The sequence below is a fragment of the Streptomyces sp. NPDC052023 genome, assembly GCF_044548465.1.
Lineage (GTDB): Bacteria > Actinomycetota > Actinomycetes > Streptomycetales > Streptomycetaceae > Streptomyces.
Window position 1 is genome coordinate 218,484 of sequence record NZ_JBIUBW010000004.1, and the last position, 56,621, is coordinate 275,104.

The window sequence follows — 56,621 nt, forward strand, 5'->3', positions numbered from 1 at the left end:
GAAGCGGCTGGCGACGGGCGACTTACCGGCCGGCGAGGGCGACCGGCGACCTGCGCACCGGTCGAAGACGGCTGGCGGGAGGCGCACCCGCGCACCGGCCGAAGCGGCTGGCGACGGGCGACTTACCGGCCGGCGAGGGCGACCGGCGACCTGCGCACCGGTCGAAGACGGCTGGCGGGAGGCGCACCCGCGCACCGCCGACGGCGACCGGCGGGGAGGCACATCGGCCGAAGATGACCGGCGGAGGCGACCGGCGGAGCGTCAGGCGGGAAGCGGGAAGCGGGAAGCGGGAAGCGGGAAGCGGAAGACGCAGGCGGCGGACGCGCCGGCGCGCCGGCGCGTCGGCGCGGGTACGCGCGCGGGTGTGCCGGTGGGCCTGCCCGGCCGCAGGTCCACCCGCGCGCCCCCACCCCTACGGCTGCGCCACCACGACGCAGCTCTCCCCGGGCACCCGGAGCACCCCCTCGTCGTCCGGCGGCGACACCGGTTCCCACGCGGCGAGGATTTCGGCAGGGCGGGTGCCCAGGGGGATCTCCACGGGGGTGCCGGAAAGGTTCACGGCCACGCAGATGTCCCCCCGCCGGAAGGCCAGCCAGCGGGCCTCCTCGTCGTGGGCCACCTTGATGTCGGCGAGGTCGGGGTCGGTGAGGTCGGGCTGCTCTTGGCGGAGGGCGATGAGCCGGCGGTACCACGCCAGCACGCGCGCGTGGTGCTCGCGGCCGGGTTCGGCCCAGTCGAGGCAGGAGCGGTCCCGGGTCGCCGGGTCCTGCGGGTCGGGCACGTCCTCCTCGGCCCAGCCGTGGGACGCGAACTCCCGTCGCCTGCCCCGCCGTACCGCCTCCGCGAGTTCGGGATCGGTGTGGTCGGTGAAGAACTGCCAGGGCGTGCCCGCCGCCCACTCCTCGCCCATGAACAGCATGGGCGTCGCCGGACCGGTCAGCACCAGCGTGGCGGCGCAGGCGAGCAGGCCGGGGGCGAGGCCGGCGGAAAGCCGGTCGCCCTGCGCGCGGTTGCCCACCTGGTCGTGGGTCTGGCTGTATCCGAGGAGCCGGTGCGCGGCGATCTTCGAACGGTCCAGCGGCCGGCCGTGCCGCCGGCCCCGGAAGCTGGAGTAGGTGCCGTCGTGGAAGAAACCGCCGGTGAGCGTCTTGGCGAGTGCGGCGACGGGGGCGCGCGCGAAGTCGGCGTAATAGCCCTGCGACTCGCCGGTCAGCGCCGTGTGCAGGGCGTGATGGAAGTCGTCGTTCCACTGCGCCTGGAGTCCCAGCCCGCCCTCCGCGCGGCCGGTGATGAGCCGAGCGTCGTTCCGGTCGGACTCGGCGATCAGGAACAGCGGGCGGCCCGAATCCGCGGCGAGGGCGTCCACCGCGGCCGACAGCTCCTCCAGGAAGTGCACGGCGCGCGTGTCCACCAGCGCGTGCACGGCGTCCAGCCGCAGCCCGTCGAGCCGGTAGTCGCGCAGCCACGCCAGCGCGCTGCCGATCAGGAAGGCGCGCACCTCGTCCGACCCGGGCGCGTCCAGGTTGACGGCCGTGCCCCAGGGCGTGTGGTGGCGGTCCGTGAAGTAGGGGCCGAACTCGGGCAGGTAGTTGCCGGACGGCCCGAGGTGGTTGTGCACGACGTCCAGGACCACGCCGAGACCGAGTTCGTGGGCCCGGTCGACGAAGCGTTTCAGCGCCGCGGGCCCTCCGTACGGCTCGTGCACCGCCCAGAGCGAGACCCCCTCGTACCCCCAGCCGTGCCGGCCGGGAAACGGGCACAGGGGCATCAACTCGACGTGTGTGACACCGAGTTCGGCCAGGTGCTCCAGCCGCTCCGCTGCCGCGTCCAGCGTGCCCTCGCGCGTGTACGTGCCCACGTGCAGCTCGTACAGGACCGCACCCGGCAGCGGGCGCCCGGGCCACTCGGCACGCCAGGAGTGGAGCCCGTGGTCCACCACGGCGCTCAGCCCGTCCGGGCCGTCCGGCTGCCGCCGCGAGCGCGGATCGGGCCGCGCCGGCCCGTCGTCCAGCGCGAAGCCGTAGCGCGTGCCGTCACGCGCATCCGCGTCGGCCGTCCACCACCCCGCTCGCTCCGGGTCCTGCTCCATGGCGCGCGTGACTCCGTCGCAATGGAGCGTCACACGGCCGGCCTGCGGTGCCCACACCTCGAACTGCACGGACGGTTCCCCTTCGTCTGCTCACCGTGATGTAGCTCGACCATCGTGCTTCACACGAGATCAATCCGCTTGTGCATACCCCCTTTTGCGCCGGGTGTCGTCCGGTACGCGCGCGTGGTGGCCGTTTCCCCGATTTCTGGACACCCGGGGTTCACTGCCCGACAATCACCGGTGTGACGTCGTCCTTCGAGTTCTCGACCTACCCCGCGCGGCTGTCCGACGCGGAGCGCGACAAGGCGCTCAAGGTGCTGCGTGACGGCGTCGCCATGGGCCGTCTCTCGCACGACACGTTCGTCCGGCGGATGGAACTGGCGCTCGCCGCCCGCCGGTCCGACGAGCTCGCCGTCCTCACCGCCGACCTGCCTTCCGAGAGCCGCATCGCGCGCGCGGTGTTCGGCACGGTCGAGGCGGTGTCGGGCTTCACCGAGCGGCTGCGCAGGGCCTGGCGGGCCGAACGGCTGCCCAAGCTGCTCCTGCCCCACCCCGCGGCCGGCCATCCCCTGCGGATAGGCCGTGACCCGGCCAACGGACTGCGGCTGAACCACGAGACGGTCTCCCGGGTGCACGCCGAACTCACCCGCCAGGGCGGCATGTGGGTCCTGCGGGACCTGGGCTCCACCAACGGCACCACGGTGAACGGGCGGCGCGTCACCGGCGCCACCGTGGTCCGCGACGGCGACCTGGTGGGCTTCGGGCAGACGGCGTTCCGGCTCGCGGCCAGTTGAGCGGCAGACTGTCCGGACGGCCTCACGGGCCCGGTACGCCGGCGCTCGGGGCGCTCGCCTCCTGCTTTCACGTCCTCATCCTCAAGTCGCCCCGATGACTGCGGTGTTGACGTACACCTGAACTCGTGACTGACTGTGCCTACACCACGCACACCAGGTGAACCGACGGCACCACGGAGGTGTGCCCTGCCGCCTCTCCTCCGTTACCCGACCGTCGACGAGCTGGGCGCGCGAGCGGCCGCCCTCGTGGCCCGCCATCCCCGTGCCGCACGGCTGCGCCGCGTCGGCACCTCACGGGCGGGCACGCCCCTGTGGGTGCTGTCCGTCGGCCACGGCAGCCGTCACGCCCTGATCGTCGCCGGACCGCACGCCAACGAGCCCGTCGGCGGCGCCACCGTCCTGCTGCTGGCCGAGCGTGCCCTCGCCGACCCCCGCCTGACCGAGGACGCCGACACGACCTGGAACCTGCTGCTGTGCCTCGACCCCGACGGCCTGCGGCACAACGAGGGCTGGCTGTCGGGTCCTTACAGCCTCGACCGGTACTTCCGGAGGTTCTTCCGCCCCGGCTTCCTGGAACAGCCCGAGTGGCTGCCCGACGGCGCGGCGGGCGCCGCACTGCCGGAGACGCGTGCCCTGCTCGCTCTCCAGGACGAACTGAAACCTTTCTTCCAATGCTCCCTGCACGGCGTCGACGTCGGAGGCGGCTTCGTCGAACTCACGCGTGACCTCCCCGGCCTCCCGCAGGCCGTGGCACGGACGTCGGCCCGCCTCGGCATCCCGCGCGAACTCGGCGCGTACGACGCGCTGTACTGGCCGGTGCTCGGGCCAGCCGTCTACCGGATACCGCCGCCGCACCGGGGTGACCTGGTCGCCGCCATCACCGAGGCGGCCGTCGAGTCGACCTGGTACCACCCGCACCGGCACGGCACCGTGACAGCGGTCGTGGAGGCGCCCATGTGGGGCGTGGAAGCCGTGGGGGACGGCGCCGCGCCCGCCGACGCGGACGCGGCGCTGCGGACCCTCAGCCAGGCCCTGCGTCACGACACCCGGCTGCTGCGAGGCGTCCTCGCGCGCGTGCGCCCGCATGCCGCCACGTCCCCGGACGCGGCCCGCCTGCTCGCCCCGGTCGACGACTACCTGCTGGTGTGCCCGGGGCTCGCCGACGCCTGGGACCCCGACCTCGGCGACCGGCCGCGCCGCGCCCTGCCGCCGCTGACCACCGCCCATCTGACGGCCCTGCGCATCGCCGGACGGCGGCTGGTGCTGCGGACGGCGGGGTTGCTGCACCAGCTCGTCACGCGCGAGGGGCGCGACCCGGCAGGTGTGCTGCCGGAACTGGACGCGCTGGTCGACCGGTGGTGCGCCGAGTACCGGGACGGCTGCGGGGCCCGCTGGATCCCCGTCGCGCTCCAGGCCGAGTACCAGTCCCAGGTGATTCTCGACGCGTTCGAGCCGGCCCTGCGGCACGGGTCCCGGGGCTTCCGTTCGGGTGAGCCCGGCTGGGGGTGCGAACCGGTCGTGCCGATGCATCGGGAATGACGCACACCCTCACCACGAAAGCCGTACGGGGCGGTCTGTGGGCCGCGGCCGCGGCCGCCCTCCTCCTCGTCGGTGCCGCACCGGCGCCGGCGACCGTCCAGGAGTCCCGTGCGAGCGACTGGCTCTACCTCTCGGTCACCCGGGGCGACGGCGGGTCCAGCGACACACGCGGCACGCTGCTGCTGTGCGAGCCGCCCCAGGGGCACCGGCGGGCCGCCGAGGCCTGCGCCCAGCTCGACTCCGTGGGCGGCGACATCAGCCGCCTGCCGCTGAAGCAGGCCTACTGCCCCATGGTGCATGCGCCGGTGACCGTCCACGCGCGCGGGCAGTGGCGCGGGCATGCGGTCGACTACCGGCAGACGTTCTCGAACGACTGCGTGGCGACGGCGCGTACGGGGGCGGTCTTCGCGCTGGACGACGACGAGGTGAAAGAGGTGAAAGAGGTCGGCGAGTCGAGTGAACCGAACGGGCGGACGCGTCCTGCGGGCTGACGCGGTGACGGGGGGCACGCGCGCGTGGGCTGGGCCGCTCGCGCGCGTGTCCCCCGGTCGCGCCGACGGGTCCACGTGGCGCTCGGGGCCCCATTCGCCGCGCGCGTGCGCCGCGGTCACGCCGACCGGTCACGCGCGTGCAGGGCCGCCGTGACGACAGTGCGGGCCTGGTGCTCGACCTGGTTCTCCAGGGGCACCCAGCGGGCCCGGAAGCGGTCGGCGAAGGCCTCGCTCCAGGTCGCGACGAGCCGTTCCAGGCGCGGGGCCGCCCGGTCGTCGGTCTCCTGAAGGACCCGCAGCAGCATGGCCGCCGCCCGCAGCGGCAGGCGGCGGGCGAAGGCGTCGACGCTCCCGATGTAGGCCATCGTGTGCCCGGCGGGCGGCGTGTGTGTCCAGTCGGCGGCCAGCCCCGGCACCAGTTCCAGCGCCCATCTGGCGGCCCGCAGCAGGGGCCCGTCGACGCCCTCCAGACGAGGCGATGCCTCCGCAAGCACCCGCTCCACCCGGCGCGCGTCCCGCAGCAGCCGGCCCGCCAGGCGCCGCATCGCGGTGGCCGGCGCCGGATGCGTGGCCGGGTCGTCCACCAGGTCGCTCGCCCACATGGGCACCTCCACGACCGCCGTCAGGCCACCGTACCGGTGCACGTGGTACCAGGTGCTGTGCCGCGCGTCGTCCGAGGGCATGCTCGGATACGCGAGTCCCGCACCGGCGGCCGGCATCACATGGACGCCGGGGCCGGTCGCCGGCCAGCCCGCGGCGTCCGACGCCCCCGTCTCCACGGGGATGTGCAGCTCGGCCGCGGACTTGGCGAAGGGCTCGGCCAGTCCGGGTATCTCCTTCGTCAGCTGCACCCAGCTGCCACCCAGGTCCGTGCCGTGCAGGGACACCTGGAGGTAGGGGCGCAGCTCGTCGATGACGCCGGTCAGGGCCCGGGTCTCGGGCGGCAGCCGGTCCGGTGGCAGCACGGCCGGCGACCACTCCGGCTGCTCCGGGCCGGCGGGCCGGAAGAACCCGAGGTGGTAGTCGAAGAGACTGCGCGGCGCGGGGGTGACGTGCAGACTCGCCCCGTCGGGGTCCGCGCACAGCAGGAAGTGCCATGAGATGCCGGACCGCAACCGCCATTCGTGCACGACGCGCTCGGCGACCGCCAGCAGCGTCGAGCCCCCCGTCGGTTCGTTCGCGTGCGCGCCCGCGACGACCAGGACGGCATGCCGGGAGCGCCCCACGGACAGCAGGTGGAGAGGCCGGCCCGCGCGGGAGACGCCGATCTGCCGGAGGGTGCACAAGCCGGGTTCCCGAGCGGCCAACGCCCGGGCGGACGCCACGATTTCGGTCACGGTGGGGTAGCGCGGCTCCGGCAGAAGACTCACCCCCGACTTGTTCCGCCCGGCTTCGCACCCGCAGTACCGCACGCTCCGGAGACAGTGTCAAGGAGAGGGCGGGGAGCCTGCAGGGGGCGCCCGGAGGCACGTACCGCGAGGGGAGACGCGTTCACGCCAGGCATGGCACCCACATCCTGGCCGCCCCGCCTCCGGCGCTCTCCCCGCAGGCCCCTCCGGGTGCCCACACCACAGCGGACTCGCCGAGCCGACCCTTCACAGCCGGCTCGCCGAGCCCACCCACTTCCGCCGCAGCCGCCCCTTCTCAGCCGAGTCGTCTCGTGCCACCCACTCCAGCGGCATTGCTCACCCGACCCTTCTCAGCCGCAACGCCTCAGCCGCCCCTGTCAACCGACCCGTTCCAGCAGCACCACCGGCAGTGGCTCGAAAAGCTCCCCCACGCGCGCGTGCCCGCTGAACTTCCGCCCCGTATCGAGCACATCGGCCCAGCTGCCCGGCGGCAGCGGCAGCGCCGTGTCGCGCCAGCCACCCGCCTCCGCCAGCCGCAGCGACAGCCGTGTGACCGCCACGACGACCTCACCCGAGCGGGCATACGCCAGACAGTGCGCGGCCGCCGCGCCCTCGGCCGCCAGCGGCGTGTACGCCGCGGCGTCCCCGAACACCTCGGGCCGCCGCGCCCGCAGCCCCAGCGCCGCCCTGGTCAGTTCCCCCTTGGCGCCGGGATCCGCGGCCGGGGGGAACCCGGCGGGCCCGCGGTTGTCGGGGTCGACCAGCGCCCGGTACTCGCCCTCCGTGCCCTGGTACAGATCGGGCACCCCCGGCATGGTCAGATGGACCAGCGCCGTGCCGAGCACATTGGCCCGGATGTGCGGCTCCAGCTCCGCGCGCAGCGCGGCCACGGCCTCCCCCGGGGGCCCGCACGGGCCCGCGTCGACGAACGCCGCCACCGCCTCCTCGTACGGCGGCTCCTGCTCCGTCCAGCTGGTGTACAGCCCTGCCTCGCGCACATGCTTCAGCAGCGCCTGCCGTACCCGGGCCGCGTCGGCCGCGCCGAGGCCGAACACCGTCTGCCAGGCCGCCCACGCCAGCTGCGCGTCCGGCACACCCTCACCCGTGCGGGTCACGTCCGTGAGCACGTCCGCCCAGCGCTGCGGGCACTCGGTGAGCACGGCCAGTGCCGCCCGCACGTCGGCGCTGCGCTTGGTGTCGTGTGTCGACACGACCGTCCCGGTCAGCGGCCAGTCGCGCTGCACGCGCGCGCAGTACGCGTGGAACTCCTCCGGGGGCAGCGCGGGGACCCCCGGGTTGCCGCCCACTTCGGTCGCCGACAGCAGCGGCACATAGCGGTAGAACGCCGTGTCCTCCACGGACTTCGCCCGCAGCGCCGACGCGGTCTGCGCGAAGCGCGCCCGGAACTCCAGATGGCCCGGCGCGTCGCCGTACCGCCCCAGGACCAGCCCGCGCACGACGTCGACGGCTCCGGCCTCCTCGGGTACGACGAAGGCCGCCCTGGCCTCCGCGGCGGCCTCCTCGGTGACGACGGCCGCGGCGTCCCCGGAGCTGTACGGCCGGTAGACCTCCAGCCGCACCAGCAGCTCACGCAGCGCCGTGTGCAGCGCCCAGGGCGCGCGGTCACGCAGCTCGAGGTCCCGCGAGGAGGCGCACAGCCGGCTCGCCGTCCGGGTCAGCCGGTCCACCTCGGCGGCCAGCTCGTGCTCCAGCACGCGGTACGCCGCACGCCGTACCGTCGACTCCCAGTGCCCGCCGCGGTCCGTCTGCGGCGCCGCGAACCGCCGGTACTGTCCCAGAAGTTCACCGGCGCCGGCGGGGTCCGTGAACACGCCGTCGACGTGCCGCAGGGCGTCGTAGCCCGTAGTGCCCGCGACGGGCCAGGAGGCCGGCAGGTGTTCCCCGTCGGACAGGATCTTCTCCACGACCGTCCAGCGGCCGCCGGTCGCCTCGTGCAGCCGCCGGAGGTACGCGTCGGGGTCGGCGAGACCGTCGGGGTGGTCGATGCGCAGCCCGTCGATCACGCCGTCGTGCAGGAGCTGAAGGATCTTCGCGTGCGTCGCCTCGAACACTTCCGGGTCCTCCACGCGCACCCCGATGAGCTCCGAGATGCTGAAGAAGCGCCGGTAGTTGAGCTCGGTACGGGCCAGCCGCCACCACACCGGCCGGTACCACTGCGCGTCCAGGAGCTCCGGCAGCGGCAGCTGTTCGGTGCCCTCGCGCAGTGGAAAGGCGTGGTCGTGGTAGCGCAGGACGCCGCCGTCGACCTGGAGGTGCTCGATCGCGGCGCCGAGCGGCTGTCCCAGCACCGGAACCAGCAGCCGGCCGCCCTGTGCCTCCCAGTCGATGTCGAACCAGCGCGCGTACGGCGACTTGGGACCCTCCCGGAGCACCTCCCACAGGGCCCGGTTGTGGTGCGGCACCATCGCCATGTGATTCGGCACGATGTCCAGCACCAGGCCGAGCCCGTGCTCCCGCGCGGTGTTCGCGAGGGCCCGCAGCCCCTCCTCGCCGCCCAGTTCCGCACGTACGCGCGCGTGGTCCACGACGTCGTAGCCGTGCAGTGAGCCCGGTACGGCCTCCAGGACGGGGGACAGATGCAGATGGGAAACGCCGAGCGAGGCCAGATACGGCACGGCCGCCGCCGCGGCACCGAACGGGAACTCGGGCTGCAGCTGCAGCCGGTACGTGGCCGTGGGCACCACCGGGTCAGGACGCTCAGGTGTCATGGAAAGCTACGTACCCGCCCCGCCGCGTTTCGTGTCATCGCCCCCTGCGCGTGCGCCCACACGCGTGGCCGGCCACGGGCGACGGGGAGGCCCGCAACTCGCCCGCGCCCCGCCGCCCGCTCGCCCGGACGGGCCCGTGCACGCCGCCATGGGAGTGATCGGCGCCGCTTTCGGCACCACCACGGCCGCCGCACCGGACGGCGCGCCCGGCGACGTACACCGGGCGCGCCGGGAGCACCTCCCACGCGCGCGTGCCCGGCAGCGGCACCTAGGCGGGGCGCTGCAGCACCGTCAGGCTCCGGTCCGGCAGCGTCAGCCGGTCGCCGTCCGCCACCTTCGTGCCCGTGCCCGGGGGCACGCCCTCGGGCCGGGCGGTGTCCACGACGACCTGCCACTGCCGGCCGTGGTTGACCGGCACCACGAAGTCCAGCGCCTTGGGTGAGGCGTTGAACATGAGCAGGAACGAGTCGTCGGTGATCCGTTCCCCGCGTGGCCCAGGCTCGGAGATCGCGTTGCCGTTGAGGAACACCGTGAGCGCCGACGCCTGCGCCGACTCCCAGTCCCGCTGGGTCATCTCGTTGCCCTCGGGAGTGAACCATGCGATGTCGGACAGCTCGTCATGGGTGCCCTCCACCAGCCGGCCGTGGAAGAAGCGGCGCCTGCGCAGCACCGGGTGGTCCCTGCGCAGCCACACCATCGCGCGCGTGAAGTCCAGCAGTTCGCTGCCGTCCTCGGGCCACCGTACCCAGGCCAGGTCGCTGTCCTGGCAGTAGGCGTTGTTGTTGCCGCGCTGGGTGCGCGCGAACTCGTCACCGTGGCTGATCATCGGCACGCCCTGGGACAGCATGAGCGTGGCGATGAAGTTGCGCATCTGCCGGTCCCGCAGCGCCAGCACGGCGGGGTCGTCGGTCTCGCCCTCCGCGCCGCAGTTCCAGGACCGGTTGTGGCTCTCGCCGTCGCGGTTGTCCTCTCCGTTGGCCTCGTTGTGCTTGTCGTTGTAGGACACCAGGTCGTGCAGCGTGAAGCCGTCGTGGCACGTGACGAAGTTGATGGAGGCGAGCGGCCGGCGCCCGTCGTCCTGGTACAGGTCGGACGAGCCGGTCAGCCGGGACGCGAACTCCGCCATGGTGCGCGGCTCACCCCGCCACAGGTCCCGTACCGTGTCCCGGTACTTGCCGTTCCACTCCGTCCACAGCGGCGGGAAGTTGCCCACCTGGTAGCCGCCCTCGCCCACGTCCCAGGGTTCGGCGATCAGCTTCACCTGGGACACCACCGGGTCCTGCTGCACCAGGTCGAAGAACGACGACAGCCGGTCCACCTCGTGGAACTGCCGCGCCAGCGTGGCCGCGAGGTCGAAGCGGAAGCCGTCGACGTGCATCTCGGTGACCCAGTACCGCAGCGAGTCCATGATCAGCTGGAGCACGTGCGGGGACCGCATGAGCAGGGAGTTCCCGGTCCCGGTGGTGTCCATGTAGTACCGGGGGTCGTCCGCCAGGCGGTAGTACGACGGATTGTCCAGACCCCGGAAGGACAGCGTCGGGCCCAGATGGTTGCCCTCGGCGGTGTGGTTGTAGACGACGTCCAGGATCACCTCGATCCCGGCCTCGTGCAGCGCGCGTACCGCCGACTTGAACTCCAGGACCTGCTGGCCCCGGTCGCCCCAGGAGGCGTACGCGTTGTGCGGGGCGAAGAAGCCGATGGTGTTGTAGCCCCAGTAGTTGTTCAGGCCCATGTCCACCAGCCGGTGGTCGTTGACGAACTGGTGTACGGGCATCAGTTCCAGGGCAGTGACGCCGAGCCCGGTGAGGTGCTCTATCACCGCCGGATGGGCGAGCGCCGCGTAGGTGCCGCGCAGCTCCTCCGGCAGTCCCGGGTGGCGCATGGTCAGGCCCTTCACATGAGCCTCGTAGATCACCGTCTCGTGGTACTCCGTGCGCGGCGGCCGGTCGTCGCCCCAGTCGAAGTACGGGTTCACCACGACGGACGTCATGGTGTGCGGTGCGGAGTCCAGGTCGTTGCGCTTGTCCGGTGAGCCGAACGGGTAGCCGTACACCTCCTCGCCCCATGAGATGGAGCCGCTGATCGCGCGCGCGTACGGGTCGAGCAGCAGCTTCGCCGAGTTGCAGCGCACCCCCCGCTCCGGGGCGTACGGGCCGTGCACGCGGTAGCCGTACCGCTGCCCGGGCATCACGCCCGGCAGGTACGCGTGCCGGACGAACGCGTCGCTCTCCCGCAGTTCCACCGCCGTCTCCGAGCCGTCGTCGTGCAGCAGACACAGCTCTACTCGGTCCGCGGCCTCCGTGAAGACCGCGAAGTTGGTGCCGGCGCCGTCGTACGTGGCGCCGAGCGGATATGCCTCTCCAGGCCAGACCTGCATGGATACGACTCTTCCAGGTGTGTCGTGCCGGTGGGACCGCCTTGACCCCGAGTCTCCACGAAAGTGAGGGAACCACCTATGACTTACTGCCCTCTTACCGGTCGACCAGTGCATACGGAGGTTTGCCGAATCAGTGGGGCAGACACGTACTCCCCTGGAGATCAGGGGCAGTAGGGGGAGATTGTGCGCAACACGGTGCACCGCCACCTGGGCAAGGTCGTGGCCGGTGCCGCCATCGCGGTCGCCGGGACGGCCGTCATGGTGGGCATCACCCTGCCGGGCACGGCAGGCGCGGACGACACGGCCGGGGGAACGGCCGGTGGACGCGGGGGCCAGCAGGCGGCCCGGAACGCGGGAGACGGCCAGGCAGCCGTCCCCCCGGGCGTCGTCGAGCAGGCCCCGGAAGAGGGTGAGAAGGGCACCGGCCGTGACCCGCTCACCGAGGACGAGACGAAGCGGGTCGAGCGGATCGCGCTCAGCCGGCAGCTGATCACCTCCGGCCAGGGTGTCGACGGCGGCCGCGGACCGCAGCGGCTCGGAGTCGAGCTCGCCGAACCGGAGGCCGCGGAGCTGGGAGACGCGAACGCGCCCCGGCGGGCCGAGGTCTCGTTCTACGACTACCGGGACGACACCCTCGTCACCCGGACGGTCAACCTCGCCACCGGAAAGGTCGAGCGGACCGCCAGCCAGCAGGGCGTCCAGCCGCCGCTCAGCCGCGACGAGGCCACCGAGGCGGCCCGGCTGCTGATCGCCGACCCGCTGGGCGCGGGTCTGAGGGCCGACTACAAGGACGCCACCGGCAAGGAGCTCACCGCGCCGGACCAGCTGCTGCTCAACAGCATGGTGTACCGGGCCACGCCGGGCGCCCAGCCCGCCGTGCTCGACAGGTGCGGGGAGCACCGCTGCGTACGGCTGTTTCCCAAGGTGAAGAACGGCCCCTGGATCGACACCCGTCACCTGGTGGTCGACCTGAGCGCCCGCAAGGTCGGCGAGCTCGCCGGCTGAGCCACCCGCGCGCGGGAGCAGCCCCGCCGCCTTCGTACCGGACCACATCCCGCCCGATCCTCCAGAAGGCTCCGGGGAGCCTTCCGCAAGGGAGCCGCATTCGTCATGCCCGTGATCAGCAACAGCCGCGCCCGCAGGCGGACGGCCCTGGCCCTCGCCCTGGCCGGGCTGGCCGCCGGCGCCACCACCGGGGTTTCCCCGGCCACCGCCCAGCCCGAGGCCGCGCCCGCTCCGGCGGCCGACTGCAGCGCCCCATACCGCATCGAGCAGAAGCTCTCCACCGGTACCACCTGGCGGATGTGCTGGCGCTACCACAAGGAGGCCGGTCTCGTCCTGGAGCACATCACCTACCAGCCGCCGGGGGAGGCCCGCCCGATCAAGGTGCTGTCCTCCGCCAAGCTCGGCCAGATCCATGTGCCCTACGACGACGGCAAGAACGAGTACCACGACCTCACCCAGGCCGGTTTCGGCCAGGGCCTGAAGGACCTGGCGCCCGGTGAGTGCCCCGGGGGCACCATCAAGACCGTCCGCGTGCCCGAGGCCTGGGACCCGTCCCACCAGAACGTCAAGGGCCTGTGCACCACCACTCGTTCGCGTGGTCACGCCTACCGCATGCAGGGCGACACCGCGAGCAAGGTCTTCCAGAAGCAGGGCAAGGACCTGCTCGTCTACACCGTCAACCAGGTCGGCTGGTACGAGTACATCACCGAGTGGCGCTTCCAGGACGACGGCACGATCAACATGAACGTCGGCGCCACCGGCTCCCTGTCGCCCATGGACTACGACGCCGGCGACGGCCGCGGCTGGCCGATCGGCAAGGGCGCCAAGGCCTACGCCACCAGCCACAGCCACAACGTCTTCTGGCGGCTGAACTTCAACCTGGACGGCTCCACCAAGGGCCGGATCGAGCAGTACGACTCCAAGGTCAGCGCCCCCGCGAACGGCCGACCGGCACCCACCAACAAGACCACCCGCACCGCGATCACCAAGGAGCTCGCGGGCGACGCCAGGAACATGCGCTGGTGGCGTGTGGTCAGCGCGACCGGCAAGAACAAGGACGGGCACCGGCGTTCGTACGAGCTGGTGCCCGGCGCCGGCGCCAAGTACCCGGGCCGCGGCTACACCAAGCACGACGTGTACTTCACCGAGTACGACAAGTGCGAGCAGTACGCCAGCGACAACCTGCCGAACTGCGGTGCGGGACACGGCAAGTCCGTCGACAAGTGGGTGAACGGCCAGGCCCTGAAGAACCCCGTGGTCTGGGTCAACATCGGCTACCACCACGTGGCGCGGGACGAGGACCAGCAGCCCATGCCGGTCCACTGGCAGGGCCTGTCCGTCGCCCCGCGTGACGTCACCGCTATGAATCCGCTCACGCCTGCCGAGCTGGCCGGTCAGAATGGACGTCCCGAGTAAGGAAGTTGGGAGACGAGCCTGCCCATCCGGCTGCACCGCCGACCGCTCCCGGAGTACCCTTCCTTGATCGTTGGGACGGGGAGTGCTCGGGGGAGCGGAAGGCGGTGCGCGGGTGGGCTCGGGAGGGCTGGAGCTGCCCCCTGGTGACGAGGGTCACGAGGGGAGCTCCGCAGAGGTCCCGCCCGGCACGGTGTCCCTGGCCAGACCGATGGAGACGCACTCGATCGGCCCGGAACTGGACTGGGACGCCGAAGCCTGGCGCGAGGTGCGCACCCGCGCCCAGCGAGCCGGGCGTGCCTACATCTGGCTCAACCTCGTCGAGCAGCGCCTGCGCGCGGTCGTGGCCGCCGTCCTGCGGCCCATCTACGAACCGGTCCACGGCGACGACTGGGTGGTCGCCGCGGCCGGTCCGGCCGGCCAGGAGTGGGTCCAGCGCGCGGTCGCCGTACGCGAGGTCAGCCGCCGCAAGGGGTATCTGCTCGACCCCGCCGACGACAACGTGCTGAGCTTCCTCACCCTGCCCCAGCTGCGCGAGCTGATGGTCCAGCACTGGCCCTGCTTCGAGCCCTACGTCGACGAGCGCCGGGACGTCGAACTCGCGCTCGACGAGCTGGAGGTCACCCGGAACGTCGTCTCCCGCAACCGTGCCCTGTCCGAGGCCGTGCTGAACCAGGCCGAGCGGGCCTCGGCGCGTCTGCTGGAGGTCCTCGGTGCGGGCGGGGACGTGCCCTCGGCGCGCCGGCTGCCCGTCGACGCGGTCGAGGACCTGGTGGGCGACCGCTACTCCGACGTGGTCGCCGTGCACTCCGACCGGGTGCGGCTGATGCGCCGGTTCCCCGCCGAGGACATCTTCGGCGGCGCCCGCCGTCTCGACGCCGTCGGCATCGGCCTCAACCTGCTCGTGCAGAACTTCTCCGGGCGCCGGCTGGTGCGCCTCGCCGAGGGCGGCTGCCGGGTGCGGCTGCTGTTCCTCAACCCCGCCTCCAGCGCGGTGAAGCGGCGCGAGCGCGAACTGAACATCAAGCGGGGCGAGCTGAGCCGGGCCGTGGAGATGAACATCCTGCACATGCGCCGGGTGCGCGCCCGGCTGCGGGACCCGGGGGCCTTCGAGATCCAGGTCTACGACGAGACCCCGCGCTTCACCGCCTACCTCGTCGACGGCGACGGATCCGACGGCATCGCGGTCGTGCAGTCCTATCTGAGCCGCACCCGCGGTATGGAGGCACCGGTACTGGTGCTGCGGAACGGCAGCCGGGTGGTGAAGTCGGGCGAGACGGACGAGGCCGGACTCTTCGGAACGTACCGGGAGGAGTTCGAAGCGGCATGGGTGGATTCACGCCCTGTGTCCTGAATCGGCGTCACCTGTCCCGGCGTCACGCCAGGGGCCCAAGCGGAACGCTGTCCTCTGATTGTCAGTGCCGCATGCGATCGTGGAGATCACTGGGGGAAAGCACCACCAAGAAGGGGGGCCGCCCATGGGCTGGCACCGGGAGCTGCTGATCGGCTTCGACCTGGAGACGACCGGGACCGATCCGCGCGAGGCGCGCATTGTCACGGGGGCCGTGATCGAGGTGAGGGCCGGTCAGCCCTTGGGACGCCGGGAGTGGCTGGCGGACCCGGGAGTGGAGATCCCGGCGGACGCGGTGGCGGTGCACGGGATCAGCAACGAGCGCGCGATGGCCGAGGGCCGCCCGGCCGACCAGGTCGCCGGCGCGATCGCGGACGTGCTCGTGGGCTACTGGAAGACGGGCGTCCCCGTCGTCGCCTACAACGCCGCCTTCGACCTCACCCTGCTCTCCGCCGAACTGCGGCGGTACGGCCTGCCGTCCCTGCGCGACCGTCTCGGCGGCCTGCACCCGGCGCCGGTCATCGACCCTTACACCATCGACCGCCAGGTCGACCGGTACCGGCCGGGCAAGCGCAATCTCGAAGCCGTCTGCACGGAGTACGGCATCGTCCTCGACGGCGCCCACGACGCCTCCGCCGACGCACTCGCCGCCGCCCGGCTGGCCTGCGCGATAGCCGGCCGCCACCCCAAGGTCGCGGCCCTCGGCCCGGCGGAACTGCACCGCCGCCAGGTCGAGTGGTACGCCGAGTGGGCGGCGGACTTCCAGACCTTCCTGCGCCGCAAGGGGGACGCCACCGCCGTGGTGGACGGGCTGTGGCCGCTGAGGGAGCCGGCGGGCGAGCGGGTCTGAGCCACGCCAGGCCGGTCCGGCGGCGGGGGAGCGGAAACCGGTACACCAGCCGACGGCGGCCCTCTGCTCAGAACGGATACCAGCGCACCGTGGTGTCCCCGTCCCGCAGGGACGCCACCCGGCGCGCGAACTCGGCCAGCGCCTTGGGATTGCTCGGCGCGTGCTGGGCCACCCAGGCGCAGCTGGCCGTCTCCCGCGCCCCGCGCAGCACCGCACAGCCCTCCCACTCACGCACGTCCCAGCCGTAGGCCTCGGTGAAGGAGTCGTAGGCCGCCGCCGAGAGGCCGTAGCGGTCGCGGGAGAGGGCCATCACCACCAGGTCGTGCTCCCGCAGGTCGGCGGAGAAGGTCTCCAGATCGACCAGGACCGGACCGTCGGGGCCGATGTGCACGTTGCGGGGCAGCGCGTCGCCGTGGATCGGGCCGGGCGGCAACTGCGGGGTGAGCGCGGCCGCGGCCGACGCGAACCCGTCACGCCGCTCGCGCAGATACGCCGCGTCCGCCGGGTCGATCGCGTCGCCGGCGAGCCGCAGCCAGCGCTCCACACCGCCCAGCAGTTCGCGGGGCGGCAGTGCGAAGGAGGGGGAGGGGGTCGCGTGCACCACCCGGAGCAGTTCGGCCAGATCCCGGGGCTCGGCCGGCCGTACGGGGTCGGGCAGCCGGTGCCACACGGTCACCGGGTGCCCGTCGACGAGCAGTGCCGTCTCCGCGGCAGCCCGGACGGCGGGGACACCGGCCCGTGCCAGCCACAGCGCGACGGCCAGCTCCCGGCGCGCCCGGTCGAGGAGTTCGGCGTCGCGGCCCACCTTGACGACCAGGTCACCGACGGCGAACACGGCGTTCTCGCCGAGGGCGAGGAGCCGCGCGTCCCGTGCCGGACCGGGCAGCACCCCTGCCGCGTCCAGTACGTGTCGCGCCCGTGCCTCGTCCATCGTCCGCCTCCGTGATCCGCCGTCACCGGGTCCGTGGCCCGAACCGCGGGTGCCGCGTCCGTGCCGTCCGTCGGCCAGTGTCGCATTCGCACAGGTCGGACGGCGTGCGCGGTCCCTTGACGACCCAGACCGCCTTCACGACCATGACGGGGGCCCACCGGGCTCCAGCACGTCACGAGCCGCGCGAAGGAGCCGAATTCCGTGACCTTGGTGACCGAGGTGAGGCGCGCGAAACACGCGCCCGGCCGGGGCCGTGAGCGGCGTGGCGGCGACCACGGCGCATGGTTCCTGGTGCTGCCCGCGCTCCTGCCGATCCTCGTACTGAGCGTGGGACCGCTGCTGTACGGGATCCTGCTGGCGTTCACCGACGCCCAGTCGGGACGCACCGAGCCCACCCAGTGGATCGGCACCCTGAACTTCCGGGACCTGCTGCGGGACACACTGTTCTGGGAGTCGTTCCGGATCGGGCTGGTGTGGGCGGTCGGCGTGACCGTGCCGCAGTTCCTGCTGGCGCTCGGCCTCGCCCTGTTGCTGAACGAAAGACTGCGACTGCGCTGGCTGGCCCGAGCCCTGGCGATCATCCCCTGGGCGATGCCCGAGGTCGTCGTCGGCATCATGTGGCGCCTCGTCTACAACCCGGACGCGGGCGTCCTCAACGAGACACTGCGCGACCTGGGCCTCGGCGACGGCCGTGACTGGCTCAGCGGCCTGGGCACCGCACTGCCCGCGGTCGTCGTCGTCGGCGTCTGGGCGGGGATGCCGCAGACGACCGTCGCGCTGCTCGCCGGGTTGCAGAACACCCCGCGCGAACTGCACGAGGCGGCCGCGATCGACGGCGCGGGCGCCTGGCGGCGCTTTCGGACGGTCACCTGGCCCGCCCTCAGACCGGTCGCGCTGGCCATCACGGCCCTGAACTTCATCTGGAACTTCAACTCCTTCGCCCTGGTCTACGTCCTGACCAGCGGCGGTCCAGGCGGGCGGACCCGGCTGCCGATGCTGTTCGCCTACGAAGAGGCCTTCCGCTACGGCCAGTTCGGCTACGCGGCGGCGATGGGCTGCGTGATGGTCGCGGTGATCTCGATACTGCTCGCCCTGTTCCTGGTGGGCCGGCTCAGGGGAGGTGACGACGTATGAGGACCCGCACCGGCGCCCGCGTCGGCCAGTACGTGGCACTGCTCGCGTATCTCGTGTTCCTCGCCTTCCCCTTCCTCTGGCTGATCTCCACCGCCTTCAAACCCCCGCAGGAGCTGGGCAGTCTGCACCCCACGTGGATCCCCGAGCACCCCACGCTCGCCAACTTCCGGCAGGCATTCGACGAGCAGCCACTGCTGCGCGCCGCACTCAACTCCCTGCTGGCCGCGACCGGAGCGGCGGTGATCGCGGTGCTGATCGCGACGCCGATGGCGTACGTCATGGCCCGCCACCGCACCCGGCTGGGGCGGGCGGCGACCGGCTGGGTGGTGGTCAGCCAGGCGTTCCCCTTCGTGCTGGTGATCATCCCGCTCTTCCTCGTGCTGAAGAACCTGCGGCTGATCAACTCCCTGCCGGGCCTGGTGCTGGTGTACGTCGTATGGGCGCTGCCGTTCGCGCTGTGGATGCTCGTCGGATACGTCCGTGCCGTGCCGGCCGAGCTGGAGGAGGCGGCGGCGGTCGACGGCGCCGGGCGGCTGCGGACGCTGGTGTCGGTGACCGCGCCGCTGCTGGCGCCGGGGATCGTGGCGACGGCCCTGTTCGCGTTCATCACCGCCTGGAACGAGTTCTTCTTCGCCCTGGTCCTGCTCAAGACTCCCGGGAAACAGACCCTGCCCGTGATCCTGACCCACTTCATCGGCGCGGAGGGTGTGGCGGACCTCGGCCCGCTCGCCGCCGCCGCGTTCCTCGCGACCCTGCCCTCCCTGCTCGTCTTCGCCCTCATCCAGCGGCGGATCACGGGCGGCATGCTCGCCGGGGCGGTGAAGAGCTGATGCGCGCGAGGAAGGCAGGGATCGTCGCCGTCGCCCTGATGCTGCTCACCGCCTGCACGGGCGGCGCGCGGGACGACCCGGCGGACGGCGTGATCACGCTCCGCTTCCAGTCCCTGGCCTGGCAGCAGGAGTCCGTGGAGGTCAACAAGGAACTGGTGGCGGAGTGGAACGCGGCCCATCCGGACGTGCGCGTCGAGTACGTCCAGGGCAGCTGGGACAGCGTCCACGACCAGCTCCTCACCTCCTTCGAGGGCGGTGAGGCGCCGGACATCATCCATGACGCCTCCGACGACCTGGCCGACTTCGCCTACGGCGGTTACCTCGCCGATCTCACCGGCCTGCTGCCCGAGCGGCTCAGGACCGACATCCCCCGGCGCAGTTGGGAGACTGTGACCTTCGGGGACGGCATCTACGGGGTGCCGTTCCTCCAGGAGCCGCGGGTGATCATCGCGAACTCCACCTGGCTGAAGGAGTCCGGCGTACGGATCCCGACTCCCGAAGAGCCGTGGACGTGGACGGAGTTCCGGGACGTGACGAAGGAGCTGAGCGGAGGGGGGAAGTACGGAGTGGCCTGGCCGCTGAAGGAACCCGTCTCGGCCACGCTCAACCTCTCCCTGTCGGCGGGCGGGCAGCTCTTCCACCGCGGTGCGGACGGCAGGGTCACGGTCCGCTTCGAAGCCGGTGACGAGGTGGTACCGCGCACGATCCACGACCAGGTCGCCACCGACGCCAGTGCGTCGGCCTCGACGCTGGGCAGCGGCGGTTCGGACACGCTCCCCGGCTTCTTCGGCGGCAGGTACGCGATGGTGCCGCTCGGGTTCTCCTACCGTCAGCAGATCGTGCAGCAGGCGCCGGAGGGCTTCGACTGGCAGGTGCTGCCGGCGCCGGCCGGTGTGGGCGGGCCGGCCCAGGGGGTCAGTCCGCAGACGCTGTCCGTGGCCGAGGACAGCCCGTACAAGAAGGAGGCGGCGGCCTTCATCGGATTCCTGCTGCGGCCGGAGAACATGGTGCGCCTGGCCCTGGGCGACTGGATGCTGCCCACCGGCACGCGGGCCCTGAAGGATCCCGCCCTGCGCACGGCCAGATACGGCTGGGCCACCGGTACCGCCCTTGCCTCGCACCTGCGTTCCGCGCCCGCGCTGTCGGTCCGGGGCTATCCGGAGTGGAAGGACAAGGTGGCGACGCCTGCGTTGCAGGAGTACTACAGCGGCGCGATCGGCCTCGGCGAGCTGCGAAGACGGCTGGAGGAGGACGGCAATCTGGTGCTGGCGCGGTATCAGCGCTGAACGGGCACGGGAGCCCGGACGCAGGCGGGCGGGGACTGCAGTTGCACGAGACGTATCGTCTCGTCTACGGTTCGGGGCATGACGCACATCGCCATGTTCTCCATCGCCGCCCACGGTCATGTGAACCCGAGCCTGGAGGTGATCCGTGAGCTGGTCGCCCGCGGGCACCGGGTGACGTACGCGATTCCTCCGGTGTTCGCGGAGAAGGTCGCCGAGACCGGTGCCGAGGTGAAGCCCTGGAACTCGACGCTGCCGTCACCCGACGACGACCCTCAGGCGTGGGGCAGCACCTTGCTGGACAACGTCGAACCCTTCCTGAACGACGCCATCCAGGCCCTGCCGCAGCTGATCGAGGCGTACGAGGGCGATGAGCCGGACCTCGTGCTGCACGACATCAGCTCGTATCCGGCGCGGGTGCTCGCCCACCGCTGGGGCGTCCCGGCCGTCTCCCTCTCGCCGAACCTGGTGGCCTGGGACGGCTACGAGAAGGAGGTCGCCGAGCCGATGTGGGAGGAGCCGAAGAAGACCGAGCGCGGCCAGGCCTACTACGCGCGATTCCAGGCCTGGCTGGAGGAGAACGGCATCACCCAGCACCCCGACCCGTTCGCGGGGCGGCCCGCCCGCTCCATCGTGCTGATCCCCAAGGCGTTGCAGCCGAACGCCGACCGGGTCGACGAGACCGTGCACAGCTTCGTCGGCGCCTGCCAGGGCGACCGCAGCGCGGAGGGACAGTGGCAGCGGCCCGCCGGGGCGGAGAAGGTCGTGCTGGTCTCGCTCGGGTCGGCCTTCACCAAGCAGCCGGCGTTCTACCGGGAGTGCGTGCGGGCGTTCGCCGGGCTGCCGGGCTGGCACGTGGTGCTCCAGATCGGCAAGCACGTCGATCCCGCGGAGGTGGGGGAGGTGCCGGCGAACGTCGAGGTGCGGTCCTGGGTCCCGCAGCTCGCCATCCTCAAGCAGGCCGACCTGTTCGTCACCCACGCGGGGGCGGGCGGCAGCCAGGAGGGCATGGCCACGGCCACCCCGATGATCGCCGTACCGCAGGCGGTCGACCAGTTCGGCAACGCGGACATGCTCCAGGGCCTCGGCGTGGCCCGTCATGTCCCGGCCGAGGAGGCCACCGCCGGGAAGCTCCGCGAGGCGGCTCTCGCGCTCGTCGACGACCCGGAGGTCGCCCGCCGGCTGGCGCAACTCCAGGCGGAGATGGCGAAGGAGGGCGGTACACGGCGTGCCGCCGACCTGATCGAGGCCGAACTGGCCGCGACCCGCGCGTGACTGTGCCAGGACAGCGCTGAGGGCCCATCGGTTCCCCAGGGCCGACGGGCCCTCGGTCTGTGCCGAGGCGGAGATCAGGCCCGCACCCGCTCCCCTTCCGCCACCACCGGCGTGCGCGGGGCCCCCGTCACCGCGTCGGCGGCCTCGTCGTGCGTCAGGTCCGGGAGGCGGTGCAGCCACTTCGGCAGGTACCAGTTGCGCTCACCGAGCAGCGCCATCACCGCCGGCAGCAGCACACCGCGGATGATCGTCGCGTCGATGAGCACCGCCGCCGCGAGGCCGACGCCCATCTGCTTCATGGACTGCATGGACAGGGTGCCGAAGATCGCGAAGACGGCGACCATGATGACTGCCGCGCTGGTCACGACCCCCGCCGTGGTGACCACGCCGTGTGTGATGGCGTCCCGCGTCGTCCGGCCGCGCAGCCGTGCCTCGCGAATCCGCGAGACCACGAACACGTGGTAGTCCATCGACAGCCCGAACAGGATCACGAACAGGAACAGCGGCAGCCAGCTGACGATGGCACCGACGCCCTCCGCGCCCACCAGCGACGCGCCCCAGCCGTGCTGGAAGACGGCGACCAGGATGCCGTACGCGGCGCCCACCGACAGCAGGTTCAGCACGATGGAGGTGATCGCGATCGTCAGCGAGCGGAACGACAGCAGCATCAACAGGAACGCGAACACCACGACGAACGCGAAGACGGGGGCCACGGACCCGACGAGCTGGTCGTTGAAGTCCTTCGAGCCGGCGACCTGACCGGTGATCGGCGCCTGGACGCCGTCGACCTTCCCGAGTGTCGCCGGCCGTACCTCGTCGCGGAGTATGTCCAGCCCGGCGCCCGCCTTGTCCAGGTCGGAACCGCCGACCAGTGGGACGTATACGAAGGCGACGTTCCTGGCGTCGTCCACCTCGATGTCGACCGGGCCGCGTGAGGCGCCCGAACTGATCGCCCGCGCACGGAAGTCGGCGAGTGCCGACCGCACCTCGGGCGCGTTGATGTCGTCGGCCTTGACGACCACCTCGGCCGGCTCGGTGCCGCCCGGGAACGCCTCGTTGACCCGGTTGTAGGTCTGCACGATGGGCAGCGAGTCGCCGAACTCCTGGTCCAGGGTGAGGTTCTGCGTCTTCATGCCGACCGCCGGAGCCGCGATCGCCAGCAGCGCCCCGGCCGCCACGGTCACGGAGACGACGGGCTTGGCGAGGACGCCCTTCAGCACGGCCGTCCAGAACCGGCTCTCCCCGGAGCCGTAGCCGCCCGGACGACGGCGCAGGAACGGGATCCGGCCCTTCTCCACCCGCTCGCCCAGCAGCGACAGCAACGCCGGCAGCACCGTCACCGAACCGACCATGGCAACGGCGACCACCATCAGCGAGGCCAGGCCCATCGCCTCGAACTCGGCGAGCCCGGTGAACAGCATCCCCGCCATCGCCACGCAGACCGTGACACCGGAGACGACGATCGCGCGCCCACTGGTCGCGGCGGCGATGCGCAGGGCCGTCTGCGCGTCCCGGCCGGCCTCGCGCTCCTCACGCTCACGGCGCAGATAGAACAGGCAGTAGTCGACGCCGACGGCCAGACCGACCAGCAGCATCACGGAGTTCGCGGTGTCACTCATCGGCATCACATGACTGACCACGCCCATCAGGCCCATCGTCGCCATGATCGCGGTGATCGCCAGCAGCACCGGCAGCAGCGCCGCCACCAGCGCGCCGAACGCGATGAGCAGGATGCCGAGCGCCACCGGCACGGCCGAGTACTCGGCCTTGCGGAAGTCGTCGCCGAACGCGTCGTCGAACGTCTTCATCATGCTGGCGCCGCCGATCTCCTCGATCCGCAGCCCGTCGTGCTCCTGCTGGACCCGCTCGACGGCCTTCAGCACCGGTTCCACCCGCTCGCCCGCGGTGTCCGACGCGCCCCGCATGTCGAACTGCACCAGCGCGCTGCGTCCGTCCGGGGAGATCGTCCTCGTCTCGTACGGCGTCGTGACGTCGGTGACCTCGCCGGTCGCGTCGACGGCCCTGACGACATCGGCGACCGCGGCACGGAACGCGGGGTCGGTGGCCTTGAGACCGCCGCCCTCGGACTGGATCAGGACGGTCTCGCCGGCCGGCTCCTCGATCCCGGCGTCCTCGATGATCCTCGCGGCGGTGTGGGTCTCCCCCTTGAGCTGGTCGCTGTCCTTGACGTCGACCCGGCCCGCCGCCGAACCGAGCCCGGTGGCCAGGACCACGAACAGCACCCAGATGCCGACGGCCGCCCATCGGTGCCGGGCGCTCCAGCCCCCGGCCCGTGCGGCGAATCCCCGCACGCGTATGTCTCCGTTCCCCATGACGGGCTGCCCCCTCGTGAGCGGTGGCGGCCCCCTGCCGCCCCCTTCCGTCTCGAAGTTATGGGCCGGACAGGGCCATCTCGTCGTGCTGCCCGGTGAGGCGCCGGGCAGCACGCTCCTCCGGACGGCCAGCTCGCGCTCAGCACTGAGGAGGACACCGGCCCCCTACATCTATCGGCCGATGTCCGGGCCGATGATCAGGGATCCGCCCTTGGGGCCCTTTGTGCCGACTCATGATTACGAAACTTTGTTGAACAAGTCACAGCTGTGTGCAGTGGTTGCTGCCGGCCGGTTCCATGGGCCAGAGTTTCGCGCAACCCGTACCCCGGGTCCGGCCGTCGTGCCCGCCCCCACGGGGCACGACGGCCGCTTAGGGTGGACGGGTGACGACGTATGCGGCGCTGTTGCGCGGGATCAACGTGGGCGGCAGCAAGAAGGTCCCGATGGCCGATCTGCGCGCCCTGCTGGAGAGCCTCGGTCACGAGGGCGTGCGGACGTATCTCCAGAGCGGACAGGCGGTGTTCACCGCAGTCCACGGCGACGAGGAGTCCCTGGCCGCGGAGCTGACGCGGGCGATCGAGGACCGGTTCGGCTTCGGCGTGGACGTCATCGTGCGCGACCACGCCTACTTGGAGGCGGTCGCCGCCCACTGCCCCTTCCCGGCCGCCGAACTGGAGGCCAGGCAGCTCCACGCCACGTACTTCTCCGAGCCGGTCGACGCGGAGCGTTTCGCCGAGATCGACCAGGTGGCCTTCCTCCCAGAGGAGTTCCGGCTCGGCGACCGCGTCCTGTACCTGTACGCGCCGAACGGCCTGGGCCGCTCCAAGCTCGCCGAGTACCTGGCCAGACCCCGCCTCACCAAAGGCGTGATCGCCACGAGCAGGAACTGGAACACGGTGACCAAGCTGGTGGAGCTCACCGGACCGGCGGCAGGGTGACCGGACGGCGCGTGCGGCCGGAGCCGCACGGCACGCTGTCACCCGAGTGGGCCGAAGTGGCCCAGGAGATGACCCGGCAACTGGACCGAGGGCGGGTGCCATTGCGCGACTAGCATCCCCGGCATGAGCGACTCCGTACCGACCCGTGTCGACTGTTACTTCGACCCCGCGTGCCCCTTCGCCTGGATCACCTCCCGCTGGCTGCTGGAGGTCGAACGCCACCGTCCGATCGATCTCCGGTTCCGTGTGATGAGCCTGTACCTGCACAACGCCGGGAACGAACTCCCCGACTGGTACCGGGACCTGGTGGACAGATCCGTCGGGCCGGTGCGGGTGGCGGTGGCCGCCGCCGAGCGGCACGGTGAGAAGGTGCTGCGCGACCTGTACACCGCCTTCGGCGTCCGCATCCACGAACGCGAGGCCGAGGACTTCGACGCGGTGATCACCGAGTCCCTGACCGAACTGGGCCTGGCCGGCGACCTCGCCGCCGCCGCGCACGACCCGGCGTACGACGAGGCGGTCCGCCGTAGCCACGAGGCAGGCGCGGAGGCGGAGACCGGGGGCTACGTCGGCACTCCCACCGTGCATGTCGACGGAACGGTGTGGTTTGGCCCCGTGCTGCGGGCCGTTCCGCGCGGCCCGCGGGCGGCCGAACTCTTCGACAGCTTCCGTGTCCTGGCCGGCCACCCGGACTTCTTCGAGCTCAAGCGGACGCGCACCGGAGGGCTCCGGTTCGACTGACCGAGCGGGGCGCGAGCAGCGCCGGCTCAGGCGCCGACAGCCGCCGGCATCGGCAGCCGTGCCCCGTCGTACCGCTCCAGCAGCACCCGGGCCACCTCCGGTGCCGGACCCAGCACACCGGCCAGGACGTCCGCCTCGGCCGCTCCCCGGGCGATGCGGTCCGGCAGGAAACCGGGAGCCAGGACGTACGGGGCGACGGCGACGCGTGCGCAGCCGAGGTCGCGCAGTTCGCGTACCGCCTCCTCGGTGCGGGGAAGAGATGCGGAGGCGAACGCAGGCCGCACGGCGCACCAACCGGTGTGCCGCCACTCCCGCGCGATTTCTGCGATCACTGCGATCGCCTCCGGGTCGGTGGATCCCGCCGAGGCCAGCACCACCCCGGTCGAGGACTTGTCGGCGGGCGTCAGCCCCGCCTCGTACAGCCGCCGCTCCAGCGCGTCCAGCAGCAGCGGCGAGGGGCCGAGCACCTCCGCCTGGCGGATCCGCAGCCGCCGTGGCGCCTCCCGCAGCACCGCCGGGATGTCCGCCTTCGCGTGGAAGGCGCGCGTCAGCAGCAGCGGCAGCGCCACGACGTCGCGGACGCCCTCCGCCGCCAGGGACTCCAGCACGCCCTGCACCGACGGGATGTTGAAGTCCAGGAAACCGAGTTCGACCCGCGCGCCCGGCCGCAGCGAGCGCACCCGCCGTACCAGGGCGTGCACGGTCGCGGCGTGCCGCGGGTCGCGGCTGCCGTGGGCGATGACGACAAGGACCGGTTCGTGGCGCATGGGGATCAGCTCTTCACCAGCAGGCCGCGGCTGCGCAGTACCCGCCGCTCCAGCGGACTGAAGATCAGCAGGTCGATGGCGATACCGACGATCAGGATGAGCAGGATGGCGAGGAAGACCATGGACATGGAACTGGTGTTGCGGCCGTTCTCCAGCAACTGGCCGAGTCCCACGCCCAGGTCGGGGGAGGAGGCGATGATCTCGGCGGCCATCAGGGACCGCCACGAGAACGCCCAGCCCTGCTTCAGGCCGGCCAGGTAGCCGGGCAGCGCGGCCGGCATCACGATGTGCCAGGTGCCCTTCAGCCCGGTCGCCCCGAGCGTGCGGCCCGCCCGCAGGAAGAGCGGCGGCACCTGGTCCACACCGGAGACGAGGCCGTTGGCGATGGAGGGGACCGCGCCCAGCAGGATCACGGCGTACATCATCTGGTTGTTCAGGCCGAGCCAGATCACGGCGGGCGGCACCCAGGCCACCGACGGCAGCGACTGCAGACCGGACAGGATCGGCCCGATCGCGGCCCGCACGAACCGCACCCGTGCCACCACAAGGCCGAGCGGGGTGCCGATGGCCAGCGCCATCAGGAAGCCCAGCAGCCCGCGGGAGACGCTGGTCCAGACGTAGTCGAGCAGCGTGCCCTGCAGCCAGGCCGTGCGCACCTCGCCCCACACGTCCGACGGCGAGGGCAGCTTGCTGGGGTCGTCGACGACGTGGAACGCGACCAGTGCCTGCCACACGGCCAGCACCAGCAGGACGGCGGTGACCGGCGGCACGATCTTCTGTGTGAAGGTCGTGCGCAGCGGCGTACGGCCGGTCTGCACCGTGTCCAGGGCGTCCAGGCCCGCCTCGAGGCCGGCCAGATCGTGACCGTCCTTGACGGCGGGCGTGTCAGTGCTGGCCATGTCGGCGGATCTCCCCACGCAGTTCTTCGGTGATCTCACGGGACAGTTCCGCCACCGCGGCGTCCTCGATGCGGCGCGGCTGCGGGATGTCGACCGTCCACTCGCGCGCGATCCGTCCCGGACGCGACGACAGCAGCACGACGCGCTGCGCGAGCCGCGCCGCCTCCCGCACGTTGTGCGTCACGAAGAGCACGGACAGCCGTGTCTCGTTCCAGATCCGGGTCAGCTCGTCGTGCAGCACGTCCCGGGTGATCGCGTCGAGCGCCGCGAACGGCTCGTCCATCAGCAGCAGGCTGCTGTCCTGCGCGAGCGCGCGGGCCATCGCCACCCGCTGCCGCATACCGCCGGACAGCTCGTGCACCCGCTTGCCGTACGCACCCTGGAGCCGGACCAGCTCCAGCAGTTCCTCCGCACGGCCGCGCCGGCCGGCCTTCGGCACGCCGCGCAGCTTCAGGGCGAGCTCGATGTTCTTGCCCGCGGTCAGCCACGGGAACAGGGCGTGCTCCTGGAACATGAGCGCCGGGCGGCCGTCCGTCGTGATCGTGCCGGACGACGGCCTGTCGAGCCCCGCCACCAGGTTCAGCAGCGTGGACTTGCCGCAGCCCGAGGCCCCCAGCAGGGTGACGAACTCGCCCGGCGCGACATCGAGCGTGATGTCGTCGAGGACGAGCTGCTGCCCGGCGGGGCCGGCGAAGGACTTCGAGACGTGCTCGATGCGCGCGGCGTGCTCCACCGACGTACCGGCGTCGGCGGCCTTGGCGAAGGTCGTGGCCATGGTCGTCACCTCCTGGGAACTGGTCAGGGACTTATGAAGCGGCGCCGAGCCCGGCGTCGGCGACGGTGGCCTCGCCCTGGGCGGCGAGGATCTTGTTCAGCGGGGCGAGGTCGTAGATGCCCTTGAGGACGGGCCGTTCCAGCAGCCCCACCTTCACCGCGTGCTGTGCCTGGGCGTCGAGGGTGGCCGCGAGGGGGTCGTCGGTGATCCGGATCGACTGCCACGCCGGGTCGAGCACCTCGGCCGGCAGGGGCTTTCCGGTGTCCGTCCCGAGCTGCTCGTTCGCCGCGGCCTTCGCCCTGCCGGGGTTGGCGTTGATCCACTTGTTGGTCTCGACGGACGCCCGCAGTACCGCCTCGACGGCCTTCGGGTGCTCCTTGAGGAAGCTCTGCGACACGATGATGTTCGTGATCACGAACTTCTTGTCCGGCCACAGGCCGGCCTCGTCGAGGAGTACCTTCCCGCCTTCGGCGACCAGCTTCGACGCCGTCGGCTCGGGCACCCAGGCGCCGTCGACGGACCCTGACCTGTAGGCGTCCGGCACCACCTTGTTGTCCGTGCGGACCACGGAGACGTCGCCCTCGCCGCTCTGCGCGTCGACCTTCCAGCCCTGCTCGGCGATCCAATTGAGAAACGCCACGTCCTGCGTGTTGCCGAGCTGCGGGGTGCCGATCCGTTTGCCCTTGACGTCCTTCAGGGACTTGATCTTCTCGGGGTTGACCACGAGCTTCACCCCGCCCGACGCCGAACCGCCGATGATCTTCAGGTTCTTGCCGCCCGACTTGATGTACCCGTTGATCGCCGGGGAGGGGCCGATCCAGCCGATGTCGACGGAGCCCGAGTTCAGGGCCTCGATCTCGGAGGGCCCGGCGTTGAAGGTGGCGTACTCGGCCTTGGTGGCGCCGAGTTCCTTCTGGAAGAAGCCCTGCTGCCGGCCGACCAGCGCGGTGGCGTGCGTGAGGTTGCCGAAGTAGCCGATCCGCACGGAGTCCAGACCGTCGATCTTCTTCGCCCCGGCGGCGACCTGGACGGCGTCGTCGTCCTTGGCCTGGGAGCCGTAGCCGCAGGCGGCGAGCGCGAGCAACGGCAGCGCGGCCATCGCCACGAGAGAGCGGCGCAGGGCGGTGGTGGCAGGCACGGGAGGGGTTCCTCTCGGTGTCCCGGCGGTCACGACACCTCAGGTCGTGGCCGGGGGGTCGGCGGGTTTTCGGCGGCGCGCGCGGGGCGCGTACGTCAGCGCACACCTCGCGCGCGTCACGCACATCGCGCCACTCCGCCCTGCCCGCTGCCGAGGGCGCCGCTGCCGACGCGGCCGCCCTCCTTCGCGAAGGACGAGTAGAAGTCGGTCGCGTTCATGGTCAGAAGTCCCACCCGTCGTCCTCGGCCTCGTCCCGGACCGGCTCCGGGGAGGCGAACGACTCGCCGACCATGCCCGCGGTGAGCGTGGTGCCGTCGCTGGGGTCGATCAGGATGAACGAGCCGGTACGACGCGAGTCGGCGTAGGAGTCGACCGGCAGCGGCTCGGCGGTGCGGACCTTCACCCGGCCGATGTCGTTGGCGGCGAGCTGCCCGGGGTGCGGGTGCAGGGACAGGTCGTCCAGGGTGAGCCGGGACGGGATGTCCTTGACGATCGCCTTGACCGTGCGCGTGCCGTGCTTGAGCAGCACCCGGTGGCCGACGGTCAGCGGCTGGTCGGCCACATGGCAGACGGTGGCCTCGATGTCCTGCGTGGTCGGCGGCGCGTCCTTGCTGGGCACGATCAGGTCGCCGCGTGAGATGTCGATGTCGTCCTCCAGCAGGAGGGTGACCGACTGCGTGGTCCAGGCGACGTCGACCGGCGTGCCCAGCAGGTCGATGCCGGAGATCTTCGTGGAACGGCCGGACGGCAGCACGGTGATCTGCTCGCCGACGCGGAAGGTGCCCGCCGCGATCTGGCCCGCGTAGCCCCGGTAGTCCGGGTGCTCGGCGGTCTGCGGCCGGATCACGAACTGCACGGGAAGGCGCGCGTGGCAGTGCGCCAGGTCGTGGCTCACCGGAACGGTCTCCAGGTGCTCCAGGACGGTGGGGCCGCCGTACCAGTCCATGTTCGCGGACGGCTCCACCACGTTGTCGCCGTTCAGCGCGGAGATCGGGATGGCGGTGACCTCGGGGACGCCGAGTTCGGTGGCGTACGCCGTGAACTCCTCGGCGATCCGGCCGAAGACGCTCTCCTCGTAGCCGACGAGATCCATCTTGTTGACCGCGAGGACGACGTGCGGGACGCGCAGGAGGGCGGCGATCGCGGCATGCCGGTGGGTCTGCTCGACGACGCCGTTGCGGGCGTCGACGAGGACGATCGTCAGCTCGGCGGTGGAGGCACCGGTGACCATGTTGCGCGTGTACTGCACGTGCCCCGGGGTGTCCGCCAGGATGAACCGGCGCCGTGGCGTGGCGAAGTAGCGGTACGCGACGTCGATGGTGATGCCCTGCTCGCGCTCGGCGCGCAGGCCGTCCGTCAGCAGCGCGAGGTCCGGGCCCTCCTGGCCGCGGCTCGCCGAGGCGCGCTCCACGGCCTCCAGCTGGTCGGTGAGCACCGACTTGGAGTCGTGCAGCAGCCTGCCGACCAGCGTGGACTTGCCGTCGTCGACCGAGCCGGCGGTGGCGAACCGCAGCAGGGTGGTCGCCGACAACTGCTCGACCGACAGCGTCTCGGTGGGTTCGGTGGTGCTCGTCATGGCTAGAAGTACCCCTCGCGCTTACGGTCTTCCATCGCGGCCTCGGAGAGCTTGTCGTCGGCCCGGGTCGCGCCCCGCTCGGTGAGCCGGGAGGCGGCGATCTCGGTGATCACCTGCTCCAGGGTCCCGGCGTCGGAGTCGACGGCGCCGGTGCAGGACATGTCGCCGACCGTGCGGTAGCGCACCTGCCGCTTCTCGACGGTCTCGCCGTCCCTGGGGCCGCCCCAGTCACCGGCGGTCAGCCACATGCCGTTGCGGGCGAAGACCTCACGCTCGTGGGCGAAGTAGATCTCCGGCAGCTCGATCCCCTCGCGGGCGATGTACTGCCAGACGTCCAGCTCGGTCCAGTTGGACAGCGGGAAGACGCGGACGTGCTCGCCGGGGGCGTGCCGGCCGTTGTACAGGTTCCACAGCTCGGGCCGCTGCCGGCGCGGGTCCCACTGGGAGAACTCGTCGCGCAGCGAGAACACCCGCTCCTTGGCGCGTGCCTTCTCCTCGTCGCGCCGCCCGCCGCCGAACACCGCGTCGAAACGCTCCGCCTGGATCTTCTCCGTCAGCGGCAGCGTCTGCAGGGGGTTGCGCGTCCCGTCCGGACGCTCCTTGAGCACACCGCGGTCGATGTACTCCTGCACGGACGCGACATGCAGCCGCAGACCGTGCCTGGCCACCGTGCGGTCCCGGTAGTCGATGACCTCCGGGAAGTTGTGCCCGGTGTCGACGTGCAGCAGCGAGAAGGGGATCGTGGCCGGCGCGAACGCCTTCAGCGCCAGATGCAGCATGACGATGGAGTCCTTGCCGCCGGAGAACAGGATCACCGGCCGCTCGAACTCGCCCGCCACCTCGCGGAAGATGTGCACCGCCTCGGACTCCAGGGCGTCCAGGTGCGACAGGGCGTACGGGGTCTGCGTCTCCTCGGTCACGGGTGCGACGGTCGTCATGCCAGTCCCCTTTCGGTGAGCAGGGCGTACACCGACGCCGCGGACTCCTGCACGCTCTGGTGCTGCGACTCGATGCGCAGCTCGGGCGAGACGGGCTCCTCGTACGGGTCGTCCACGCCCGTCAGCCCCTTCAGTTCGCCGGCGGCCTGCTTGGCGTACAGCCCTTTCACATCGCGCACGGAGCAGACCTCGACCGGGGTCGCCACGTGCACCTCGACGTAGGCGGTGCCGTTCGTCTCGTGCCGCTTGCGCACCGCGTCGCGGCTGTCGGTGTACGGCGCGATCACCGGCACGAGGGCCTTGACGCCGTTGCGTGCGAGCAACTCGGCGACATAGCCGATGCGCTGCACGTTGGTGTGCCGGTCCTCGCGGGAGAAGCCGAGGCCCGCCGAGATGAACTCGCGGATCTCGTCGCCGTCGAGCACCTCGACCAGGTGGCCCTCGGCGCGCAGCCGGCCGGCCAGCTCGTACGCGATCGTGGTCTTGCCGGCGCTCGGCAGGCCCGTGAGCCAGACGGTGGCTCCGCTCGTCACGTGCTTCTCCCCAGGGGTCGGTGTGGTGGTCGTCATCCGTGCAGCCCGCACTCGGTCTTGGCCCGCCCGGCCCAGCGGCCGGCGCGCGCGTCCTCGCCCGCGAGCACCCGGCGGGTGCAGGGGGCGCAGCCGACGGAGGCGTAGCCGTCCATCAGCAGCGGGTTGGTCAGGACGCCGTGCTCGGCGACGTAGGAGTCCACGTCGTCCTGGGTCCAGCGGGCGATCGGCGAGATCTTGACCTTCCGGCGCTTCTCGTCCCAGCCGACGACGGGGGTGCCCGCGCGCGTGGGGGACTCGTCGCGGCGCAGTCCGGTCGCCCAGGCCGCGTAGTCGGTGAGACCCTCCTCGAGCGGCTTGACCTTGCGCAGGAAGCAGCACAGGTCGGGGTCACGGTCGTGCAGCCTCGGGCCGTACTCGGCGTCCTGCTCGGCGACCGTCTGCGCCGGGGTGAGGGTGAGGACGTTGACGTCCATCACGGCCTCGACGGCGTCCCGGGTGCCGATGGTCTCCTCGAAGTGGTAGCCGGTGTCGAGGAAGACGACGTCGACGCCGGGCATCACACGGGACGCGAGGTGGGCGACCACCGCGTCCTCCATGGAGGAGGTCACGCAGAACCGCTTGCCGAAGGTGTCCGCCGCCCACCGGAGGATCTCCAGCGCGGACGCGTCCTCCAGGTCACGGCCCGCCTGCTCGGCGAGCGCCTTCAGCTCCTCGGTCTCCCGGGTCTGCTGAGCCGTCGTCATATGTCGTCCCCTCCCTTCGTGTCCTGCTGGAGCCCACGCGACAGCAGCCCGAGGAACTTCAGCTGGAACGCGCGGTTGCACGCCGCGCACTCCCATGCGCCGTGGCCCTGCTCGCTCGGACGCAGGTCCTCGTCGCCGCAGTAGGGGCAGTAGAAAGGTGCGGCACGCTCACTCATGGGGCATCCTTCGTCTCGCTCGCCGCGCTCACGAAAGGGCCTCCTCGGAGGCGCGGGCCGCCCAGGTCGCGAACCGCTCGCCGTCCTCGCGCTCCGCCTGGAAGCGCCTCAGGACGCGCTCGACGTAGTCGGGCAGTTCCTGGGAGGTGACCTTCAGGCCACGCACCTTGCGGCCGAAGCCGGCCTCCAGGCCGAGCGCGCCGCCGAGGTGCACCTGGAAGCCCTCGACCTGCTCGCCCTGCTCGTTCGTGACCAGCTGGCCCTTGAGACCGATGTCCGCGACCTGGATACGGGCGCAGGCGTTCGGGCAGCCGTTGATGTTGATGGTGATCGGCTCGTCGAAGTCCGGGATCCGGCGCTCCAGTTCGTCGATCAGCAAGGCGCCGCGCGCCTTGGTCTCGACGATGGCGAGCTTGCAGAACTCGATGCCGGTGCAGGCCATCGTGCCGCGCCGGAACGAGGACGGGCTGACCGTGAGGTCCAGCGCCTCCAGTGCCTCGACGAGAGAGCCGACCTGCGACTCGTCGACGTCCAGCACGATCATCTTCTGCTCCACCGTGGTGCGGACCCGGCCCGAGCCGTGCGCCTCCGCGACCTCGGCGATCTTCGTCAGCGTGGCGCCGTCGACGCGGCCGACCCGCGGTGCGAAACCGACGTAGAAGCGGCCGTCCTTCTGCCGGTGCACCCCGACGTGGTCGCGCCAGCGCTCCACGGGCTGCGCGGGCGCGGGGCCGTCGGTCAGCCTGCGCCCCAGGTACTCGTCCTCCAGCACCTGGCGGAACTTCTCCGCGCCCCAGTCGGCGACCAGGAACTTCAGGCGGGCGCGGGTGCGCAGCCGCCGGTAGCCGTAGTCACGGAAGATCGAGATGACGCCCTCGTAGACGTCCGGCACCTCGTCCAGCGGGACCCAGGCGCCCAGCCGGACGCCGATCTTCGGGTTGGTGGACAGGCCGCCGCCGACCCACAGATCGAAGCCGGGGCCGTGCTCGGGGTGGGTCACGCCGACGAAGGCGACGTCGTTGATCTCGTGCGCCACGTCCAGCAGCGGCGAGCCCGAGACCGCGGACTTGAACTTACGGGGCAGGTTGGAGAAGTCCTTGTTGCCGATGATCCGGCGGTGGATCTCCTCGATCGCCGGGGTGCCGTCGATGATCTCGTCGGCGGCGATACCGGCGACGGGCGAGCCGAGGATCACGCGGGGCGTGTCACCGCAGGCCTCGGTGGTGGACAGGCCGACCGCCTCCAGCCGGTTCCAGATCTCGGGCACGTCCTCGATCCGGATCCAGTGGTATTGGACGTTCTGCCGGTCGGTGATGTCGGCCGTGCCGCGCGCGTACTCCTGCGAGATCTCACCGATCACCCGCAGCTGCTCGGTGGTGAGCCTGCCGCCGTCGATGCGGACGCGGAGCATGAAGTACTCGTCGTCCAGCTCCTCCGGCTCCAGGATCGCGGTCTTGCCGCCGTCGATCCCGGGCTTGCGCTGCGTGTACAGGCCCCACCAGCGCATACGGCCGCGCAGGTCGTTCGGGTCGATCGAGGCGAAGCCGCGCTTGGAGTAGATCGTCTCAATGCGTGTCCGCACATTGAGACCGTCGTCGTCCTTCTTGAACTGTTCGTTGCCGTTGAGCGGGGTGAAGTGACCCACGGCCCACTGACCCTCACCGCGGTGACGGCTCACCTTGCGGCGGGGAGTCGCGGCAGCAGGGTTCTGCGGGTTGGCGGCCATGGTTCTACGTCCTTCGGGACAGGCGGAAAGCGGCACTGACCTGCGCGTACGGGCACATGCGGGCATGCGGGCGCAGCGTTGCGCAGGGGCAGACGAAGCGGGGGATCGGCGTTGCCGGAGCGGACTCAGCTCGCCGGACAGATGGCGCTGGACATGCGGCCGAGGTCGACGTGCCGCCGACTCACCAAGGCAATTCCAGTTCCAGACATGACGGAAGCGTGTCACGGCGTTCTGGACACAGTCCAGCTTTATCCAAAATGTGGACACCCTTGTCCCGGAATATGGAACAAGGGTGTCGTCGGTCACATGGCGCGAACGCCGTCTTGTCCGGGCAGGTCAGCCAGGGTACGCACCGGGCCACGGGCCGGGCGTCGCGATCTCCGGCTCCTCCTCGACCTTGGTGTCGAACAACTTGAAGCCGCGCCGCAGGTAGTTGTCCATCGCGTGCGCACCGTCCTTGCTGCAGGTGTGCAGCCACACCCGCTTCGTCGCGGCCAGCCCCGGCCATCGGTCCGCGAGATCCCACGCGCGGGCGGCGCCGTACGACAGCAGATGACCGCCGACGCCCCGGCCGCGGAAGGCGGGGATCAGCCCGAAGTAGACGATCTCCACGACCCCGTCGTCCTGCGGCTGAAGCTCCACATAGCCGGCGGGAGTGCCCCGGTCGTAGGCCACCCAGGTCTCCACCCCGGGCTGCTCCAGGTGCTCCTGCCAGCGCGCGTACGGCCAGCCCAGCCGGTCGGTCCAGCGGATGTCCCCGCCCACGGAGGCGTACAGGAAGCGGCTGAACTCGGGGGAGGGCACCTCGGCGCGGGCGATCCGCACGTCGCCCTGCGGCGCCGCGGCCGGGAGCAGGTCGGACGGGGCGGTCTGCTCCAGGGACCAGGTGGTCACGGGGATGTTCGTCATGCCCGTCAGGGAATCATCTAGCCCAGCGCCCTGTCGATCGCGGCCAGCGGCAGGGAGAACAGCATGCGTCCCGACTGCGACCAGACCTCGCCGCTCTCCTCCCAGTAGGAGAGGGACTGCGCGGGGCCGCTCCAGCACAGATACGTCTCGTCCGTGCCGCACCGGGCCGCCCGCGCGCCGTCGCCGTCCTGACGCCACAGGGTCCCGTGCTCCCCGGCCGCGCGGGCCAGGTACCAGCGGGAGTGGTGGGCGAGCACACCCCGGACCCCGGCCGCCTTCGTCTCGTACACCTCCCGCGGTTCCGTGCCGAGCAGGCCGGCGCCGGAGGGGTCGTCGTCCAGCGCGTAGCGCCACAGGCGGGTGGGCCGGTCGGCGTCCGCCGGGACCGACTCGCTCGCCACCAGGCTGTCGGGCGTGGTGCTGCGGTCGAGGGAGAGCGCGCCGATCCGGGCACCGGACAGCCGGTACGAGCGGACGGCGGGCAGGGTGTACCGGTCGCCACGCGCAGGCGGCGCGGTCGCGGCTGAGTCGGTGGAGACGCGCCGGATGCGGTCCAGGTCGTAGACGTACAGGCCGCGCCCGTCGGCCGCGGTGACGAGCAGCTTGTCCTGGTACCAGACCATGCCGGACAGCGCCGAGACGAGCGGCCGGCCGGCGGGCTCCCCGCGCGCGGGGACGGTGAGCGTCACCCAGGTGTAGGTGAGGTGGTCCGGATCGCCGGCGTCGACGAAGGCGACCCGGGAGTGGCCGCGCTGGTCGCTCCAGCCGGAGAGGATCACCCGGTTCGCGCCCCACCGGCCGTCGTCGTCGGCGTCACCCGAGGTGGTCACCGCCCCGGTCCGCCAGCTCCCGGTGCCGGTCTCGTCCCAGCAGTGCGCCCGGGTGGCCGCGGGCGCCACGGGCAGCGCGGAGCGGTCGGCGCCGGGGCAGTCGGCCGCGGTACGCAGGCTGCGGTCGGCGTCCGCGAGGACGGCGGCGACGCCGACCGGCCGGGCCGGGCCGTCGGCCGCGGCCCCCGCGAGTGGCTCCTCGCTCAGACGCAGATCACCCAGGGAGGCAGGGGAGCTTATGGGCTTCAGGGCACCCGGATCCGTGCCGGAGGTGGCCTGGGAGGCGCTGATCAGGGTGGCGGCGCCGGTGAGCGCGAGAGCGGTCCCGGCCAGGAACGCCCGCAGCGCCTGGCCCCGCTTGCGTCGGCGGTGTCTGCCGCGTTGCTTCATCTGTCCTCCCGAGGTGGGCCAACTGCGCCTGTCGATCCGTGCGTTGCCCTGGGAGCAGGTGGGGTGGCCCGGTAGGGGATGCTACGTCAGGTACGGCGGACCGGGGACGAAGACCCCGTAAATATGCGGAAGAAGCCCTCGGATACGGGAAAGTCGCCAACGGATGTACGGCGACGGCATACCCTGGTGTCACGGTGTGTAACCTCACCCCGGCTCAGGGCACGGCCGAGGCGGTCCGCGTCCGGACCACCGCCGGGGCGTCGGAGTGCGGCAGGAGGTCGGACGGTTCGGGTGGCAGGATCATCTGGACCTCGGCGTCGTCGCGGAAACGATACGGACGGTGTTCCAGGATTCCGCCGAGGTACCGCCGTACCCGCGACATCTCGGCGCGCACCGTCACCGTGCGGCGCGGGTCGCCGAAGACGTCCGCGGCGAGCTGCGCGGCGGTGCGGCCGCCCCGGTGCTCGGCCAGCAGGAACAGCAACTCGGCGTGCCGGGGACTCGGTTCATGGGTCCAGGAGCCGGCGCTGCCCGACACCGTCACCGTCCAGCGGCGCGGCTGCCCGAGGTCCAGCACGATCCGCGTGGCGCCGGACGGCAGCGGCTCGTCGGCGGGGCGCAGCAGCCAGCCCTCGGCAAGCGGTTCCACGGCGCATGGCCCGAGGGCGGGCAGGGCGTGGTACCCCGGCGCCAGCTCCTTGGGCAGTGCCACCCGGCCCGTGTACGGCATCCCCGTCACCGCCGCCGTCCAGCCCTCCCGGTCGACCACCAGCGCGCGTCCGGCCAGCCGGGCCAGCGCCGGGGCGGCCACCGCGCGCAGCCGCTCCAGCGCGCTCAGATGCAGCTCCCGCAGCCGCGCCTCGGCGAGTTTGGCCACCGAGTCGACCCAGGCGAGGGTGGCCGGATGCATCGTCTCCAGCGGCCCGCTGACGTCCACCACCCCGATCAGCCGGCCGTCGCGCGGATCGGTGATGGGGGCACCCGCACACGTCCACGAGGCCTGGGAACGGACGAAGTGCTCGGCGCCGGAGACCTGAACGGGCCGCCGTACCACCGCCGGTGTCCCGACGCCGTTGGTGCCGACGGTGTTCTCCCGCCAGTCGGCGCCGAGCAGGAATCCCAGCCCGTCCGCCTTGCGCAGCACCGCGGAACTGCCCTCGCGCCACAGCACCCTGCCCTCCGGGTCGGCGATCACCATGATGTGCTGGGCGGTGTCCGCGACCGAGACCAGGCCTTCTCTCAGCACCGGAAGCACATGCCGCAGCCGCGAGTCCTCACGCCGCCGCAGGACCTCCTCCGGCGGCAGCAGACCGGATCTGAAGTCGTGCTCCGGGTCCACCCCGCTGCGCAGCATGCGTCCCCAGGACTCCCCGATCACCGGGCGGGGGGCGAGGTGCGGGCTCCGGCCGGAGAGGGCGGCGTCGCGCAGGGCGCTGAGCATCCGAGCGGCCCGTGGCGCGTCGACGGCGGCCAGGTGCGTGACATTCATAGGCGACCGCGGCACTGAGGTCCTCCCCCGGGTTCACACTGATGTGCGACCGGCTGTCAAGGCCTGGTGGCGTCGCTTTCCGGTCGCGTCCTGCTGGTGTGTTCCATACTGCCGCCCGCCGATGACGGAGGGATGCAGTCCGGTCAGAGACACCAGAAAGTTGCAACCCCTTGCAACCCTGGTGAACCGCCCCCCGGTGTTTGAAACTTGAGCGACGTCGCCCGTGTGGCGCGCATGGCCTCAACGGGCCGGCAGGGGCAGGGGTGGTGCCGTGTCGGCGCAGCACCACCCCTGTCGGCGCGCGGTGCCGCGGGTCACGGACACAAGCTTTCGCGAGCTACGGACGCAAGACGGCGTACGCGCTTTCCAAGCTCCGGGGCCGTCGTACCCGCGTCAGGAAACCGGCCGCGCCCGTTCCACCACCGACGCCAGATCCAGCGTGTGCGGCAGAGTCCCGAACGCGTGCCCCCAGTCGCCGCCCAGTCGCGACCCGCAGAACGCGTCGGCGACCTCCGGCGGCGCGTACCGCACGAGCAGCGCGCCCTGGAGCACCAGCGCGATGCGCTCGACCACACGCCGCGCACGGGCCTCGACGCCCTCCAGATCCGCCAGTTCGGTCAGCAGGTTCTTGATCGCGGCATCCAGCCGGTGGTCGGCGCCGCGCGCCCGTCCGACCTCCTGGAGGAAGGCGTTGAGGGCCTCCGGCTCGCGTTGCAGCGCGCGCAGCACGTCCAGCGCCTGGACGTTGCCCGCGCCCTCCCAGATCGAGTTCAGCGGCGACTCGCGCACCAGCCGTGGCAGCCCCGACTCCTCGACATAGCCGTTCCCGCCCAGGCACTCGGCCGCCTCCACCGTCACCGGCGTGCAGCGCTTGGTCACCCAGTACTTGGCGGCCGGCACCGCCAGCCGCAAGAACGCCCGCTCCTGCTCGCCCCCGTCGTCGTACGCGGCGGCGAGACGCAGCCCGAGCGTGGTCGCGGCCTCCGACTCCAGGGCCAGATCGGCCAGGACGTTGCGCATCAGCGCCTTGTCGGTCAGCTTCCCGCCGAACGCCTCCCGGTACGTGCAGTGGTGGATCGCCTGCGCGACCGCCTGCCGCATCAGTCCCGCCGAGCCGAGCACGCAGTCGAGCCGGGTCGCGGCGACCATCTCGATGATGGTCCGCACCCCGCGCCCCTCCTCGCCGACCCGGCGTGCCCAGGTACCGTCGAACTCGACCTCGCTGGAGGCGTTGGAACGATTGCCCAGCTTCTCCTTCAGCCGCTGGAGCAGGAACACGTTCCGGCTGCCGTCCGCGAGGACCCGCGGCACCAGGAAGCAGGTCAGCCCGCCCGGGGCCTGGGCCAGCACCAGGAACCCGTCCGACATCGGAGCCGAGCAGAACCACTTGTGCCCCGTCAGCTCGTACGTCCCGTCCTGCGCGAGCGGCCGGGCGACGGTGGTGTTGGCACGGACGTCGCTGCCGCCCTGCTTCTCCGTCATGCCCATCCCGAACAGCACCCCGGCCTTCTGCTCGGCGGGCCGCAGATCACGGTCGTAGATCACGGACGTGAGCCGGGGCTCCCACTCGGCGGCGAGGTCCGGGTCCGTGCGCAGGGCGGGCACGGCGGCGTGGGTCATGGACAGCGGGCAGCCGTTGCCGGCCTCGACCTGCGACCACATCAGGAATCCGGCGGCCCGCCGCACATGCCCGGCCGGCCGCGTCCAGGCCGCGGTCAGGCCGGCGGCGACGCCCTTGCCGAGCAGCCGGTGCCAGGACGGATGGAACTCGACCTCGTCGACACGGTGGCCGTAGCGGTCGTGGGTGCGCAGTCTCGGCGGATTCTCGTTGGCGAGCACCCCCCACTCCTGCACCTGTGCCGACCCGCACGTGCGGCCGAGCGCCGACAGCTCGTCCAGGACGTCGTCGAGCAGGTCCGGGACGACGTGCCGTTCGACGGCGTCGGCAAGGGCGCGGTCGGCGCCGAAGACGTCGTGTCCGACGAGCGGCGGGGCCTGGTTGGTCACGGTGTGGGTGCTGCCTGCCATGTCTCGGAACCTACCCCGAGGTACCGGGGTGGTCACCCCGGGGACGGGGCGCCGTCGGCCACCGTCCCACCAGGGTGAACCGCGACCGTCGCGGCGGATACCTTTGGGTCGTGCAGCCAGCAAGTGACATCCCCGAGCCCTCCGGTCGCCTCCACCGGGCGCGTGCCCTCTACCGGAACGTCTCCAAGCGCAGGACCGCCTGGCTGCTGCTGAAGGACACCGTCAACTCCTGCATCGAGTACCGCATCCTCGGCCTGGCCGCCGAGGCCGCCTTCTTCACGTTGCTGTCGGTGCCGCCGCTGCTGCTCAGCCTGATCGGCCTGCTCGGCTACGTCGACGACTGGACCGGCACCGACACCATCTCCAGTCTGGAGACCAACATCCTGGAGGCCTCCCGCACGGTCCTGTCCGACCAGGGCGTCAACCAGATCGCACGGCCGATCCTGGACGACGTGATGCGGGGCGGGCGGCCGGACGTCATCTCCATAGGCTTCCTGTTCGCGCTGTGGTCGGGCTCCCGGGCGGTGAACGTCTTCATCGACACGATCACCGTCATGTACGGCCTCGACGGGGTCCGGGGCATCGTCAAGACCCGGCTGGTGGCGTTCCTGCTGTTCATCGCGGCCCTGCTGATCGGCTCGGTGGCGCTGCCGCTGATGGTGGCGGGCCCGGACGCGGTGGTGCGGATCGTGCCGTGGTCGACGACCGTGGTGCAGGTCCTGTACTGGCCCGTGGTGATCGTCCTGTCGATCGTCTTCCTGACGACGCTGTACCACGTCTCCGTCCCGGTCCGTTCCCCGTGGGTCGAGGACGTACCGGGCGCGCTCGTGGCCCTCGCCATGTGGGTGCTCGGCAGCTTCCTGCTGCGTATCTACCTCACCAGCACCATCGAGGGCGCGACGATCTACGGCTCGCTGGCCGCCGCCGTCGCCGTGATGCTGTGGATCGGCGTGTCCGCGTTCGCCGTGCTGGTCGGCGCCGCCGTCAACGCGGCGATCGACCGGGTCTGGCCGGCCGCCGCGACGGCCGCCGCCCGCGCCGCCAACGAGCGGCTGCGCGAGGCGCAGGTCGCCGAGTACGTCGCCCGCGCCGCCGCGGCCCGCGACGCCGACCCCGACCCGGACGACCCCGACATGCCCTCGGAGTTCCCCGAACGCTGGTCCCGCTTCCTGCCGCCGGAGGATGTGACGGCACGGCTGCGGACGCAGGTGAAGAGCTCGCACAACGCGAGCAACAGCGGGAGCCACAACGCGAGCAACAACGCGACGAACAGCGGGACGAACAACGCGACCGGCAACGCGACGAACAACGCGTCGCAGCACTCCTCGCAGAACGCCGCGCAGAACCCGGCGCGCAACGGGACCGTGGAGCGCGGGGAGGAACCGCCGGGGGAGAGGTGAGGCAGGCCTCGCGGAGGCCGCCGCTCACGCCGCCCAGGTGCCCGCCGCCGCGGCCTCGGTGGCGAACGCCGTGAAGTCCCTCGGCTCGCGGCCCAGCACCCGCCGGACCCCGTCCGAGAGGTGTGCGTTGCGGCCGTCCAGGAGGGTCTCGAAGACGTCCACCAGCAGCTCCACCACCTCGGGCGGCTCCCCGAAGGCGGCCAGCCGCGCGCCGTACTCCTGCGCGGGCACCGGGCGGTACGTCAGCTCGCGCCCCGCCGCCCGCCCGACCTCCGCCACCGCTTCCCCGAAGGTCAGCAGCCGGGGCCCCGACACGTCGATGCCCTGCCCCAGGTAGCGGTCCCCGGCCGTCAGCGTGGCCACCACCACGTCCGCGACGTCCCGCAGGTCGACGAACGGCTCCCGCACCGCTCCACCCGGGAACACCAGCTCCCCGCCCAGCCGCAGCCCCTCCACCAGCGGCCCCTCGCTGAAGTTCTGCATGAACCAGGCGGACCGTACGACCGTCCAGTCCGCCCCCGACTCCCGCAGCGCCTCCTCGGTGGGCCGCGCCTGCACCTCGCCGCGCGCCGACAGCAGCACCAGCCGCCGTACGCCGAGCGCGACCGCCTCGTGCGCGAGCAGCCCGACCGCGCGCGTGGCCTCGGGAGAACCGACGTCACCGGGGTGGACGAGGTACGCGGCGTCGGCGCCCCGCAGCGCCGGCGCCCACGTGGACCGGTCGGTCCAGTCGAAGCCCTCGGCGCGGGAGGCCGGGCGCACCGTCAGCCCCGCCGCCTGCGCGGCCCGCGCCACCCGGCTGCCCGTGCGGCCGGAGGCTCCGGTCACCAGCACTGTCATGTCCGTTTTCCGCGTCATGCCTCCAGTGAACTGCCGTGGCGCCGCGGAGCCCATCACTGAACGGCTCATTCCCCTGCGTGCGCGTCTACGCTGACGCCATGGACCCACTCGCAACCCTGCTGGAGGGCCCACGGGCACGGGGCGCCTTCATGATCCGGGCGTGTTTCGACCCGCCCTGGGCCGTGCGGGTCGAGGACCGGGCACCGCTGACCGTGATGCTGATGGTGCGCGGCGGCGCCTGGATCGTCCCGGACACGGGCGAGCCGGTGCGGCTGCGGGCCGGCGATCTCGCCGTCGCGCGCGGCCCGGCCCCGTACACCTGTGGCGACGACCCCGGCACGGTGCCGCAGGCGCTGATCCTGCCGGGCGGCGAGTGCCACCATCCCGACGGCAGGCCCCTGGGCGGCCGGATGGACCTGGGCGTGCGTACCTGGGGCGACCGGCTCGACGGCTCCGCGGTGATGCTGATCGGCACCTACCTCTGGCAGGGCGAGATCAGCGGGCGGCTGCTCGACGCGCTGCCCCCGCTGCTGTCGCTGACCTCGGACGTCTGGGACTGCCCGCTCACCCCGTTCCTCATGGAGGAGGTCGTGCGGGACGAACCGGGACAGGAGGTCGTGCTGGACCGGCTCCTGGACCTGCTGGTCATTGCCGCGCTGCGGGCCTGGTTCTCGCGGCCCGGCGCCGAGGCCCCCGCCTGGTACCGGGCGCAGGCCGACCCGGTCGTCGGCCGCGTGCTGCGCCTGCTCCAGGACGATCCCGCGCATCCGTGGACGGTGGCATCGCTGGCCGCCAAGGCCGGGGTGTCCCGGGCCGCGCTCGCCCGCCGGTTCACCGGACTGGTGGGCGAACCCCCGATGACGTACCTCACCGGCTGGCGCCTGGCCCTCGCCGCCGACCGCCTGCGCGACAGCGACGACACCCTGGAGTCGATAGCCCGCCGGGTCGGATACGGCAGCGCCTTCGCCCTCTCCAACGCCTTCAAGCGGGTGTACGGGGTGAGCCCGCAGGAGCATCGCACGCGGGGACGCGTGGTGGGAGTGGGCGTGGTGCGTGGCGCGGGGCCGGCCCCGGGGTACCCCGCGACGCGGGCGGAGCACGATCCGGGCCCGGCGGCGTAGCGTGGCCGGCGTGTACGTGGAGCGGGCGTCGCGGTTGGCCGGGGCGGTGGTGTGGACGAACACCCCGCAGCCCGGCGCCGGCCCGGGGCGGGTGCTGCCCGACGGGTGCATGGACCTGCTCTGGCACGAAGGGCGGCTGCTCGTCGCGGGCCCGGACACCCACGCGCAGCGCACGGACGGCAGCGGCGGCAGCTGGGCGGGCGTCCGCTTCTTCCCGGGCACCGCGCCCACCTTCCTGGGCCTGCCCGCGTACGAGGTCCGCGACCGGCGCGTCGAACTCGCCGATCTCTGGCCGGCCGCGCGGGTACGCCTGCTCACCGCGCGTGTGGACGCGGCCTCCGGTCCCGCACGCGGCCTGGAGGAGCTGGCGCTGGCCCTCGCGGCCGACGCGGATCCCCCGGACCCGCTGCTGCGACGGATCGTCACGGCGCTGGACGCGGGCCGGCCGGTCGCCGCGACGGCCGAAGAACTCGGCCTCGGTGCACGTCAGTTGCACCGCCGTGCGCTGACCGCCTTCGGATACGGCCCGAAGACCCTGGCCCGCGTGCTGCGCCTGCAACGGGCCCTCGCCCTCGCACGGAGCGGCATGCCGCTCGCCGGGACGGCCGTGGCGGCCGGCTACGCGGACCAGCCGCATCTGGCGCGGGAGGTCAGGGACCTGACGGGTGCCACCCCGGCCGGGCTACTCGGCGGCGGCTGACGGCAGCGGGGCGAACAGGTCGACACCGTTGCCGTCCGGGTCGTTCACGACGGCGTACCGCTGGCCCCAGAAGGCGTCCCACGGCTTGAGCTCGCCGTGGTACCCGGCGCCCACCAGCTCCTCGTACACCGCGTCGACCTCGCCCGGCCCGTCGCACAGCATCGCGAGCGAGGACCGGCCGCCCCCGGTGGGCGGCTGCCACCCGGCGTGGAAGGACCGCACGCTCTCCTCCGTGTCCAGCAACAGCCGCAAGCCGCCCGGCAATCCGGCCTCCGCGTGCGGCTGCCGCTCCACCCCCTGCGGGAACGCGAATCCCAGGCGGCGGTAGAAGGCGACGGAGGCGGCCATGTCCGAGACGACCAGGCCGATGGCATCGAATCGTGGAGTCATGGGGCCCACGGTAGGCAGCGGCGGCCGCAACGGTCTTGAAGAAAACGGACAGGCCCGGTGCCGCGGGGCACCCGCTCAGTCGAACCGCACCGGCCCCCTCGGCGTGTCCACCGTGAACGACAGCCCCACCGGCCCCTTCCCGAGCGGCAGTTCGGTGTCCAGGGCGGCCAGTAGCGGGCGGATCTCGGCGGGGTCGGGGGCCGTGGCTGCCAGGGACAGCAGGGGCGTGACGGGAAGACCGGTCGCCGTGGGGTGGCGTGTGGCGCCCCAGTCGATGAGGAAGGGGACCAGCCCGGAGGGGTGGGCGGCCGCGCCGTCGGTCAGCCGCCAGCGCAGCACGGTGCCGTCGGGAGCGCGGCGGCTCATCGCCTGCGGCGCTCCCGGGTCGTAGCCCCGCGCCCGCGCCGCCGCCACCGCCGCGTCCAGGTCGGGCGGGCTGATCGCCCAGGTCAGCGTGCGGGGCGTGGGCAGCTCGTCGACACCGAAAGGTCCCGGTCCGCCGGGCGTGGACTGCTCGGGATCCGGGCCGATGATCTCCAGGTAACCGGTTCCGCCCAGACCGACCAGGTAGTTGCGGGTGCCGAGATCCACGTGCGAACCGCCGGCGACCGGTGTCACACCGGTGCGCCGCGTGAACTCCGCGACCGTCGCCGCCAGATCCGGGGTCGCGAGGACGAGGTGGTCGAGATGTGCGGGAATCGTGTTCATCCCCGCCGAGGCTACGCAACCCGCTCGGCTGTGTGGAACACCTGTGCGGCACGATGGGCGCATGATGCGTCCCCCGCGTGCCCTGCCCTGGGCGGCCCTGCTGATCCCCGTGCTGGTCACCGGCTGCGGCACCGCGACGGAGCCGGCCGCCGGGGCCGAAGCGGCCTCGCGGGCCCGGGCGTCGGGCATCGCGCCGGAGCACCTCTACGCCACCGGGGCGGCCGGCTTCACCCTCGCCCAGCAGTCCGTGGGGGTGTACGGCGGCGACGGCTTCTCCGCCGTGTACGTCTCCCAGGAGACCGGCGCCCACATACAGCTCACGGTCGACAGGGGCACGATGACCGCCGCCGGCTGTCCCGGGCGGCCCGTCGCCGGCGCGTCCGGCGGCACCACGAAGTGCGTCCGCGACGGCGACGCCTGGTACCGCGTCACCGGCGGGCACCGCGAGTACGCCGTCCCCAAGGACGGCCATGTCGTCCACGTCGGCGGCAGCGCGGGTGTCTCCCGCGACGTCCTGCGCGAGGCCGCTCTCGGCGCCCACCGCCCGTCCGCCGGTGAACTCGACGCCCTCCTGCCGTCCGCCGCGCCCGCGCCCACCGCGCCCCTGGAACGCGGCGACCTGCCGCCGGTGGGCGACGGGGCGCCCCGCGACGAGGTCGGCACCTCGGGCTGAGCGCCTTCTCCCGGGCATGTGCCGTCCGGGGGCCGCCGCCGTACCGCTGAAGGGCCCTCGGTGAGAGCCGTCGGTGTGGGTCGGGTACTCCATGCGGGTGGGATCGCCCGCAGGTCTCCCGTGTGTCGCTCGCTCAGGAGCCGATCCTTCGCTCCGCGCGGCCAGGATTGCCGTTATCACCAGGTCCAGGCCATGAACACCGGGAGAAGCAGCCCGTGAGCATTCTCGACGAACCGCACGACTCGGCGGCGGAGAGCTACTACGCGAATGAGCTACCGGTCCGGGCCAGGCAGCCCGGCAACGTCGTGGTCAAGTGGCTGACGACCACCGACCACAAGACGATCGGCACGCTGTACCTGGCCACGTCGTTCGTGTTCTTCCTGATCGGCGGCGTGCTGGCCCTGGTCATGCGCGCCGAGCTCGCCCGCCCGGGTACGCAGATCATGTCGAACGAGCAGTACAACCAGGCGTTCACGATGCACGGCACGATCATGCTGCTGATGTTCGCGACGCCACTGTTCGCCGGCTTCACCAACTGGATCATGCCGCTGCAGATCGGCGCGCCGGACGTGGCGTTCCCGCGGCTGAACATGTTCGCCTACTGGCTCTACCTCTTCGGCTCCCTGGTCGCGGTGGCCGGCTTCCTCACCCCGCAGGGGGCGGCCGACTTCGGCTGGTTCGCCTACACACCGCTGTCGGACGCGGTCCGCTCGCCGGGCGTCGGCTCCGACATGTGGATCATGGGCCTGGCCTTCTCCGGCTTCGGCACCATCCTCGGCTCGGTCAACTTCGTCACCACGATCATCTGCATGCGCGCCCCCGGCCTGACGATGTTCCGGATGTCGATCTTCACCTGGACCGTGCTGCTGACCGGTGTCCTGGTCCTGCTCGCCTTCCCGGTCCTGGCGGCGGCCCTGTTCGCGCTGGAGGCGGACCGCAAGTTCGGCGCGCACATCTTCGACGCGTCCAACGGCGGAGCACTGCTGTGGCAGCACCTCTTCTGGTTCTTCGGGCACCCGGAGGTGTACATCATCGCGCTGCCGTTCTTCGGCATCGTCAGTGAGGTCGTCCCGGTCTTCTCCCGCAAGCCGATGTTCGGCTACTCCGGTCTGATCGCGGCGACCATCGCGATCGCGGGTCTGTCCATCACGGTCTGGGCGCACCACATGTATGTCACCGGCGGTGTGCTGCTGCCGTTCTTCTCCTTCACGACCTTCCTCATCGCGGTGCCGACCGGTGTGAAGTTCTTCAACTGGATCGGCACGATGTGGAAGGGCTCGCTGTCCTTCGAGACACCGATGCTCTGGGCGACCGGGTTCCTCGTCACGTTCCTCTTCGGTGGTCTGACGGGCGTCATCCTGGCCTCGCCGCCGATGGACTTCCACGTCTCCGACTCGTACTTCGTGGTGGCGCACTTCCACTACGTCGTCTTCGGCACCGTCGTCTTCGCGATGTTCGCCGGCTTCCACTTCTGGTGGCCGAAGTGGACCGGCAAGATGCTCGACGAGCGGCTCGGCAAGATCACCTTCTGGTCGCTGTTCATCGGCTTCCACGGCACCTTCCTGGTCCAGCACTGGCTGGGCGCCGAGGGCATGCCACGCCGGTACGCCGACTACCTGGCCGTCGACGGCTTCACCGGCCTGAACATGGTCTCGACGATCAGCTCCTTCGTGCTGGGCCTGTCGATGCTCCCGTTCCTCTACAACGTGTGGAAGACGGCCAAGTACGGCAAGCCGGTCGGCGTCGACGACCCCTGGGGCTTCGGCCGCTCCCTGGAGTGGGCGACGTCCTGCCCGCCGCCGCGGCACAACTTCCTCACCCTGCCGCGGATCCGCAGCGAATCCCCGGCGTTCGACCTGCACCACCCCGACATCAGCCAGCAGTACGAACTCGAGGACCACGGCAGGGTGGCCGCCCGGCCCGGAAGCGAGCGGTCATGAGAGCCGGCCGCTCCCGAGGCCCCGAGGAGGCGCAGGGCGCCGTACTCGCCAACGAGGCCGAGGGTTTTCTCCTCGCACAGGCGGAGCTGGGGCAGGCACGGTCCGAGGCAGCGGCCCTGTGCGGCCGCCTGCCCTGGCTCACGACCGGGCAGGCGGAGGACCTCAGCCGGCACTACGTGGAGCAGCGCATGGGGCTCACACGGCAAGCCCTGCAGGCCACCGCCGACCGGGCCAAGCTCCTCCGCGGCGAATACGAGGCGCGCTACGCCGAGTTGCGCCAGATGTTGCTGAGAGTCCACACCGCCGGCGCGTGCCTTCTGCTCGCATGCTGCTCGGCAGCCGTGCTGCTGCTCCGTTGAGTCATGACGCCGGCGTGGGCGGCGCACAGGACCGCCGCCCACGCCCGGCCGCTCGCCTCTACGCTCGTGTCCCATGGCCCCGCGACTCCTCGTCTACACCCGCACCACCGACTACCGCCACGACTCCATACCGGACGCCGTGGCCGCGGTGGACGCGTTCGGGGCCTTCGACGCCGAGCACACCGAGGACCCGGCGGCCCTGGAGGCCCCGCTGGACGACTACGCCGCCGTGCTGTTCCTCTCCACCAGCGGCGAGGTCCTCACCCCGCCCGGCCGCGCCCGGCTCGCCGCGTACGTCGAGTCGGGCGGCGGCTTCGCCGGCGTGCACGCGGCGGCCTGCACCGAGTACCACTGGCCCTACTACGGCGAACTGCTCGGCGCCCGCTTCGCCCGCCACCCCGCCTACCAGCCGGGCACGGCGCTCGTGGCGGACCACGACCACCCCGCCACCCGGCATCTGCCCGCCGTCTGGCACTTCACCGACGAGTGGTACGACTTCCGGGCCGGCCCGGACGCTTCGGCGCGCGTCCTGGTGACCGCCGACGAGACCTCGTACGAGGGCGGCGGCATGGGTGACGGCCATCCCCTGGTGTGGTGCCGCGAACAGGGCGCAGGACGCGCCTTCTACACCGCCCTCGGCCACGCCGGCGAGGCCTACGGGGACCCGGACTTCCGCGCTCATCTGCTCGGCGGCATCCGCTGGGCGGCGGGGCTGGAGTAGAGCGGCCGTGGTGCCCGCCCGTGCCGCGCGCCGCGGCGCGTCAGGCGATCCGTGGCGGGTCCGCTCGGCGCACCGCGTGGGCGAGCGGGAGGCCCGCCGTGAGGCGTTCCAGTTCCTCGACGGCGACGCGGCCGAGGCGTTCCAGTTCGTTGCCGAGGGAACCCGCGATGTGCGGGGTGAGGAAGACGTTGGGAAGGGTGTGGAGGGGGGAGTCCGCAGGGAGCGGCTCGGGTTCGGTGACGTCCAGGATCGCGCTGAGCCGGCCCGCCACCAGTTCGTCGGTGAGGGCGCCGTGATCCACGAGGGCGCCCCGTGCGGTGTTGATGAGTACGCCGCCGTCCCGGATCAGGGCGAGGCGGCCCCGGTTCAGCATGTGGCGCGTCCCGGGGACCTCGGGGGCGTGCAGGGTGACGATGTCGCTGCCGCGCAGCAGGACTTCCAGCGGCACCGGGCGGGCGCCGAGCGCCGCGCCGTCCGCGGCGTCCACGCAGGGGTCGTGGAGCAGGATCTCGAAGTCGTGCGGCCGCAGCAGTTCGAGCAGCCTGCGGCCCACACGGGAGGCGCCGACGACGCCGACGCGGCGGCCGAGGTTCCCGGTTCCCGCTGTCTGCGCGGCCGACGGCCGCGCATGGGTGGTGCGGTAACGCTCGCGGTGGGCGAAGGCGTCCTTGCCGGACAGCAGGATCATCGCGAGCGTGAACTCCGCCACCGGCACGGCGTTGGCGTCGGCGGCGCTGGACACGGTGACGCCGTGCTCCCACAGGGCCTCGCCGACGAGCGAGCGGACGGAGCCGGCGGCATGCAGCACGGCGCGCAGTCGGGGGGCCGCCGCCAGGACGTCGTCGCCCAGACGCGGACAGCCCCAGCCGGTGATCAGCACCTCGGCGCCGGACAGCGCCGCCGCCGCGCCGGGGTCGGCGAAGTCCCGCGCGACGAGCGCGGGATCGATCTCGGCCGCCCGCCGCAGCCGCGCGAGGAGCCGAGCGGGGAAGAGCAGTGGGAGGTGCACCGGATCCATGGCGAACACGGCCCTGGGAAGCGGGACGCTGGGCATGACCCTCCTGGGGCGTGCGGGAGAGGTGGCGGGGCCGCGGAAAAGCGTTCTCCGACAGGTTCTTTCCACGGTAGGTCCGCGTGCGCCGGCCACGCGAGGGACCCACGTCTCCCTGCGGACGCGGAGGTACGCCGATCAGCCCAGCCGACGGCCCCGAATCCCCGCTCGTGCGGCGGAACGCATCCCGATGATGTGATGCTCTGACCTGAGCGGTGCACGGGCGCGGTGGAAGGGCTGGTGGGCGGATGACGGCATCAGAACGGGCGGCCCCCGTGGTCAGGACGCCGTACGGGGCCGTGCGGGGCCGTCACGAGAACGGCGTCGCCGTCTTCCGTGGCATCCCGTACGCGGCGCCGCCCTTCGGCCCGAACCGTTTCCGGCCGCCCGTGCCGCCGGAGCCCTGGGACGGGGTGCGCGACGCGGGCGCCTTCGGCCCCACGCCGCCCAAGCCGCCGTACTCCGAGGCGTTCGCCCACTACCTCTGCGACCCGGTCATCCCCGGTGACGACTGCCTCAACCTCAACGTCTGGACCCCCGAACCCGCTCCCGGAGCCCGCCTGCCGGTGCTCGTGTGGCTGCACGGCGGCGCCCTGACCAGAGGCTCGTCATGCGTTCCCGTGTACGACGGGCGCACCTTCGCACGTGACGGTGTCGTGTTCGTCTCCGTCAACTACCGGCTCGGCGTGGAGGGGTACGGGCTGTTCCCGGACGCGCCCGCCAACGCCGGCCTTCGGGACCAGCTCGCAGCCCTGCAATGGGTGCACGAAGCGATCCGGGCGTTCGGCGGTGACCCCGGCCGTGTGACCCTCGCCGGTCAGTCGGCGGGGGCGATCAGCGCCGGTGCCCTGATCGCCGCACCGCAGGCACAGGGCCTGTTCCGGCGGGCGGTCCTGCAGAGCGGGCCACCCGAGGTGTCCGAGCGCGACAAGGTGCGGCGGATGGTGCGCCGGATGGCGGCCCGGCTGAAGGTGCCCGCGACCGCCGAGGCCTTCGCCGCCGTCGACCGCGAACTGCTCCTGCGCAGCCAGGCCGAGGCCGGCCGCCGCAGCAGCCCGGTGGTGGGCGGACCCGCCTTCGGCATCGTCGTCGACGGCGACCTCGTACCCCGCGATCCCTTGGAGGCGCTGGTCGAGGGGACGGCCGCGCCCGGCGTGGAGCTGCTCATGGGCTGGACCCGCGACGAGTACCGCCTCTGGCTCGTGCCCGGCGGTCTGGTGGACCGCGTCGACCGGCTCGGCGCCCTCGCCCTGGCCGGCGCGATGGCCCGCTGCCGCTGCGGCCACGAGGTGCCGCGTGGCTACCGCGCCCTGGACCCCGATGCCGGCACCGCCGAGATCGTCGGTCAGCTCGTCACCGACCACCTGCTGCGCCGGCCGCTGCACCGGCTCGCCGGCGCCCGCCCCGGCTCGGCGTACGTCTACGAGTTCGCCTGGCCGTCGCTGCTTCCCGGGCTCGGCGCCTGCCACGCCCTGGAGCTGGGCTTCGTCTTCGACACCGGTGAGGTCCCCGAATCGGCCCAGCTGGCCGGCTGGGGCGCGCCGGCGGAGCTGGCCGACACGATGCACTCGGCGTGGGTGCGGTTCGCGGCCGACGGCGACCCGGGCTGGCAGCCGTGGGACGACTCGCATCCGGTGCGGATCTTCGGCGAGTGCGGGCAGGAGGAGCAGGGAGTGCGGGGCGAGCAGGGGCAGCGGGGGCCGGCCCGGGAGCCGTACACCGCGTACGGTCCGCGGGACCGGGAGCTCGCCCTGTGGACCGCCGATCCCGGCAGGCGGGTAGACGCGTCCGCCCCGGCGGCGGACGGTACGCCTGCCCGCACCGCGGACCTGCGGTCGGTCGTACGGCTCCTGCGGCGCACCGGCGGCGTCCGCCGGACCTGACCGCGCGCCCCCTGCGATCAATCCGCCAGCGTCCGCGCGACGGACCTGATCGCCTCCGGGCCCACCCGGCAGCACCCGCCGATCAGACGGGCGCCATGGTCGCGCCAGCCCGCGACCCGCTCCGGCGTGAACATGGAGCCGCCGCTCCAGGCGCGTGCCCGGGCGTCCCAGACCTCGCCGCTGTTCGGGTAGGCCACCACCGGCTTGCCGGTCACGCGGGCCGCGAGCGCGACGGCGGCGCCGACGTCCTCCGGCGCGCAGCAGTTCACGCCCACCGCGATCACCTCGTCCACACCGGCGGCCAGGGCGAAGGCCTCCGCGAGCGGCTGTCCGGCACGGGTCCGGTCGCCGGCCACGGTGTAGGACAGCCAGGCCGGCACACCGAGTCCGCGCACCGCCCGCAGCAGGGCCGTCGCCTCGTCGGTGTCCGGAACCGTTTCGAGAGCCAGCACGTCGGGACCGGCGGCGGCGAGGGTCTCCAGCCGGGGGCGGTGAAAGCGTTCCAGCTCCGCCACCGTCAGCCCGTACCGGCCCCGGTACTCCGAGCCGTCCGCGAGCATCGCCCCGTAGGGTCCTACGGAGGCCGCCACCCACAGCGGGCGGCCGACTCCGTGCGCCCTCGCCCGCGCGGCCGCCTCGCGTGCCGACCGCACGCTGAGCGCGAGGAGTCCGGCCGCCCGGTCGTGGCCGATGCCGCGCCCCGCGAAGCCCTCGAAGGTGGCCTGGTAGCTGGCGGTGATCGCCACGCTCGCGCCCGCCAGGAAGTACGCGAGATGCGCCTCGGTGACCGCCTCGGGGCGCTCGGCGAGCAGGCGTGCCGACCACAGCTCGTCGCCGAGGTCGTGGCCGGCCGACTCCAGCTGGTTCGACATGCCGCCGTCGAGCACGACCGTCCCGGCGGCCAGGGCTCCGGCGAGGCCGGGAGGGTCGTGCGGCGGGTCGCTGCTCATGTCACGACGCTAACCGAAGTCCCCGCCGCCTCCCTCGCCGGCCGGGGACCCCCTCACCGCCCGGCGTCCGGTGCCGCGGGGCACGATGCGGGTGGGATGAACTCCTGAGGCGTTCCGACCGGAACCGGGACGCCCGGCCCAGCCGCAAGGGAGCCTGCCGATGCACCTGCCCCCGGACGACCGCACCCCGAGCCCCCGCACCGGTTACACCCGTGCCCACTGGGAGGCCGCCGCCGACGGCCTGCTCGCCGCTGTGGTGCCGTACGCCACGAAGGACCACGCCCTCTACCACCTGCCCGGCGACCACACCAGCTCCTCCGGCAGGCTCTCGGACGGCCTGGAGGGCTACGCCCGCACGCTGCTGCTCGCCGCCTTCCGGCGGGACGGCACGGTCCTCGAACGGTACGCGGACGGGCTCGCGGCGGGCGTCGCCGGCGTCTGGCCCCGCGTCCGGGACCGCAGCCAGCCCCTGGTCGAGGCGGCGTCCATCGCCCTCGGCCTGCGCCTGACCCGCGAACTGCTGTGGGACCGGCTCGACGAGCGCGTACGCGGGCGGGCGGCCGCCTGGCTCACCGACGCGCTCACGGCGCGGCCCTGGCCGAACAACTGGGAACTGTTCCCCGTGACGGTCGGTGGGTTCCTCCAGGAGGTCGGCCATGAGACGGAGGCCTCCCGCGAGGTGATCGACCGCGGGCTGGAGCGCATCGAGGAGTGGTACGCCGGGGACGGGTGGTACACCGACGGGGACGGACGCAAGTTCGACCACTACAACGGCTGGGCGATGCATCTCTACCCGGTCCTGCACGCCTGGCTCGCCGGCGACCGCCGGCTGCTGGAGCTGTACGGCGGCCGGCTCGCCCGGTTTCTCGACGGCTACGCCCGCCTGTTCGGCGCCGACGGCGCCCCCATGCACCAGGGCCGCTCCCTCACCTACCGCTTCGCCGCCGCGGCCCCGCTGTGGCTGGGCGCGCTCACCGGCCACACCCCGCTCACCCCGGGGGAGACACGGCGGCTGGCCTCGGGCGCCCTCCGGTACTTCCTGGACCGGGGTGCGGTGGACGAACACGGACTGCTGACCCTGGGCTGGCACGGCCCCGACGAGGCGCTGGTGCAGAGGTACTCCGGTCCGGCCTCGCCGTACTGGGCCGGCAAGGGCTTCCTCGGGCTCCTTCTGCCCCCCGGCCACGAGGTCTGGACGGCGACCGAGGAACCGGGTCCGGCGGACCGGGACGACGCGGTGACGCCGGTCGGGCCGCCCAACTGGCTCGTGCAGTCCACGCGCTCGGACGGCGTGGTCCGGCTCCACAACCACGGCAGCGAGGACGCGCGCTACGACCCGTACTACACGCGGCTCGCCTACTCGACCGTGACGGCGCCCTCGGAGTCGTACGACAACAGCGTGATCGTCGGGGACGACGCGAGCCGGACGGACATCGTGCCGCTGGGCGCCGGGGAGGGCTGGGCGGCCTCCCGGCACACCGTCCGGGACGGGATCCGGGTCACCAGCCTGGTCGCCGCCGAGGGCGCGGTGGAGGTGCGCGCGCATCTGGTGGCGGGCGCGGCGGCCGGGACCCCGGTACGGGTCACGGGGTGGGCGGCCGAGGACGGCCTGCGCGCCGAACTCGTCCCGGCCGCCGGGCTCGACGACGCCCTCACCGGCACCATCACGGGCACCCCCGGACTGTTCGTCGCCCTCGCGCGCCTGACCGGGGAGACGGACCCGGAGCCGCTTGCGCGACTGGTCTCGGTGGACGTGCGTGACACCTACGAGCTGCACGTACGGTGGCGCTCCGGATCGACCGCGCGCTTCCGTTTCACGGTGCCGGACGAGGCGTCGGCAGTGTCGTCGTGGACGGTCACGGCCGGGTGAGACCGGGCGTCGTCGCCGGCCGCCTGTGCCGCGACAGTTCGGCCGGAGCCGAAGCGATCCCCGCCTAGCGTGCGGTCATGGCTCTCACGACCCCCTTCGCCGCACTCCACCACTCCGCTCACCCCCTGCTGCTCCCCAACGCCTGGGACCACGCCTCGGCCCGGGCGTTCGCGGCACAGGGCTTCGCGGCGGTCGGCACGACCAGCCTCGCGGTCGCCGCGGCCGCCGGGCTGCCCGACGGGGCCGCGGCGACCCGTGACGAGACGCTGCGGCTGGCCCTCACGCTGGGCCGGGGACCGTTCCTGCTCTCCGTCGACGCGGAGGGCGGATTCAGCGAGGATCCGGACGAGGTGGGGGAGTTCGCGCGGCAGCTGGCGGTCGTCGGTGCCGTCGGGGTCAACCTGGAGGACGGCCTCGGACCTGCCGCCCGGCACGCGGCGAAGATCGCCGCGGTCAAGTCGGCCGCGCCCGGTCTCTTCGTCAACGCCCGCACGGACACGTACTGGCTCGGCGCCGGCGACCGCCGCAAGGAGACGCTCACCCGTCTCGACGCCTACCAACAGGCGGGCGCGGACGGCGTCTTCGTTCCCGGACTGGCCGACCCCACCCGGATCGCCGCGCTCGTGAAGCACCTCGACGCGCCCCTCAACGTCCTCCACTCGCCCTCCGGCCCCACCCTCACCCAGCTCACCGACCTCGGCGTGCGCCGCGTCAGCCTCGGTTCGCTGCTCTACCGGCGCGCGCTGGGCGCGGCCCTGGAGGCCGTCGCGGAGGTACGGGAGGGCCGCACGCCCCACGGCCCGGCGCCGAGCTACGCCGAGGTGCAGGCGCTGAGCAACTGAGGCGGGCACGGCGGGCGGCGGCGCCTGCTCCAGGTCCCGCCGGTCTCGATGTCGTACGACAGGCGCTCACGGACTCCTGCGCAGACGCGGGCCGAACGGTCGATCCGGCGCCCCTACGGCTGCGGGGCGGAGCGTGCGGGCCAGTGCTCCAGGGCGATGTGCAGGGCGTCGACGGCCCGCTCCCAGGATGTCGCCAGGTCCCGTGGCGCGCCGAAGCCGCCGGAGGCCTCCAGCGCGCAGAAACCGTGGAAGCTGCTGCGCAACAGCCGTACGGCGTCGGTGAGATCGGGTTCCTCCAGGCCGTAGGCGCGGAGCATGCCGTAGGTGATCTCGGCGGTGCGGCGCATGGCGGGGGCGGCGGCGACCACATCCTGGTCGATGTGGACCTGGGTGGCGGCGTACCGGCCGGGATGGGCAAGCGCGTACTCCCGGTAGGCGCCCGCGAAGGCGGCCAGCGCGTCCTTGCCTGCCCGCCCCGCCACCGCCGCCGCGATCCGGTCGATCATCTCGCCGCCCGCCAGCAGTGCCATGCGGGTGCGCAGGTCCTGGAGACTGCGGACGTGCGAGTACAGGCTCGCGTCCTTGACACCGAAGCGCCGGGCCAGCGCGGAGAGGGTGACGTTGTCGAAGCCGACTTCGTCGGCGAGGTCGGCGGCGGCCGCGACGAGACGGCCGGCGGTGAGGCCTGCCCTGGCCACGGTCACCTCCTGTCCTCATTCCCGGATCCCGTCCGGACCTAGGAGCTTTAGGTTACTGCCTAGTGCTGCAAGGGAGGGGGAGGCGCCTCGAATCGGCTGTAAGTGC

The 56,621-nt window shown here is 72.3% G+C and carries 49 protein-coding genes and 1 pseudogene; 23 read left to right on the plus strand and 27 right to left on the minus strand.

Annotated features, from left to right (window positions below; all coding sequences use genetic code 11):
- Positions 1–412 precede the first annotated feature (412 nt).
- On the minus strand, positions 413–2,158 hold the full coding sequence (gene treZ, locus ACIHCM_RS11380; RefSeq protein WP_399892724.1) for a malto-oligosyltrehalose trehalohydrolase: 1,746 nt from the start codon (positions 2,156–2,158) through the stop codon (positions 413–415).
- Positions 2,159–2,331: 173 nt separating this feature from the next.
- Here treZ and ACIHCM_RS11385 point away from each other — a divergent pair, with 173 nt between their 5' ends.
- The 3 genes from ACIHCM_RS11385 (at position 2,332) to ACIHCM_RS11395 (ending at position 4,913) form a co-directional block, all read left to right on the plus strand.
- Positions 2,332–2,883, plus strand: coding sequence for an FHA domain-containing protein (locus ACIHCM_RS11385; RefSeq protein WP_399892727.1), 552 nt, complete (start codon positions 2,332–2,334; stop codon positions 2,881–2,883).
- 186 nt (positions 2,884–3,069) lie between these two features.
- A complete protein-coding gene (locus tag ACIHCM_RS11390) occupies positions 3,070–4,422 on the plus strand; it encodes a M14 family zinc carboxypeptidase (protein ID WP_399893386.1) in 1,353 nt (450 codons plus the stop codon).
- Positions 4,419–4,913 (plus strand): SSI family serine proteinase inhibitor, encoded by a 495-nt coding sequence (locus tag ACIHCM_RS11395; protein WP_399892730.1) that lies wholly within the window; start codon positions 4,419–4,421, stop codon positions 4,911–4,913. The genes ACIHCM_RS11390 and ACIHCM_RS11395 overlap by 4 nt, the downstream gene beginning before the upstream one ends.
- A gap of 116 nt (positions 4,914–5,029) precedes the next feature.
- Here the strand turns inward: ACIHCM_RS11395 and ACIHCM_RS11400 are convergent, their stop codons facing one another.
- The 3 genes from ACIHCM_RS11400 to glgX all read right to left on the minus strand — a co-directional run bounded on the left by ACIHCM_RS11400 (position 5,030) and on the right by glgX (position 11,368).
- Positions 5,030–6,283, minus strand: a complete 1,254-nt coding sequence (locus ACIHCM_RS11400) for a M14 family zinc carboxypeptidase (RefSeq protein ID WP_399892733.1) — start codon at positions 6,281–6,283, stop codon at positions 5,030–5,032.
- 356 nt (positions 6,284–6,639) lie between these two features.
- Entirely contained in the window at positions 6,640–8,991 is a 2,352-nt protein-coding gene (gene treY / locus ACIHCM_RS11405; protein ID WP_399892735.1) for a malto-oligosyltrehalose synthase, read from the minus strand.
- 268 nt (positions 8,992–9,259) lie between these two features.
- Positions 9,260–11,368 (minus strand): glycogen debranching protein GlgX, encoded by a 2,109-nt coding sequence (glgX, locus tag ACIHCM_RS11410; protein WP_399892738.1) that lies wholly within the window; start codon positions 11,366–11,368, stop codon positions 9,260–9,262.
- Between the two features lie 183 nt (positions 11,369–11,551).
- On the opposite strand from glgX, the gene ACIHCM_RS11415 reads away from it, so the two are divergent.
- The 4 genes from ACIHCM_RS11415 (at position 11,552) to ACIHCM_RS11430 (ending at position 15,987) form a co-directional block, all read left to right on the plus strand.
- A complete protein-coding gene (locus tag ACIHCM_RS11415; protein ID WP_399892741.1) occupies positions 11,552–12,373 on the plus strand; it encodes a Tat pathway signal sequence domain protein in 822 nt (273 codons plus the stop codon).
- Between the two features lie 105 nt (positions 12,374–12,478).
- A complete protein-coding gene (locus ACIHCM_RS11420) occupies positions 12,479–13,789 on the plus strand; it encodes a copper amine oxidase (protein WP_399892743.1) in 1,311 nt (436 codons plus the stop codon).
- A 112-nt stretch (positions 13,790–13,901) separates the two neighbouring features.
- Positions 13,902–15,140: an SAV2148 family HEPN domain-containing protein gene (locus ACIHCM_RS11425; protein ID WP_399893388.1), complete on the plus strand. Its 1,239-nt coding sequence runs from the start codon at positions 13,902–13,904 to the stop codon at positions 15,138–15,140.
- A gap of 124 nt (positions 15,141–15,264) precedes the next feature.
- Positions 15,265–15,987 carry a 3'-5' exonuclease gene (locus ACIHCM_RS11430; protein WP_399892746.1) on the plus strand — a complete coding sequence of 241 codons (723 nt, stop codon included), beginning with the start codon at positions 15,265–15,267 and terminating at the stop codon, positions 15,985–15,987.
- 67 nt (positions 15,988–16,054) lie between these two features.
- On the opposite strand, the gene ACIHCM_RS11435 is transcribed toward ACIHCM_RS11430, so the two are convergent.
- A complete protein-coding gene (locus ACIHCM_RS11435) occupies positions 16,055–16,918 on the minus strand; it encodes a phosphotransferase enzyme family protein (protein ID WP_399892749.1) in 864 nt (287 codons plus the stop codon).
- 201 nt (positions 16,919–17,119) lie between these two features.
- Here ACIHCM_RS11435 and ACIHCM_RS11440 point away from each other — a divergent pair, with 201 nt between their 5' ends.
- The 4 genes and pseudogenes from ACIHCM_RS11440 to mgt all read left to right on the plus strand — a co-directional run bounded on the left by ACIHCM_RS11440 (position 17,120) and on the right by mgt (position 21,440).
- A complete protein-coding gene (locus tag ACIHCM_RS11440; RefSeq protein WP_399892752.1) occupies positions 17,120–18,052 on the plus strand; it encodes a carbohydrate ABC transporter permease in 933 nt (310 codons plus the stop codon).
- Entirely contained in the window at positions 18,049–18,882 is an 834-nt protein-coding gene (locus tag ACIHCM_RS11445) for a carbohydrate ABC transporter permease (RefSeq protein WP_399892755.1), read from the plus strand. Before ACIHCM_RS11440 ends, ACIHCM_RS11445 begins: the two co-directional genes overlap by 4 nt.
- Positions 18,882–20,168 carry an ABC transporter substrate-binding protein gene (locus ACIHCM_RS11450; protein ID WP_399892758.1) on the plus strand — a complete coding sequence of 429 codons (1,287 nt, stop codon included), beginning with the start codon at positions 18,882–18,884 and terminating at the stop codon, positions 20,166–20,168. The genes ACIHCM_RS11445 and ACIHCM_RS11450 overlap by 1 nt, the downstream gene beginning before the upstream one ends.
- Positions 20,169–20,203: 35 nt before the next feature.
- Positions 20,204–21,440: pseudogene (gene mgt / locus ACIHCM_RS11455) on the plus strand (macrolide-inactivating glycosyltransferase).
- 74 nt (positions 21,441–21,514) lie between these two features.
- On the opposite strand, the gene ACIHCM_RS11460 reads toward mgt, so the two are convergent.
- A complete protein-coding gene (locus ACIHCM_RS11460; protein WP_399892762.1) occupies positions 21,515–23,773 on the minus strand; it encodes an MMPL family transporter in 2,259 nt (752 codons plus the stop codon).
- A 383-nt stretch (positions 23,774–24,156) separates the two neighbouring features.
- On the opposite strand from ACIHCM_RS11460, the gene ACIHCM_RS11465 reads away from it, so the two are divergent.
- Together ACIHCM_RS11465 and ACIHCM_RS11470 are read left to right on the plus strand one after the other, a co-directional pair.
- Entirely contained in the window at positions 24,157–24,711 is a 555-nt protein-coding gene (locus ACIHCM_RS11465; protein WP_399892765.1) for a DUF1697 domain-containing protein, read from the plus strand.
- A gap of 123 nt (positions 24,712–24,834) precedes the next feature.
- Positions 24,835–25,452, plus strand: coding sequence for a DsbA family protein (locus tag ACIHCM_RS11470; protein WP_399892768.1), 618 nt, complete (start codon positions 24,835–24,837; stop codon positions 25,450–25,452).
- Positions 25,453–25,478: 26 nt separating this feature from the next.
- Here the strand turns inward: ACIHCM_RS11470 and ACIHCM_RS11475 are convergent, their stop codons facing one another.
- From ACIHCM_RS11475 to ACIHCM_RS11545, 15 genes are all read right to left on the minus strand, one after another.
- The gene (locus tag ACIHCM_RS11475) at positions 25,479–26,219 is read right to left on the minus strand and encodes a sirohydrochlorin chelatase (RefSeq protein ID WP_399892771.1); all 741 of its coding nucleotides are present in this window, start codon (positions 26,217–26,219) and stop codon (positions 25,479–25,481) included.
- Positions 26,220–26,224: 5 nt separating this feature from the next.
- Entirely contained in the window at positions 26,225–27,118 is an 894-nt protein-coding gene (locus tag ACIHCM_RS11480) for an ABC transporter permease (RefSeq protein WP_399892774.1), read from the minus strand.
- The gene (locus ACIHCM_RS11485) at positions 27,105–27,893 is read right to left on the minus strand and encodes an ABC transporter ATP-binding protein (RefSeq protein WP_399892777.1); all 789 of its coding nucleotides are present in this window, start codon (positions 27,891–27,893) and stop codon (positions 27,105–27,107) included. The genes ACIHCM_RS11480 and ACIHCM_RS11485 overlap by 14 nt, the downstream gene beginning before the upstream one ends.
- A gap of 31 nt (positions 27,894–27,924) precedes the next feature.
- The gene (locus tag ACIHCM_RS11490; RefSeq protein WP_399892781.1) at positions 27,925–29,031 is read right to left on the minus strand and encodes an aliphatic sulfonate ABC transporter substrate-binding protein; all 1,107 of its coding nucleotides are present in this window, start codon (positions 29,029–29,031) and stop codon (positions 27,925–27,927) included.
- Positions 29,032–29,251: 220 nt separating this feature from the next.
- On the minus strand, positions 29,252–30,607 hold the full coding sequence (locus ACIHCM_RS11495) for a sulfate adenylyltransferase subunit 1 (protein ID WP_399892784.1): 1,356 nt from the start codon (positions 30,605–30,607) through the stop codon (positions 29,252–29,254).
- 2 nt (positions 30,608–30,609) lie between these two features.
- The gene (gene cysD / locus ACIHCM_RS11500; RefSeq protein ID WP_399892787.1) at positions 30,610–31,545 is read right to left on the minus strand and encodes a sulfate adenylyltransferase subunit CysD; all 936 of its coding nucleotides are present in this window, start codon (positions 31,543–31,545) and stop codon (positions 30,610–30,612) included.
- Entirely contained in the window at positions 31,542–32,078 is a 537-nt protein-coding gene (gene cysC / locus ACIHCM_RS11505) for an adenylyl-sulfate kinase (RefSeq protein WP_399892790.1), read from the minus strand. The genes cysD and cysC overlap by 4 nt, the downstream gene beginning before the upstream one ends.
- 32 nt (positions 32,079–32,110) lie before the next feature.
- Positions 32,111–32,821, minus strand: a complete 711-nt coding sequence (locus ACIHCM_RS11510) for a phosphoadenylyl-sulfate reductase (protein ID WP_399892793.1) — start codon at positions 32,819–32,821, stop codon at positions 32,111–32,113.
- On the minus strand, positions 32,818–32,997 hold the full coding sequence (locus tag ACIHCM_RS11515) for a hypothetical protein (RefSeq protein ID WP_399892795.1): 180 nt from the start codon (positions 32,995–32,997) through the stop codon (positions 32,818–32,820). Before ACIHCM_RS11515 ends, ACIHCM_RS11510 begins: the two co-directional genes overlap by 4 nt.
- A gap of 28 nt (positions 32,998–33,025) precedes the next feature.
- Complete coding sequence (locus tag ACIHCM_RS11520) at positions 33,026–34,723, minus strand: nitrite/sulfite reductase (protein WP_399892798.1); 1,698 nt, start codon at positions 34,721–34,723, stop codon at positions 33,026–33,028.
- Positions 34,724–34,848: 125 nt separating this feature from the next.
- On the minus strand, positions 34,849–34,932 hold the full coding sequence (locus tag ACIHCM_RS11525; RefSeq protein ID WP_309486338.1) for a putative leader peptide: 84 nt from the start codon (positions 34,930–34,932) through the stop codon (positions 34,849–34,851).
- A 127-nt stretch (positions 34,933–35,059) separates the two neighbouring features.
- On the minus strand, positions 35,060–35,632 hold the full coding sequence (locus tag ACIHCM_RS11530; protein WP_399892801.1) for a GNAT family N-acetyltransferase: 573 nt from the start codon (positions 35,630–35,632) through the stop codon (positions 35,060–35,062).
- A gap of 17 nt (positions 35,633–35,649) precedes the next feature.
- Positions 35,650–36,852, minus strand: coding sequence for a hypothetical protein (locus tag ACIHCM_RS11535; protein ID WP_399892804.1), 1,203 nt, complete (start codon positions 36,850–36,852; stop codon positions 35,650–35,652).
- A 214-nt stretch (positions 36,853–37,066) separates the two neighbouring features.
- Positions 37,067–38,356, minus strand: coding sequence for a GAF domain-containing protein (locus tag ACIHCM_RS11540; RefSeq protein WP_399892807.1), 1,290 nt, complete (start codon positions 38,354–38,356; stop codon positions 37,067–37,069).
- 378 nt (positions 38,357–38,734) lie between these two features.
- Positions 38,735–40,369 (minus strand): acyl-CoA dehydrogenase family protein, encoded by a 1,635-nt coding sequence (locus tag ACIHCM_RS11545; RefSeq protein ID WP_399892810.1) that lies wholly within the window; start codon positions 40,367–40,369, stop codon positions 38,735–38,737.
- A gap of 110 nt (positions 40,370–40,479) precedes the next feature.
- On the opposite strand from ACIHCM_RS11545, the gene ACIHCM_RS11550 reads away from it, so the two are divergent.
- Positions 40,480–41,769 (plus strand): YihY/virulence factor BrkB family protein, encoded by a 1,290-nt coding sequence (locus ACIHCM_RS11550; protein ID WP_399892813.1) that lies wholly within the window; start codon positions 40,480–40,482, stop codon positions 41,767–41,769.
- A gap of 24 nt (positions 41,770–41,793) precedes the next feature.
- Here ACIHCM_RS11550 and ACIHCM_RS11555 read toward each other — a convergent pair whose 3' ends face one another.
- The gene (locus ACIHCM_RS11555) at positions 41,794–42,627 is read right to left on the minus strand and encodes an NAD(P)H-binding protein (RefSeq protein WP_399892816.1); all 834 of its coding nucleotides are present in this window, start codon (positions 42,625–42,627) and stop codon (positions 41,794–41,796) included.
- Between the two features lie 80 nt (positions 42,628–42,707).
- Here ACIHCM_RS11555 and ACIHCM_RS11560 point away from each other — a divergent pair, with 80 nt between their 5' ends.
- Positions 42,708–43,730 carry a cupin domain-containing protein gene (locus ACIHCM_RS11560; RefSeq protein ID WP_399892819.1) on the plus strand — a complete coding sequence of 341 codons (1,023 nt, stop codon included), beginning with the start codon at positions 42,708–42,710 and terminating at the stop codon, positions 43,728–43,730.
- 10 nt (positions 43,731–43,740) lie between these two features.
- Positions 43,741–44,430: a helix-turn-helix domain-containing protein gene (locus ACIHCM_RS11565; protein WP_399892822.1), complete on the plus strand. Its 690-nt coding sequence runs from the start codon at positions 43,741–43,743 to the stop codon at positions 44,428–44,430.
- On the opposite strand, the gene ACIHCM_RS11570 is transcribed toward ACIHCM_RS11565, so the two are convergent.
- Positions 44,413–44,820 (minus strand): VOC family protein, encoded by a 408-nt coding sequence (locus tag ACIHCM_RS11570; protein ID WP_399892824.1) that lies wholly within the window; start codon positions 44,818–44,820, stop codon positions 44,413–44,415. The genes ACIHCM_RS11565 and ACIHCM_RS11570 overlap by 18 nt on opposite strands.
- A gap of 75 nt (positions 44,821–44,895) precedes the next feature.
- Complete coding sequence (locus ACIHCM_RS11575; RefSeq protein WP_399892827.1) at positions 44,896–45,528, minus strand: VOC family protein; 633 nt, start codon at positions 45,526–45,528, stop codon at positions 44,896–44,898.
- Between the two features lie 61 nt (positions 45,529–45,589).
- Here ACIHCM_RS11575 and ACIHCM_RS11580 point away from each other — a divergent pair, with 61 nt between their 5' ends.
- The 4 genes from ACIHCM_RS11580 to ACIHCM_RS11595 all read left to right on the plus strand — a co-directional run bounded on the left by ACIHCM_RS11580 (position 45,590) and on the right by ACIHCM_RS11595 (position 49,221).
- A complete protein-coding gene (locus tag ACIHCM_RS11580) occupies positions 45,590–46,201 on the plus strand; it encodes a hypothetical protein (RefSeq protein WP_399892830.1) in 612 nt (203 codons plus the stop codon).
- 215 nt (positions 46,202–46,416) lie between these two features.
- The gene (gene ctaD / locus ACIHCM_RS11585; protein WP_399892832.1) at positions 46,417–48,141 is read left to right on the plus strand and encodes a cytochrome c oxidase subunit I; all 1,725 of its coding nucleotides are present in this window, start codon (positions 46,417–46,419) and stop codon (positions 48,139–48,141) included.
- Positions 48,138–48,500, plus strand: a complete 363-nt coding sequence (locus tag ACIHCM_RS11590) for a hypothetical protein (RefSeq protein ID WP_399892835.1) — start codon at positions 48,138–48,140, stop codon at positions 48,498–48,500. The genes ctaD and ACIHCM_RS11590 overlap by 4 nt, the downstream gene beginning before the upstream one ends.
- A gap of 73 nt (positions 48,501–48,573) precedes the next feature.
- Positions 48,574–49,221 (plus strand): ThuA domain-containing protein, encoded by a 648-nt coding sequence (locus tag ACIHCM_RS11595; RefSeq protein ID WP_399892838.1) that lies wholly within the window; start codon positions 48,574–48,576, stop codon positions 49,219–49,221.
- Between the two features lie 40 nt (positions 49,222–49,261).
- On the opposite strand, the gene ACIHCM_RS11600 is transcribed toward ACIHCM_RS11595, so the two are convergent.
- Positions 49,262–50,275 carry a hydroxyacid dehydrogenase gene (locus ACIHCM_RS11600; RefSeq protein WP_399892840.1) on the minus strand — a complete coding sequence of 338 codons (1,014 nt, stop codon included), beginning with the start codon at positions 50,273–50,275 and terminating at the stop codon, positions 49,262–49,264.
- A 245-nt stretch (positions 50,276–50,520) separates the two neighbouring features.
- Between ACIHCM_RS11600 and ACIHCM_RS11605 the strand changes: the two genes are divergently transcribed.
- Positions 50,521–52,155 carry a carboxylesterase/lipase family protein gene (locus ACIHCM_RS11605; RefSeq protein WP_399892843.1) on the plus strand — a complete coding sequence of 545 codons (1,635 nt, stop codon included), beginning with the start codon at positions 50,521–50,523 and terminating at the stop codon, positions 52,153–52,155.
- Between the two features lie 17 nt (positions 52,156–52,172).
- Here the strand turns inward: ACIHCM_RS11605 and mmuM are convergent, their stop codons facing one another.
- Positions 52,173–53,105, minus strand: coding sequence for a homocysteine S-methyltransferase (gene mmuM / locus ACIHCM_RS11610; RefSeq protein WP_399892846.1), 933 nt, complete (start codon positions 53,103–53,105; stop codon positions 52,173–52,175).
- A 160-nt stretch (positions 53,106–53,265) separates the two neighbouring features.
- On the opposite strand from mmuM, the gene ACIHCM_RS11615 reads away from it, so the two are divergent.
- Positions 53,266–54,975, plus strand: a complete 1,710-nt coding sequence (locus tag ACIHCM_RS11615; protein WP_399892849.1) for a DUF2264 domain-containing protein — start codon at positions 53,266–53,268, stop codon at positions 54,973–54,975.
- Between the two features lie 77 nt (positions 54,976–55,052).
- Positions 55,053–55,817, plus strand: a complete 765-nt coding sequence (locus ACIHCM_RS11620) for an isocitrate lyase/phosphoenolpyruvate mutase family protein (RefSeq protein WP_399892852.1) — start codon at positions 55,053–55,055, stop codon at positions 55,815–55,817.
- A 113-nt stretch (positions 55,818–55,930) separates the two neighbouring features.
- Here ACIHCM_RS11620 and ACIHCM_RS11625 read toward each other — a convergent pair whose 3' ends face one another.
- Positions 55,931–56,515 (minus strand): TetR-like C-terminal domain-containing protein, encoded by a 585-nt coding sequence (locus tag ACIHCM_RS11625; protein ID WP_399892855.1) that lies wholly within the window; start codon positions 56,513–56,515, stop codon positions 55,931–55,933.
- Between the last annotated feature and the right edge of the window lie 106 nt (positions 56,516–56,621).

Bases quoted from the DNA above. Each gene is read 5' to 3' on its own strand.
- ACIHCM_RS11395 (WP_399892730.1), top strand. From the start codon at position 4,419: ATGACGCACACCCTCACCACGAAAGCCGTACGGGGCGGTCTGTGGGCC.
- ACIHCM_RS11600 (WP_399892840.1), bottom strand. From the start codon at position 50,275: ATGCCCAGCGTCCCGCTTCCCAGGGCCGTGTTCGCCATGGATCCGGTG.
- ACIHCM_RS11515 (WP_399892795.1), bottom strand. From the start codon at position 32,997: ATGAGTGAGCGTGCCGCACCTTTCTACTGCCCCTACTGCGGCGACGAG.
- mmuM (WP_399892846.1), bottom strand. From the start codon at position 53,105: ATGAGCAGCGACCCGCCGCACGACCCTCCCGGCCTCGCCGGAGCCCTG.
- ACIHCM_RS11580 (WP_399892830.1), top strand. From the start codon at position 45,590: ATGATGCGTCCCCCGCGTGCCCTGCCCTGGGCGGCCCTGCTGATCCCC.
- treY (WP_399892735.1), bottom strand. From the start codon at position 8,991: ATGACACCTGAGCGTCCTGACCCGGTGGTGCCCACGGCCACGTACCGG.
- ACIHCM_RS11605 (WP_399892843.1), top strand. From the start codon at position 50,521: ATGACGGCATCAGAACGGGCGGCCCCCGTGGTCAGGACGCCGTACGGG.
- ACIHCM_RS11575 (WP_399892827.1), bottom strand. From the start codon at position 45,528: ATGAACACGATTCCCGCACATCTCGACCACCTCGTCCTCGCGACCCCG.
- ACIHCM_RS11485 (WP_399892777.1), bottom strand. From the start codon at position 27,893: ATGGCCACGACCTTCGCCAAGGCCGCCGACGCCGGTACGTCGGTGGAG.
- ACIHCM_RS11435 (WP_399892749.1), bottom strand. From the start codon at position 16,918: ATGGACGAGGCACGGGCGCGACACGTACTGGACGCGGCAGGGGTGCTG.
- ACIHCM_RS11530 (WP_399892801.1), bottom strand. From the start codon at position 35,632: ATGACGAACATCCCCGTGACCACCTGGTCCCTGGAGCAGACCGCCCCG.
- ACIHCM_RS11470 (WP_399892768.1), top strand. From the start codon at position 24,835: ATGAGCGACTCCGTACCGACCCGTGTCGACTGTTACTTCGACCCCGCG.
- ACIHCM_RS11620 (WP_399892852.1), top strand. From the start codon at position 55,053: ATGGCTCTCACGACCCCCTTCGCCGCACTCCACCACTCCGCTCACCCC.
- ACIHCM_RS11615 (WP_399892849.1), top strand. From the start codon at position 53,266: ATGCACCTGCCCCCGGACGACCGCACCCCGAGCCCCCGCACCGGTTAC.
- ACIHCM_RS11510 (WP_399892793.1), bottom strand. From the start codon at position 32,821: ATGACGACGGCTCAGCAGACCCGGGAGACCGAGGAGCTGAAGGCGCTC.
- ACIHCM_RS11495 (WP_399892784.1), bottom strand. From the start codon at position 30,607: ATGACGAGCACCACCGAACCCACCGAGACGCTGTCGGTCGAGCAGTTG.
- ACIHCM_RS11420 (WP_399892743.1), top strand. From the start codon at position 12,479: ATGCCCGTGATCAGCAACAGCCGCGCCCGCAGGCGGACGGCCCTGGCC.
- ACIHCM_RS11535 (WP_399892804.1), bottom strand. From the start codon at position 36,852: ATGAAGCAACGCGGCAGACACCGCCGACGCAAGCGGGGCCAGGCGCTG.
- ACIHCM_RS11450 (WP_399892758.1), top strand. From the start codon at position 18,882: ATGCGCGCGAGGAAGGCAGGGATCGTCGCCGTCGCCCTGATGCTGCTC.
- ACIHCM_RS11595 (WP_399892838.1), top strand. From the start codon at position 48,574: ATGGCCCCGCGACTCCTCGTCTACACCCGCACCACCGACTACCGCCAC.
- ACIHCM_RS11430 (WP_399892746.1), top strand. From the start codon at position 15,265: ATGGGCTGGCACCGGGAGCTGCTGATCGGCTTCGACCTGGAGACGACC.
- ACIHCM_RS11570 (WP_399892824.1), bottom strand. From the start codon at position 44,820: ATGACTCCACGATTCGATGCCATCGGCCTGGTCGTCTCGGACATGGCC.
- ACIHCM_RS11545 (WP_399892810.1), bottom strand. From the start codon at position 40,369: ATGGCAGGCAGCACCCACACCGTGACCAACCAGGCCCCGCCGCTCGTC.
- ACIHCM_RS11475 (WP_399892771.1), bottom strand. From the start codon at position 26,219: ATGCGCCACGAACCGGTCCTTGTCGTCATCGCCCACGGCAGCCGCGAC.
- ACIHCM_RS11520 (WP_399892798.1), bottom strand. From the start codon at position 34,723: ATGGCCGCCAACCCGCAGAACCCTGCTGCCGCGACTCCCCGCCGCAAG.
- ACIHCM_RS11590 (WP_399892835.1), top strand. From the start codon at position 48,138: ATGAGAGCCGGCCGCTCCCGAGGCCCCGAGGAGGCGCAGGGCGCCGTA.
- ACIHCM_RS11555 (WP_399892816.1), bottom strand. From the start codon at position 42,627: ATGACGCGGAAAACGGACATGACAGTGCTGGTGACCGGAGCCTCCGGC.
- ACIHCM_RS11445 (WP_399892755.1), top strand. From the start codon at position 18,049: ATGAGGACCCGCACCGGCGCCCGCGTCGGCCAGTACGTGGCACTGCTC.
- ACIHCM_RS11480 (WP_399892774.1), bottom strand. From the start codon at position 27,118: ATGGCCAGCACTGACACGCCCGCCGTCAAGGACGGTCACGATCTGGCC.
- ACIHCM_RS11460 (WP_399892762.1), bottom strand. From the start codon at position 23,773: ATGGGGAACGGAGACATACGCGTGCGGGGATTCGCCGCACGGGCCGGG.
- cysD (WP_399892787.1), bottom strand. From the start codon at position 31,545: ATGACGACCGTCGCACCCGTGACCGAGGAGACGCAGACCCCGTACGCC.
- glgX (WP_399892738.1), bottom strand. From the start codon at position 11,368: ATGCAGGTCTGGCCTGGAGAGGCATATCCGCTCGGCGCCACGTACGAC.
- ACIHCM_RS11525 (WP_309486338.1), bottom strand. From the start codon at position 34,932: ATGTCTGGAACTGGAATTGCCTTGGTGAGTCGGCGGCACGTCGACCTC.
- ACIHCM_RS11560 (WP_399892819.1), top strand. From the start codon at position 42,708: ATGGACCCACTCGCAACCCTGCTGGAGGGCCCACGGGCACGGGGCGCC.